Source organism: Halorubrum sp. F4 (assembly GCF_027257195.1).
Taxonomy (GTDB): Archaea; Halobacteriota; Halobacteria; order Halobacteriales; family Haloferacaceae; genus Halorubrum.
The window spans coordinates 300842-345757 of record NZ_JAPDFS010000004.1 but is presented as its reverse complement, the minus strand read 5'-3'; the positions used below and the strand labels follow the sequence as shown (position 1 = coordinate 345757).

General features: G+C 62.5%; 43 protein-coding genes and 1 pseudogene (1 of these 44 running past the window's edge). 19 read left to right on the top strand and 25 right to left on the bottom strand.

Features of this window, described 5'->3' with window-relative positions; all coding sequences use genetic code 11:
- Positions 1-282: 282 nt before the first annotated feature.
- From OKW78_RS12670 to OKW78_RS12645, 6 genes are all read right to left on the bottom strand, one after another.
- Positions 283-3108, bottom strand: coding sequence for a P-loop NTPase fold protein (locus OKW78_RS12670; RefSeq protein ID WP_281195517.1), 2826 nt, complete (start codon positions 3106-3108; stop codon positions 283-285).
- 47 nt (positions 3109-3155) lie between these two features.
- Entirely contained in the window at positions 3156-6782 is a 3627-nt protein-coding gene (locus OKW78_RS12665) for a DEAD/DEAH box helicase (protein ID WP_281195516.1), read from the bottom strand.
- Between the two features lie 131 nt (positions 6783-6913).
- Positions 6914-7738, bottom strand: coding sequence for a hypothetical protein (locus tag OKW78_RS12660; protein WP_281195515.1), 825 nt, complete (start codon positions 7736-7738; stop codon positions 6914-6916).
- A gap of 1 nt (position 7739) precedes the next feature.
- Complete coding sequence (locus tag OKW78_RS12655; protein WP_281195514.1) at positions 7740-10826, bottom strand: hypothetical protein; 3087 nt, start codon at positions 10824-10826, stop codon at positions 7740-7742.
- Positions 10823-11749 carry a hypothetical protein gene (locus OKW78_RS12650; RefSeq protein ID WP_281195513.1) on the bottom strand — a complete coding sequence of 309 codons (927 nt, stop codon included), beginning with the start codon at positions 11747-11749 and terminating at the stop codon, positions 10823-10825. Before OKW78_RS12650 ends, OKW78_RS12655 begins: the two co-directional genes overlap by 4 nt.
- Positions 11746-12543 carry a hypothetical protein gene (locus OKW78_RS12645; RefSeq protein WP_281195512.1) on the bottom strand — a complete coding sequence of 266 codons (798 nt, stop codon included), beginning with the start codon at positions 12541-12543 and terminating at the stop codon, positions 11746-11748. The genes OKW78_RS12650 and OKW78_RS12645 overlap by 4 nt, the downstream gene beginning before the upstream one ends.
- A gap of 498 nt (positions 12544-13041) precedes the next feature.
- On the opposite strand from OKW78_RS12645, the gene csa3 reads away from it, so the two are divergent.
- Positions 13042-13707 carry a CRISPR-associated CARF protein Csa3 gene (csa3, locus tag OKW78_RS12640; protein ID WP_281195511.1) on the top strand — a complete coding sequence of 222 codons (666 nt, stop codon included), beginning with the start codon at positions 13042-13044 and terminating at the stop codon, positions 13705-13707.
- 165 nt (positions 13708-13872) lie between these two features.
- A complete protein-coding gene (locus OKW78_RS12635; RefSeq protein WP_281195510.1) occupies positions 13873-14781 on the top strand; it encodes an ADP-ribosylglycohydrolase family protein in 909 nt (302 codons plus the stop codon).
- Between the two features lie 10 nt (positions 14782-14791).
- On the opposite strand, the gene OKW78_RS12630 is transcribed toward OKW78_RS12635, so the two are convergent.
- Positions 14792-14974: a hypothetical protein gene (locus OKW78_RS12630; protein WP_281195509.1), complete on the bottom strand. Its 183-nt coding sequence runs from the start codon at positions 14972-14974 to the stop codon at positions 14792-14794.
- A gap of 567 nt (positions 14975-15541) precedes the next feature.
- On the opposite strand from OKW78_RS12630, the gene OKW78_RS12625 reads away from it, so the two are divergent.
- From OKW78_RS12625 to OKW78_RS12600, 6 genes and pseudogenes are all read left to right on the top strand, one after another.
- Positions 15542-15979 (top strand): hypothetical protein, encoded by a 438-nt coding sequence (locus OKW78_RS12625; RefSeq protein ID WP_281195508.1) that lies wholly within the window; start codon positions 15542-15544, stop codon positions 15977-15979.
- 283 nt (positions 15980-16262) lie between these two features.
- Positions 16263-16520 (top strand): hypothetical protein, encoded by a 258-nt coding sequence (locus OKW78_RS12620; RefSeq protein ID WP_281195507.1) that lies wholly within the window; start codon positions 16263-16265, stop codon positions 16518-16520.
- A 36-nt stretch (positions 16521-16556) separates the two neighbouring features.
- Positions 16557-16997, top strand: coding sequence for a hypothetical protein (locus OKW78_RS12615; RefSeq protein ID WP_281195506.1), 441 nt, complete (start codon positions 16557-16559; stop codon positions 16995-16997).
- Complete coding sequence (locus OKW78_RS12610; RefSeq protein ID WP_281195505.1) at positions 16997-17539, top strand: hypothetical protein; 543 nt, start codon at positions 16997-16999, stop codon at positions 17537-17539. The genes OKW78_RS12615 and OKW78_RS12610 overlap by 1 nt, the downstream gene beginning before the upstream one ends.
- On the top strand, positions 17536-18642 hold the full coding sequence (locus OKW78_RS12605; RefSeq protein ID WP_281195504.1) for a site-specific integrase: 1107 nt from the start codon (positions 17536-17538) through the stop codon (positions 18640-18642). Before OKW78_RS12610 ends, OKW78_RS12605 begins: the two co-directional genes overlap by 4 nt.
- Positions 18643-18816: 174 nt before the next feature.
- Positions 18817-19266, top strand: a pseudogene (locus tag OKW78_RS12600) (A/G-specific adenine glycosylase); the annotation flags it as partial.
- Positions 19267-19428: 162 nt separating this feature from the next.
- On the opposite strand, the gene OKW78_RS12595 reads toward OKW78_RS12600, so the two are convergent.
- The 6 genes from OKW78_RS12595 to OKW78_RS12570 form a co-directional block, all read right to left on the bottom strand.
- Positions 19429-20268: a thioesterase family protein gene (locus OKW78_RS12595; RefSeq protein WP_281195503.1), complete on the bottom strand. Its 840-nt coding sequence runs from the start codon at positions 20266-20268 to the stop codon at positions 19429-19431.
- Positions 20269-20336: 68 nt separating this feature from the next.
- Entirely contained in the window at positions 20337-20552 is a 216-nt protein-coding gene (locus OKW78_RS12590; protein WP_281195502.1) for a hypothetical protein, read from the bottom strand.
- 76 nt (positions 20553-20628) lie between these two features.
- The gene (locus OKW78_RS12585; protein WP_281195501.1) at positions 20629-21462 is read right to left on the bottom strand and encodes an ABC transporter permease; all 834 of its coding nucleotides are present in this window, start codon (positions 21460-21462) and stop codon (positions 20629-20631) included.
- Entirely contained in the window at positions 21459-22421 is a 963-nt protein-coding gene (locus tag OKW78_RS12580; RefSeq protein ID WP_281195500.1) for an ABC transporter permease, read from the bottom strand. The genes OKW78_RS12585 and OKW78_RS12580 overlap by 4 nt, the downstream gene beginning before the upstream one ends.
- Positions 22421-23545, bottom strand: coding sequence for an ABC transporter ATP-binding protein (locus OKW78_RS12575; protein ID WP_281195499.1), 1125 nt, complete (start codon positions 23543-23545; stop codon positions 22421-22423). The genes OKW78_RS12580 and OKW78_RS12575 overlap by 1 nt, the downstream gene beginning before the upstream one ends.
- 1 nt (position 23546) lies before the next feature.
- A complete protein-coding gene (locus tag OKW78_RS12570; RefSeq protein ID WP_281195498.1) occupies positions 23547-24665 on the bottom strand; it encodes a PotD/PotF family extracellular solute-binding protein in 1119 nt (372 codons plus the stop codon).
- A gap of 194 nt (positions 24666-24859) precedes the next feature.
- Between OKW78_RS12570 and OKW78_RS12565 the strand changes: the two genes are divergently transcribed.
- On the top strand, positions 24860-26029 hold the full coding sequence (locus tag OKW78_RS12565; protein WP_281195497.1) for a pyridoxal phosphate-dependent aminotransferase: 1170 nt from the start codon (positions 24860-24862) through the stop codon (positions 26027-26029).
- Between the two features lie 85 nt (positions 26030-26114).
- Positions 26115-27491, top strand: a complete 1377-nt coding sequence (locus OKW78_RS12560; protein ID WP_281195496.1) for an FAD-binding oxidoreductase — start codon at positions 26115-26117, stop codon at positions 27489-27491.
- Between the two features lie 13 nt (positions 27492-27504).
- Here the strand turns inward: OKW78_RS12560 and OKW78_RS12555 are convergent, their stop codons facing one another.
- The 4 genes from OKW78_RS12555 to OKW78_RS12540 form a co-directional block, all read right to left on the bottom strand.
- The gene (locus OKW78_RS12555; RefSeq protein WP_281195494.1) at positions 27505-28203 is read right to left on the bottom strand and encodes a DUF4382 domain-containing protein; all 699 of its coding nucleotides are present in this window, start codon (positions 28201-28203) and stop codon (positions 27505-27507) included.
- Between the two features lies 1 nt (position 28204).
- Positions 28205-28501: a hypothetical protein gene (locus OKW78_RS12550; RefSeq protein ID WP_281195493.1), complete on the bottom strand. Its 297-nt coding sequence runs from the start codon at positions 28499-28501 to the stop codon at positions 28205-28207.
- Positions 28502-28711: 210 nt separating this feature from the next.
- The gene (locus OKW78_RS12545; RefSeq protein ID WP_281195492.1) at positions 28712-29200 is read right to left on the bottom strand and encodes a hypothetical protein; all 489 of its coding nucleotides are present in this window, start codon (positions 29198-29200) and stop codon (positions 28712-28714) included.
- A gap of 81 nt (positions 29201-29281) precedes the next feature.
- Positions 29282-29632: a 4a-hydroxytetrahydrobiopterin dehydratase gene (locus OKW78_RS12540; RefSeq protein ID WP_281195491.1), complete on the bottom strand. Its 351-nt coding sequence runs from the start codon at positions 29630-29632 to the stop codon at positions 29282-29284.
- 133 nt (positions 29633-29765) lie between these two features.
- On the opposite strand from OKW78_RS12540, the gene OKW78_RS12535 reads away from it, so the two are divergent.
- Positions 29766-30593: a BtpA/SgcQ family protein gene (locus OKW78_RS12535; RefSeq protein WP_281195490.1), complete on the top strand. Its 828-nt coding sequence runs from the start codon at positions 29766-29768 to the stop codon at positions 30591-30593.
- Positions 30594-30623: 30 nt separating this feature from the next.
- Here OKW78_RS12535 and OKW78_RS12530 read toward each other — a convergent pair whose 3' ends face one another.
- Genes OKW78_RS12530 through OKW78_RS12510 form a run of 5 tightly spaced genes read right to left on the bottom strand, consistent with a single transcriptional unit; the run spans position 30624 to position 33484 of the window.
- Positions 30624-31685 (bottom strand): carbohydrate kinase family protein, encoded by a 1062-nt coding sequence (locus tag OKW78_RS12530; RefSeq protein WP_281195489.1) that lies wholly within the window; start codon positions 31683-31685, stop codon positions 30624-30626.
- Between the two features lie 2 nt (positions 31686-31687).
- A complete protein-coding gene (locus OKW78_RS12525) occupies positions 31688-32143 on the bottom strand; it encodes a nucleoside deaminase (RefSeq protein ID WP_281195488.1) in 456 nt (151 codons plus the stop codon).
- A gap of 24 nt (positions 32144-32167) precedes the next feature.
- Complete coding sequence (locus tag OKW78_RS12520) at positions 32168-32509, bottom strand: hypothetical protein (RefSeq protein WP_281195487.1); 342 nt, start codon at positions 32507-32509, stop codon at positions 32168-32170.
- 3 nt (positions 32510-32512) lie between these two features.
- Positions 32513-33289, bottom strand: coding sequence for a hypothetical protein (locus OKW78_RS12515; protein ID WP_281195486.1), 777 nt, complete (start codon positions 33287-33289; stop codon positions 32513-32515).
- Between the two features lie 3 nt (positions 33290-33292).
- Complete coding sequence (locus tag OKW78_RS12510; protein WP_122104287.1) at positions 33293-33484, bottom strand: zf-TFIIB domain-containing protein; 192 nt, start codon at positions 33482-33484, stop codon at positions 33293-33295.
- Positions 33485-33611: 127 nt separating this feature from the next.
- Here OKW78_RS12510 and OKW78_RS12505 point away from each other — a divergent pair, with 127 nt between their 5' ends.
- From OKW78_RS12505 to OKW78_RS12485, 5 genes are all read left to right on the top strand, one after another.
- Positions 33612-33848, top strand: coding sequence for a hypothetical protein (locus tag OKW78_RS12505; protein ID WP_122104286.1), 237 nt, complete (start codon positions 33612-33614; stop codon positions 33846-33848).
- 100 nt (positions 33849-33948) lie between these two features.
- Positions 33949-34890: a permease gene (locus tag OKW78_RS12500; protein WP_281195485.1), complete on the top strand. Its 942-nt coding sequence runs from the start codon at positions 33949-33951 to the stop codon at positions 34888-34890.
- Between the two features lie 153 nt (positions 34891-35043).
- Positions 35044-35904 carry a PHP domain-containing protein gene (locus OKW78_RS12495; protein ID WP_281195484.1) on the top strand — a complete coding sequence of 287 codons (861 nt, stop codon included), beginning with the start codon at positions 35044-35046 and terminating at the stop codon, positions 35902-35904.
- A 65-nt stretch (positions 35905-35969) separates the two neighbouring features.
- The gene (glp, locus tag OKW78_RS12490; protein ID WP_281195483.1) at positions 35970-37238 is read left to right on the top strand and encodes a gephyrin-like molybdotransferase Glp; all 1269 of its coding nucleotides are present in this window, start codon (positions 35970-35972) and stop codon (positions 37236-37238) included.
- Positions 37235-39187 carry a molybdopterin biosynthesis protein gene (locus OKW78_RS12485; RefSeq protein WP_281195482.1) on the top strand — a complete coding sequence of 651 codons (1953 nt, stop codon included), beginning with the start codon at positions 37235-37237 and terminating at the stop codon, positions 39185-39187. The genes glp and OKW78_RS12485 overlap by 4 nt, the downstream gene beginning before the upstream one ends.
- 64 nt (positions 39188-39251) lie before the next feature.
- Here the strand turns inward: OKW78_RS12485 and OKW78_RS12480 are convergent, their stop codons facing one another.
- Both OKW78_RS12480 and idi read right to left on the bottom strand, forming a co-directional pair.
- Positions 39252-40007: a DUF2064 domain-containing protein gene (locus OKW78_RS12480; protein ID WP_281195481.1), complete on the bottom strand. Its 756-nt coding sequence runs from the start codon at positions 40005-40007 to the stop codon at positions 39252-39254.
- A 30-nt stretch (positions 40008-40037) separates the two neighbouring features.
- Positions 40038-40634, bottom strand: a complete 597-nt coding sequence (idi, locus tag OKW78_RS12475; RefSeq protein ID WP_281195480.1) for an isopentenyl-diphosphate Delta-isomerase — start codon at positions 40632-40634, stop codon at positions 40038-40040.
- A gap of 108 nt (positions 40635-40742) precedes the next feature.
- Here idi and OKW78_RS12470 point away from each other — a divergent pair, with 108 nt between their 5' ends.
- Entirely contained in the window at positions 40743-42158 is a 1416-nt protein-coding gene (locus OKW78_RS12470) for an ATP-binding protein (protein ID WP_281195479.1), read from the top strand.
- Positions 42159-42238: 80 nt separating this feature from the next.
- Here OKW78_RS12470 and OKW78_RS12465 read toward each other — a convergent pair whose 3' ends face one another.
- Complete coding sequence (locus OKW78_RS12465; protein ID WP_281195478.1) at positions 42239-42820, bottom strand: class I SAM-dependent methyltransferase; 582 nt, start codon at positions 42818-42820, stop codon at positions 42239-42241.
- A 110-nt stretch (positions 42821-42930) separates the two neighbouring features.
- Here OKW78_RS12465 and OKW78_RS12460 point away from each other — a divergent pair, with 110 nt between their 5' ends.
- Positions 42931-43590, top strand: coding sequence for a GNAT family N-acetyltransferase (locus OKW78_RS12460; protein WP_281195477.1), 660 nt, complete (start codon positions 42931-42933; stop codon positions 43588-43590).
- Between the two features lie 5 nt (positions 43591-43595).
- Positions 43596-44916 carry the 5' portion of an FAD-dependent oxidoreductase gene (locus OKW78_RS12455; RefSeq protein WP_281195476.1) on the top strand. The gene runs 161 nt beyond the window's last position, so only the first 1321 of its 1482 coding nucleotides appear in the window; it begins with the start codon at positions 43596-43598; the stop codon falls past the right edge of the window.

Here is a 44916-nt window from a genome sequence, read left to right as displayed (position 1 = left end):
TATCTCGGTATCTGTTGACACAGTAATAGAGGCGTATATTCTAATCTACTCCACGACCCTAGCCTTCGGATATTTTCTTAGAGGCTTGCAAGATACAACGTGCATATTTTGCATGCACGCACTACGGGAGGCTCAAAGGACGGTGACGATAGGTCAACGAAGATTGTGTATTCATCGCAAAAATCACCGCCCGGGATTCGATCTATGTCAACGCAGACGCCACCGATTGACTCCACGACCACGAGTAACCTTCCCTTCCCCTTCTCTCCGTTTCCATCCTAATTAGAGGTAGTTCTCCCGGATGGTGGCAATCCGTTCTCCATCGGGACTACCCCGTTCTTCTAATGCGGTTAATACGCTATCAATTGCGTTTGTGGTTGAGCTTTTTGCGCTATTTTGATCGAGGAAGCTTTCAATTCGTGTGAGAACTGCGTCCTCTGAATCAGTAAAGTTAGGGCATTCACTAAGTAGGTCAAAGATGGTGCGAGCCTGCTTATTATTTGCATTACTAAGATCGTTTACCATTATTTCAATACAGCGCTGCAGTTTTCCTTCACTGAGCTCATCATGGATATTGTAGATGACCGAGACCAACTCTTCCGGAGGTACTGATTCGTCCTCCAATACTTCGATAATCGAATCGGCTAACTGCCGCTTGTACCGAGGCTCAACCACGCCCTCGATCTGATTCCAAACATCCCTGAAGGCTTGATAATCGCTTGACGTGCGTTCCTCCAAGAATTCTTCCAACCGGTCGATGAAGGTCTGTTGACTACTCTCCTCAATAGCATCATACACGACAGCTACTGCCTTCAAATACGATTGACGATACTCCGTTCCAGCTCGTTGAGCTTGCTTCAAACACGTTTTAACTACCAGATCCTGTGAATTCTCAAATCGATACGGCGTAGAACTAAAGATCTCAGCACCCAACTGGCGTTCATCGTCATCAGCGGTATCAATCAACCGCTCCATATCCTCATTCAGCTCTGTATCGAACCGCTCCGAGAACCGTGATACAACCGTACTAACGGTGCTGCTATTCGAGAATTTGTCCGGAACTTGTGACATATACGCCATGAAAATCTTCGAATCTTCGAATATCTCGTTAGTCTCATATTCTTTTGCCCACCCCATCGGTTTCTGTGCGTATTTCAGTCCCCAGTCCTCAAGAAGCGTAGCTACTGTTTGACTGAATTGTTCTCGTGCCTCACTTGTAGCAGACTCGTAAAAGTGGAACCCAGCCTCCACAACATCAATAGCATTCGTATCCTTCGAGTCTACCACCTGACCGATATGATCATAAAGTGAATCTGCAGATGCCTCATCAATCTCTGGTTCAACCTCTAATAGATGCTCCGCTAATGTATTATAAGTACGATTAGCCCGGTTTTCATTACTGGAAGGCGAGAATTCAAGCAACTGACACACGAATTGGCCACGAATTTCAGGAGACGCACCCGGATCCAACTTCACGTACAGATCAGCATTAACAAACTCAGAATCTTCCTCTTCACGGTTAATGACCTCTACCAGTGGTTCCATCAGATCGTCTGTCAAAAGGCTCCACCCTGGGCCCGCATACCGAATATACTCCAATGCTTCCCCAAATGCGGACTCCTGAAACGTATCACTATCATCTCCCTTCGGGAGCTCCAACAACTGATCAGACAACATCCGAATTGTCCTTTGTGGAAGCGGTCTATGAACACGCTCAGACTTTCCATCCTCGTATCTGTACGAATATGCGATGAACGCTTCGAGGCGATTCTTCTGCCATTCTCCATCGACCACCACTGTCGTAGCAAGCTCCGTCAGGAGGTTTACACGGATACCTGGTTCTGAAATTCGGTCCAGCAGCCAGATAAGGTCATAAAGATTGAATCGTTCGACAAAACCATCACCGAGACGTACCGTAAGCACCTCCCCTACCGCATCAGCAATCCGCCGTTTCGCAGTGTCATCAAACTGGTCAAAGACTTCAAGAATGCTCTCAATAGTGCTGAAGAGTGCTTGGTCACGGCTTTCTTGGTCATACTCATCCAGAATATCTTCAATCGCCTCACAGTGGACGGCAAACGGCTCATCGGCTTCCTCATCAACATCGTCAAGTAACTGTTTAACATCTTCAACTTGATTTGTTCGGAGAAACTGGACAAAATTTGTATCAAGTGCGCCTGCATACTGCGGCTCACTCAGATGTAAGAATGGCTTAATATCTGGAACCGAAGTCGGGCGCGTAGCTTTCAAAAACGTCCGCAAATTCGAAATACCGCTCGTTTCCGCTGCAGTTTCCTCAAACAACCGCTCAACTTCACCTTTGCGCTCTTCAGGTAGATCTCCAATAAAAAACCGATCAACGTCATCTAAGAGTCGAGGGTTTTCTTGTAAGGCATTATAGAAATCCGGATAATCCTCTTCTAGCACCGCAATTTTTGCCAGAAATGCAGGATGATCCGTAACACGGGTCTGCTCTAACCCTGCATCACTCTCCTCTATCTCTTCGGCAAGCAACCGTAACGCCGTAACTCGATTAAGACCCTGCTTGATACGACGAGGTGTTTTGATGTATGCCTTAGTCAGTACGTCCAACACCTCCGGGTTATATGGCTGATTCAATCGATCATTCTGAGATTCAGCATATGCCTCAATATCATCCGCAAGTATCGGCGGAATCCGAATAGTCGTCTGGAAAAACTTCCTCAAGAACTCACGAGTATTCTGGCCCTCTTTAAAATATGTCCCCTCCTGGTGATCAATTTGCTGAATGTGGCTTTTTAGCGCATCATCATCACATGGAATGATATAGATACACGGCGAGACATCCATGAATGTCTTCAAAGAAACAAGCACCTCGTAGACTGTCCGACTTTGGCACCGATCCAGATTATCAATTGAAATGATAATACGGTTCGTATTCGTATCTTCCTGTGCCTTATCGATCAATTGGTGAAAGATCCGCTCATAGGCACCAGACCACTCTTTCCGAGGATACACAAACTTCCGCTGAAGTGTCGTTGTAGCCGTTTGCAACTGTTCTGCCATAAACACCAACAACGGCGCGGCAATCAAAATCAACAGACTGGTTGAAATATTATCGAATCCCATAAAGCTGGATGCGACTGCAGCAATTGCAAGAACAGCAATAATAGCAATTAGATGTGTTGAATGAGTAATGAAATTATAAATACCCTCGATAAAATCGTCCGTCTTCTCATTCTTCTGTTCGTCAACGTCGTAAAGTTGCCCGGTAATATCGTCCCTTCGTTGTGTTCATTCAACGGAACCGGTGTGGGCTCTGCCGAAATGAGTTCGTCCGGGTGGTCGTAGTAGTAGTAGTCGATGGGATTCCGCTGGCTCACGGAATGTACCAGTGAGGAATGTGAGCTCCTACCAGCACGACCGACTCGCTGAAGGTAGGCGTTCATGTTTGGCGGCGTCCCGTACAGTAGTAACGCGTCGAGCGATCCGATATCGACACCGAGCTCCATGGTTGGGCCGGACGAAAGGTGATGGGGATAGTTCTCCTCTCGGAACAGGAACTCCAATTCCCGCCTCTTCCGCTTGTCGGTCGTTCCAAGATACTCCTCGGAAAGTAGGATTCGCGTTTGGGAGTATTCTATCCGATGGGCCCGCTGTGTGAACCGTGGATGGTTGACGGACGCCAAGTCGCTGACCGACGCGTTCGAACGTACTGTGGACTGATCAGCAAGTCCGAACTGGTGATGAAGCGACGTGTAGTACTGTTCTGATTCCGGGTCGAATCGGATATTGTCGCCCTCCCCCGCAGCCGTGATCTCTAACGCCTCCGGTGCGAAGGACACGTACTCTTCCGAATGGCCATAGGCGAGTATATCACGATCGACGAGGTCGCCGATTATGTCGTCCACGCCTCGTTGCCCGCCGGGATCGTTGAAGTTCGCCACTCGATATCCGTTACCGGCATCGACGAGTTCGCGTAAGACTGCCCGTTCGTCCGCAGAGAGGGATTCTAACCCTGGGGCAAACCTTACGTCGAGAAGTCCGAGTTCTGAAAGGGGCTGGTCTCGTTCTCCGAACCGCTGGCTGTAGGTGTGCGTTAGGGCGCGACGCGAGAGCCTGTCTTGGAGGGCCTCGTCGTCATCCCATCGTTTCCGTGGTTGGTCTTTCAGTCTCGACTTGAGATCGACCTCGACGTTTCGCGCGACGCGAGGCGGTTCAAGCGAGTCATTCAGGTCCTCGATCGCCTCGTCTGCATACTCGATGACTTGGTCAAACGATATCCAGCTATGTGCTTGCCCTTCGATTGCTCCGGCTCGAACGAGCAGTTGGTCAAGTAGGGTTTCGACTTCCGGTTCGCTAAAGTCCCGACTAAGCTCCTTCATATCCCGATGGGAATCGGCGAACGAGAGCAACTTGGCTGCCCGTTGTCCTTCGTCATCCGCGACAGCCCGGAGCAGGTATTGAGAAGTCGTCGCTGCGAGGTTGTTCGGGCTCCGCATTAACTCGTCAAATCGACTCCCGATCTCGAACCGGGTATACGAGTGCGGACACGGTACCGCCGAGCCATGTGAACTCATCGAATGGATCGCCGTGTCCCTATCAAGCGTTTTGTATGCTTGGTGTGCTCCGGTTCTCGGATGGATGTCCGGTGTGTCACAACTGCACTCGGAGTCTCCGACGAACGCCGTACCACACGACCGACAATGTTGATCGTGCCTTATCTCCAAAAGTCCCCGTTTGACAAACTCCGTCTGGCCGCATGGACACTCCTCCATCCCCTCCCGGAAATGTATTCTATCGCAACTGTCGTTAGTACAGACCCAGGGGATGAACCGAGTCGATCTGAGAGTGGCTTCACATTCCATGCAGGTACCCGGTGCTTCCGAAGGTCTCCGGTAGGACGATCCGCAGTCAGTACATTCGAACGATCCCTCGCAGACCGCGACCTCGAACGTGTCGCCCTCACAGTGGTTACAGATTTGGTTTGCTTCGTGGGTCGAACCGCATCCCGGATTGATACAGGTAAACGTATCGGGAGCAGTTCTAACTGTTCTACCCCCACAGTTCCCGCAGTCGTGTGTGGTTCTCCGTTCTGAAATGCGGTCGCAGTCCGCGCAGCGTAGGAACGGTCGGAACGTTGCTTTCAGGGAGTGTACATCACCCCTATCCGCCGACTCACAGTTCCCACACAGGTGTTCCTCGTCTTGCCCGACCGATCCATGTTCCGTCGGCGTGTACGGTTCTAGTTGGTCGCATTCGGGGCAGTACCAAGCGATGAGGTGTTCGTCGCTACAAGATCTACAGTATGTGGACCGAGTTACGAAGTCGAATTCACACTCACGACACCTGTCTTGTGGTGTACGGTAGACAGCGTCACACCTCACACAAGCGTAAAATCCATCGATTGGCCACGAGAACAGGTGGCTTCGGTTCTCCAGTATCCCGGAAAATTCGCCCAACGTACGTACGTTTTTGATGAGAGTTTCGACGTCACCTTCGTCGAGGTTCAATTCGGTGGAAAGTTGCTTGTGCAATTCCGAACGGGTGAGCGGGTTCTCGTAGAGAAGCTGATGCACGTACTGCACTACCTGTATTGCGGGATCATCGGGGCATCCGGTTAGATAATCAAACAGCCCGTCGGCGACCAAGGTTTCTCGGCGCTCACGGTCGTAATGGGACGCGTCTTCTAACTTGTATTCGAACGAGTCCAGCCCTGGAACAGTATCCTCCTCATTAGCCGTCGCCTCAAGAATACCATCCACGGTAATCTCCCGCGAAGTCAGGGATTCCGGGACGGATGATGGGTCGTCCCCTCCTAGTTCTCGGGGTGACTCACTCACCTGAGTTACGTCGATCGCCCCACTGACCTTCTGAAAGAGCTCGACATCGTTCTCTACAGTTGCGCTACTCGCAATGAGTTGTAGGCTGTTTTCACCTCGTTCGTCACGTAGTGATTGGATCCGCTTCATCAACGTTGAGGTGTAGGAACCGAACAGACCGTCATACGTATGTACCTCGTCGAACACGAGGAATTCCGGTTCGTAGATGAACCTCTCGTGCTCGTCATCCGCGTTGGTGTTGATAAGCCGGTAATTGATTGAGTCGGGATTCGTAAGGAGGATATCAACTCCGTTTTCCAGGATGTCGTATCGTGTTAATCGGAGGAAATCGAGGGGGACATCGTTCGGATCATCGTTCTCACAGTGTGCTTTCTCCGGAATAAGCTTGAAACGGGACCCGGTATTTCTGACCCGAACGCCTGCACCGCAGTCTTGGCATTTTTCCAAATCGGAGTTGTATCCGGGACATTCAAAGTGGCGGAAGGTAGCGTTAAGGTACCCCTCCGAACCGGACTCACTCACGTTGCGTGGCGTGTCTCCGTCAAATATCCCGACTGAAATACGCTGAGAGGACTTCAGCTGCTTATTGATGAGATAGAGATACTGTAGGAGTCGTTTCAGCTGATCTTGGGCGAGCGCCTTCGTCGGATAGATAAGCGTCGCTTTGACGGTTGTTTCATCTTCTTCGTCTCCCTGGCGTTTCGCTTCGAGGATCCGGTTGAGAATGGGGATGAGCCAGGCTTCGGTTTTGCCTCGCCCCGTTGCAGCCGTAATGACAGTGTCGTCGCCATCTAGTACAGCCTCAATACTGCGTTCCTGAAAATCGTAAAGCCGCTCAAACCCGATTTGAGAAAATGCGCGCCTGATGTGGGGTTCGAGGTGGGTTGATCGGGCAAACGACTCCCATGAACGGTCGCTCCAGTTCGGAATGTCGAGTGCCTGCAAGTACGGGCCGCGCATGCCCGTGACATCACTCTCACCGTCGGCTAAGCGATTCGCAACGCTCCGTGCAGCGCGCCCACCTCGACCGATGAAGTAGTCTCGGTAGGCCGCTCGCATTTGCTCCCCTCTGGATACTGGATCCTGCATCGTCAGAGGCTGAGCTCAACAGCCGATTCTAGTTCGCTGACGCGTTTCATCTCTTTCAGCGAATCGAGGGACACGTCAGCCAACGTGAGACGCTGGGACTTGCTCAACGTTTTCACGTCTTCAATCGTCGAATCGGAAAGGTCGTGTCGATCCTGAAAATCGTCGAAGCTCTGGAGTGACTGGTGCTTGTCCCAGTTACTGGTGGCGTTGTCCCACTCGGAGACGAACTTTGACGCTCTTCCGCTTGAGTCCATCAATTCGCGGTTGAGGAGCCGCTGCATGTGGTTCAGAGTTTTCGCAAAGTCGGAGTTCTGCCCACCGAGGATTTTCTGTAACTCCTCTGCCGCATTGACCTTCGTAACCCAGTCGTCTCGCTTGCTCTCTAACTGACTCCGAACGGTCTGAGCGACGCTCTCCACTTGCTTTTTCGCTGATCGGATTTGGCTCACCTGGGTCTCAACCTCTGGAGTGAGTTCGACCGTCAAGTCGGCGTCGTCTCCACTGAGTTCAACCTCGCTGTCATCCATCTCCTTGCTCTGCACGTTACCCAACAACTCATCTTGAGTCACACCAACTGCCTGCTCAGCGGTCTGTACGGCACTATTAAGCATGGTTGGAGATTCCTCATTAAACGCCTCCTCTAGTATTGTCTCGTAGTATCGGAGATCATTGAGTGCCTCTTCCAATTCGGTTATCGCATTGTTCACTTCCCGGATGTTGTGCTGCGCGACCGAGACGTGGTACTGCGTGTTCTCCGCCTGTTTGTGTTCCCTAGCCTTGTCTTCGAGCGCGCCGACTACCGTGGGTAAGGATTCCGAGTTGGACATGTTACAGTTCCTCCGTAATTGAGAGGATGCTCTGCCTGTTCTGTTCGTAATCACTGTACTCGTCGAGTTGTTGGAGGCGTTGTTCGAGATCGGAACCAGTTGCGTGGTCAACCTCCTGCAGGTCGCTAATGAGCGAGTCGAATGCCTCGTAAATCTCCCAGGCTTCCTGTTCGTGCTGACTCCGAGCGAAGTCGTGCAATCGAGCGATCAACGTGACCCCGTACACGTCGTCCATGTTCCGGAACCGTTCAACGTCGTCTCCGAAGTCACTCAGTCGCACGTCTTCGGGATTCTCGGTGAGCGTTTCGTAAGCCTCGTCGTAACTCGACTTGAGGGGCACGTCCATCGCCCCGGCACACTGATACAGCGTCTCGAACCAGTCCGCGAGATCATCGACCGTGTGACTGTTATCGTACCATCGCTCGATCGGTTCGAGTGCTTCCTGAATGTGTGTAGCGTCGTCCTCAACCGTGAGACGGTCGAGTTCTGCAGCGTAATTTGAAACCCGATCCAACAGACTTGACATCTTCGTCGTAGCGTTGTTCCGGGTCGAACCGATCTTATACGCGTCGGCGAGACCAGCCGGATCGATATCTAATGCGGCGTCGACATGGGCCTGGAAATCCTCTGAAATCTCCTGCCGTGCATCAGATAATCGGTCGTAATCGACGACCTTCGACCGCAGAAGGAAGAAACCCTCTATCAGGTCGTGGACCGCACTTGATGACGCAGTAAGCTGACCGAACGCCTTTCCGAATGACCCGTCCTTCTCGAAGTTTTCCCGAACCGGCTTACCGTAGGGCTGATTTGCATCGTAGTTTTCGAAGACGAGATCGGTGGGAATTCCGTCGTCTTCGATTTCCACTCCGCGGGCAGCGTTGATCAGGAACACTTTCGCCAAGACGAGGGTCTTTTCGATATCAAGTTCGTCGGGGAGACAGTCTTCGATCTCGTCGCGCATCTCCCGCTTAAATTGCGCGACGTTGGTATCAGCCCAAGCACGCAACTGGTCGAAGTTTGTCGTCTGAGGATCAAATACGTCAAACAAGCCGTATTCGAGCATACTCATGTAGAGGTCAGCGTTGTCTGCCCCCCACTTGAGTTCGATGTCGATACTTGCTTGTCGCTGCTGGTCTCCCTGTATCGATACCGGGACGCTATCCCCACGAGCGTAGTAGATCGCACCGGCGGTTCGGTCTTCCGTAGAATGTGTCGGTGCGTTCGGATGTCCGAGACGAGTCGGCTCGTGCCAGCGTTCGAGTGTTGCGACTGCCCCATCATGAAGCGTATCGGAACTCGGGTACTCCTCGCCGTTGGTTACCCAATCTTGGAACTCTTGGAACTGTTGTTGTCGCTCACGCTCTTCCTCAGTCAGTTCCCGATCTGGCTCTATCTCAATTTCCTCATCGCCATCATCTTCGGACTCCCCATCTCCGTCGTCCTCTGACTCATCGGTATCGTCGGTGTCATTCTCATCTTCGTCTTCCTCTTCGACGTGTGTCGGGGTCGGCGGATTTTTGATCTTCTTGATGACCGCACTACCCTTCCCCCGGTCGAACACGACATATCCATCTTTTACTGATGCCAGATCATCATCTGGTAGCTCGATACCGAACGTTTCGAAGATCCCGACCTTGACGCCGACTCCGTCTTTCACGGGAACCCCATACCAGCGACTGATGTCCTGGTAGATCTGATCGTACTTCATGTCGATCTCGAACGTCGGAGTGTCGACGAACGAGTTCGACTTCATCGATTCGTATGGGGGTAGCGATGATTTCAGACAGTGCTTAACCACTCGAAGCAGGAGTAAGCGTGGCGTTTTCCGATTGCTACCTTCATCGTTGAGCTGGCGATACGCCACGTGGATGAATCGCTCGTTGAACGGGTACAGTCTGTCAAAGGCTTCAAGTATCTCGTCGGGGGCCTCCTTGACATCCGAGTTTCGCTTGATCGCATTGAGGTAAGATCGGGCGAGGGCGACGGAAACGTCGTCGTCGAGAAAGTACGCCTCACCGTTGTCATCGGTCATCGTCAGGTAACCCTCAGTCCGCCCCTTCATGTACGTCGCAGCGTCCTGACGAGCGAGTGCGTCGTTGATGTTGTCCTGTTCCCAACCGATAGTCCAGCCGAGAACGATGTCGTAGCAACTACTGCTGAGTTCGAAGATGTGGTCGAGTAACTGCTCTTTTAGGACACTGAACGTCGTGAGGTCCTCACAGATGAGTACCGGTCGAATCCCCTGCTCTTGGTATTGGTCTGAATATTCTTTGAGCTGCTCCTTGAAGTCCCCGACGAGATTTCGTGACAGGTATTCGTGAGCCTCGTTTTTCAGGACCGAATACAATAGGTCTTTATTTTCGGTGAGCTTGGTACTGAAGCTGACCTGAAGTCGAAGGTCTCGATAATCGGAATCAGTTATCAAGTTAAAATCCGGATTATCGTCGCGCGATTCGAGTGAGTCTTGGTAGTCCTGAATATTCCTCGCAAAGATCTCTCTAAGATCGCTGTCGTCTCCTCGGCTTTCGGTCAGCTCACGAAGCTCCTCATCAGTAAAATGTTCCGTGGACCAGATCCCGTTCAAGTATTCGACGATCGCACTGGCCGCGTCGAATGGATCCAGATCGTCGATATTCTGTACGTCAGTTTCGACGTCCAGTGGTTCAGTCAATACGTCGAGGATCTGGTCCATCCGAGTTTGGCTACGGGATACGTGAAGCGCAACGTAGTCCTCGATACCGTCATCATCGTCACCGTATCCGTTGATTTGATACTTAGTCCACTCGCAGAGCTGCGATTTCCCCGATCCTGGTTCGCCTCGAAGAATGAAGATCCTGTTCGGATCGTGAATATCTGAGGCGGTGATCGCGTTCAGGACGTCCTCCTGAGTGACGAAGTTCCCCGACACTCCGAGCGGAGTGAGATGATCGGCAAAAATCCGATCGATATCGACGTGGGTCTCCTTGAACTGCTCTGGCGTCTTATGTTTCGTATGGGCCTCAGATGTTATAAAGTGGTCTACCTGACTGTCGTCCCAGTAGGTGGGCATCTGTCCGCCTTCGGTCGGATCTTGTGTTTTCTGACTCATTGTCGAGTAATCTGCTGATCAAGGGGGTACTGATACGCGGTCTCCGCTGGCGACGACCGGAGTGATAAGTGTGTAACGTCTCGTCGGTTTCCGCGACTGTCCTCGTTCAAGTCTTCTGGCGGTAACTCGACCTCGTTCTGTGCGTCACCGGGCGCAGACAGGCTAATGACTTCGTCATCGGCCAGGTTTCGCAACACGTCAGCCACGCTCGGATGGACACGACGAGTTCCGCTGCGAGCAGCGTAGACGGTGAACAGGTTTTCGTCGATCCAATTGAGTGCCGGACTGGCTTCGATATCCTCAACTGGTGCTTCGGTGTACTCAGGGTCTTCGCCTGAGCTTATTGGAGCGAGCACGAGCGCGTCGTGCATCAATGCGCGACAGGGGCTTAGCACGATCCCGTCTTCTGTCTCCGATATTACACCGATCTGTTCACACAGCGTGACCCACATATCGATCTTCTCGTCGGTCCAACTGAAGTCGTAGTCCGTTTCCCGCTTCAGAATGGTTCGGAGACTATCACGGTCGGCATCTACGGTTCTCCCGCCTTCATCGAGAAGCGCCCTGTGAACGTCCGCGAAGTGACGCTGACGACCATCCTGTTGGTTGCAGTGGTACAGTAGGCGTGCCTCGAACGGTAATCCCTCAAATCGGCGGTCGTTAATTCGTTCAACCGTGTCGAGTATGTCCCCTGAGGGGCTCTCCACAAGGTCAACCGCGTTCAGAAACCGCAGTGTGTCTCCGATGTGATCTGTCTGGAGACCCGAATTACTGGGTCGTCCGAACTTACCGTTCACCTCTTTCGTGCTCGTCGATGCTTGGATGGAGCTGTAAATGTGCTTGAGTTCCGGTACTCGAACGGAGATGAACCCGGTGAGTAGCTTGTCGGGCTTATGACTGGCTGGTGTGTATGACGTACTCATTGTTTCTCTTGGTGACGGTAGCGATAGTTGTCGAGCCGCTCTTCTTCGAAATCGACCCGTTCCAGCATGTCGAGCATTCTATTGGCGATATCCTGAGTAGGTCCTCGCTCGGTCCACGAACGGAGTGCTGCACGGATACGCTCAGAGTAATCGTCGAGAACTTGTTCGACATCCTCGCGGATCAGGTAATACAGCGGATCCCACGCAGGACTGTCAGCTGGGATTCGGGTGTAGTCGAACAATGCCGGTATTGAATCCGCTTCGAGCCCCGTCTTCTGATGAAAGTCCGAGAGTTGGTGGAAGTATAGATTCTGCGTCGTCGACAGAGAGAGCGCAGAGTCAAGATTGTACTGCAAGAACCTTTTTAATAGCCCCTTATAATCCGCCACAGAGCACTCGAACTCGTCGATGAACGACTTTCCAGGTTTTTTGGTGTGTCGCGGCATCATCGGTGAGCTTGTGTCAGTAACGAGTACGTATGTCTCGTCAGTAGGGCGTGAACGAAGCAACCTTCGGACCACATCCTGGTCGTCGAATTTACGATCCTCATCTTGCAGGTCACCAGTCAGCATGTCTTGGCTAACATAGTGGGTTAGAGGGAATTCGACATCGCTTACGCCGTCTTCCCGCAGGTCTTCGTTCGAAACCAGATCGTAATTCACCAGGCGGAGTCCGTTATCGTAGATCGCGGGATGTGCGACTCGCTGAAGTCCGAACTCCCTGAGGAACGGTAGCGATCGAAGTTGTGCGCGGGCTTGTGTTCCGGTCTTCGCCAACTGTGGGTCCTTTATCACGAGAAACGAATCTCGTGTGCCCACGAAATCGGTTAGTGCCGGTGTCTTTGTATTGGGTGGGTCTGTCATTTTTTGGGTTGCTTGGGATTGACAGGGCGCAGATGTGGGATGGACGCCCCTTCCTCGCATCGTTGCCGTAGTTGGAACTACGTGCGAAAACGCCCTGTTATGGCCGTTTCCGCTGGATGCGGATGATGATCAATATGGGCTTCCAAGTGATAAAATTGTCGGGTATCTGATAATTGTGGAGATATCACTCTTCGTGACGAGGGAGACCCGCCACGATGATTGCGAACAGGTATCAATGCTGACCTCCGGAAATAAATCTATCGACAATACAACAATTCCGCCTCCGTTGCGCTAATAGTGCAACGGTATTTCCGAAGACACGTACTATCATTCGTCTCATCGTTGCTTCGATATCATGAGTGTATCAACTAATCACATATTGTTGCACTAAATCGGAACAGTAACGGTAAATGCGAGATGAGTTCGCGTATGAGAACTTATCTTGCACCCCTCGGCTTTGATAGCCGTCGTGTCGTTCGACCGGTCCTTAGTGAGGGGCTTGATGACGACGATCGGGTTGTTCTGTTACAACCCAATACGGACGCTGAACAGGGTGAAAACGCCTATGATGAGGTTGAAAATATCTTGACACAGGTCGTTCCTGGCCTTCGTCTTGAATCGGAACTATTGCCGCACACCGACTTCGTTGAAACAGTACTGACTTGTTTAGATCTGATTCAGTCGTCAGATGGTGAAATTATTGTAATTCTTGGAGGTGGGGCACGTGAACTATTATTACCGCTTACGGTAGCTACGTTCGCGGATGAACATCGGATTGATACCGTATTACAGGTAGGCGACATCGATAATAGTGTCCGAAGAGTCCCAGGATTGAACCTCCGAAGTAATGTATCCGATGCTAAAGCATCATTACTAGTTGATCTTGACCAACTCGACACTCCCCTTTCTATCAGTTCGATTGCTGACGAGCTTGAGAAATCGAAAAGCACGATTGCTAGACATGTGGATACCTTGGAATCAGAAGGGTTCGTGATAACCACCAAACAAGGCCGAAGTAAGACTGTGAAAATAACTGATAGCGGGCGTATATTTCTGAAAACTCTGTCTACGTCTTCAATAATGGATAATGGCTGATAATGGGGACTACAGGCGCGTCAAATTGACACCTCAGAAATATATAGGCGGAGGGTTAGTCATTGGTAACGCGGATCAATCGCATATCGATAGAGGTGTGTCTCTGGTGTAGTAAGCCCAATCTATCGTGCGGACATTTTTCAAACAATTCGCTGTAGGTGGTGTATGGATTCAGACCGAGCACGTGGTGTGTTACTCGGCCTCGCTTGTGGGGACGCACTCGGGCGGCCGGTCGAGTTCAAATCCGAGTCAGTCATCACGTCCAATTATGGTCGGTTGGACGAGATGGTTGGCCACGGCACGTGGAACCAACCCGAGGGGACGGTCACGGACGACACAGAGCAAGCGCTGTGTATCGCACAGAGTCTAGTCGAACGTCGGGAGTTCGATCCAGCTGATATCGCCGACCGGTTCGTCGGGTGGTACGACTCCGGCCCGTTCGATATCGGACGGATGACGGCTAAGGCGATCAGTCGTCTCAAACACGGCGACGCCTGGGACGAGGCGGGCCAACGAGTGTGGGAAAATAGTCCTGAAGGCCAGAATGCTGGGAACGGTAGTGTGATGCGGTGCGCGCCGCTCGTAATTCCGTACGCCAACGATTCGGGTCGACTCGTGGAGGTGAGCCGACAGTCCTCACTGATCACACACGCAGACCCGCGCTGCACGTACGGGTGTGCGATTCTGAATCTCACGATCGCAGGTCTGATCCTCAATAATGCCACGCCGTTGCGAGACGCGCTTGATCGTGTCGATCCGGATGCACCTGACGAACTCGTGACGGCACTTGAACCACTTGCTCGTGGCGAGACACCGGATTCGCTGAAAACATCCGGGTACGTCGTCCATTCGCTTCAAACGGCACTCCACGACGGACTCTCCGCAGAAAATGCCGAAGAAGCGATTGTAACGGCCGTAAATCGCGGTGGAGACGCTGATACGATCGGGGCGATAGCAGGAGCGGTTGCCGGGGCCCGTTTCGGAGCATCAACTCTTCCTAGTCAATGGATATTCGTACTCGATGACTCGGACCGCCTCGCTGACATCGCGGATCACCTCGTGACCATCGCGTGATTTTATCGGCTCACAAATCCGTCGACAGGTCTCGTTCTACGTCGTCGAAATATAACTGCCAGTGTACAGGGATATCGTCCAGCGTGTAGTACCCTGCGTTCGCCAGTGCTAGGGCTTGGATTGCTTCCGCTTCGGTTACTGTGTCGAAATCCATCTCACTAACAACGTGTTCGCGGGAGTAGACGGTGCTCATCGGTCTTTCTCGGTTAATGGCGTTGCGAAAATGGAACCAGAACATCAAGTGACCGTCTCTGGGAAGGCATGGTTCCGGAGTAAGGTCAGGAATGAGCCGTAGCGTTGAGAGTCCCGATAGGATAGTGAGGTATGACCGGCGACGCATACGTCGACAGCAAACACGACTGACTTCAGTGTATCGCCGGACCTGTCTCTCGATATCTTCCTCGGCAGAGGATACAGGTGTGGTACTATAGGGACCACTGATGTGGGCGAACAGTAGTCCTACTTTCACTCGGGACACCCCTCCCCTGTTGTGGTGCGTCTGTTTCCGCGCGCGAGTTCCCGCTGATCGAGGGATCTTGCAATGATTCGTTTGAAACTCGGTGACCGCAGTGAGAGGCCTCGATCTGGGGATTCACAGCAGGTTGACCGGAGTATGGTTTGTAAGCCGGGGAACTACCCGTGGAAGCCGGATTCTCGGTGTACCTTCTTTGACTGACACCCGCTGAGAGGCAGAGTTTTAAACGTGATTGCTGGTTGTGCCTGTTTGCTCAGGCGAGGTCACACCTCGCGGGCACAACCAATGAGCTCACATGATGCGAACGAACAGACCGAGACCGTCGCACCCCGAAACGAACACCCGATCGATACGGACATCGTCCGTGCCGCTGCGGACGACTGCACCGTAGATCCGACCGTATTGAACCGCGTACTCGCCGCGTGTAGCCGCCTGTGGGACCCCCATAGAGACAAGTTTCGCACGGTCCTCAACGCGTTCCACCAGTACAACGAACACTTCGTGTTCATCGAAACGACCCCCGATCCCGACCGCATCATCGTGGTCGGGACTAGCCTTACCCCGAGCCAAGTCGTCCAACGTATCGATCTCGAAGCGATGCTCGAAACCGAGACTGTTACGCCCGTTGGGATGGCGTTAGCCGTGAAAGTCGCACACGCCATGCAGGCAGAGCAGCTCGTTGGATACGCACCAGAAAACTGCCTCGTGATTCGGGACTGCTAACTCATTTCACCTAGGTAAGTGGCAGGACCTCACGACTTCTGTCGTGTGTTGCCAACTACTGTGCCTTAACATCCTCTTGATCGCTGATACTGGTTGGGAGAGTTTATATCGATCTGTCGAATCCAGTCTGAAATGGTTTATTGGTAATGCGGGCACGGCAAAGGGATAGTATTCGAATCTATCCTATATTTCCCATATAACTAGACGAATATAGTCTAATCACAGCACCAGAAGGCCAACTTTCCAAGTCTATTTAAATATAACAGCCATATCTTGGTATGTCATGGACCGAACTGCTGACGGCGAAACTGGTGGAGATCCTCAGCCTGGAGACCACATCGACCAGATAGTCAATAGAAATACGCCGTCTATCGATGACTCCCGAGAAGTCGAGATTGATCGTACCGATGAGTGGGGGGCGATAGGTGCCGTACTGTTTCTCACTCCCGACGAACTAGAGAAACAAGGTATCAACCCTGAGACGACCGATAAGGTCGTGGTCAGAGTACAAGACGGGTTCTTGCTCATCGATGCAAAATGAGATCACGGGAGTGGATCCACGGTTGTGAGGTGAGAGATGGCTGAGAGCAAACACGCTGCGACATACCCCACTCAGGAACAGTATACCCGCTGGAAAAATCGGGCTGACGAGTTGGGAATGTCTACCTCCGAGTTCATGGAAGCGATGGTTGAGGCGGGAATGAAGAAATTCGATGCTTCAGCTAATCCGGATGAAACAAACCGTGAGCTTCGACAACAGCGGGACGATCTGAAGAGCGAACTGGATCGTGCGCGTGAACGCATCCAAGATCTGGAAGATGCGGTCTACCAAGGAGAGAGACAGACGATTAAAGAATACGTCCAGGCGAACCCCGGAGCACCGTACGACGAGATCATCAGACACGTGGTACGGACCGTTCCTGAACGAGTAACGACGCAGCTCGACGACATGGAAGGGGAGGAACTCATCTTCGATGATGATCGGTATTATCCGACCAATAGCGGGGGAGAGTGGTAATGCCGCGGGCAAACGTCGAGACCTCAAATCGATCTGACGACGCACCCGGGAAACGAGATGTCGAGTACTGGCTAGGCGTGTACAAATCGATCGAGGAAGTTCCGACCCGGTACCGACTGGAATCGTTCGAATCCCAGTTTCGGGATAAAGACACATGGGATGTCTACCTGGAAACACGTGACGACCTCAAAGAATCGACTAAGGAGAATTCATGGTACCCGTGTGGTGATCGGTTCAAACGGTTCATGCGGGAAGAGGTAGGGCGTCACCACGCACTCGCTCACCCCGATGACATCGAAGCATACCTCCAGCACATCAAGGAGGGTGGGTATTCGATCAAGGTTGTCGAACGGTCTGACAACACGGTGTACTACCAGCATTTGTCGCCGCTGAAGACGTTCTTCAATTGGTTGGTCCACCACGTAGACTTTCCCCACGTCTACAATCCGGTGTTGATGGCAGCGCACAGCGAGGGTCTCACGCGGGAACTGTGGTACTGGCAGACAGATTACAAACCAAACTACTCGGAGAGGAACGAATGAGCGATAGTAAAGAGCGTCACCAAGAATTTGCAGAGGCATTCGGCCGAGACATCGACCCGCTTGCGAAGTACAACGAGCAGTTCCAGAAGGTCGATTCCGACCCGTTTCAACTCTGGTTGGACGATGTCGTCTACTCGAAAGACTATGCCGAAGACACAATTGTCGCCATCGAACGACGAGTCGCTCAGTGGTGTAACTTCATCTGGACTGAGTACAACCGGCATCCAGCGGTCCCAACGACATCACACGTAATCGCCTTCGCTGAGTACTATCTGAACGAGCGAAACAACAAGAGTGGAACCGTCTCGGCGAAACTCTCGACGGTGAACCAGGCATACGAGTACTTCCAGATGGCACCCGCCTTCCCACACCCGAAGGATTACAACCCGTTCAAATCAGCCAAGATGCGGATGGACCTTAGTGGGGAGGATCCGAAGGATCAGTACCCGATTCCACTCGACGAGTTGAGGGAGTTCATCGACGTCGAAGTGAAACACATTCGAGACCGTGCGCTGGTCGTCATTCAACTCAAACTCGGTCTTCGGGCGTCAGAAGTGTCGAACATCAAACTCAGCGAAATCCATATCACCAATTCCGAGTTGCAGGACCACTACGACGAACTCGGAACGCATCCGATGCTCCAAGGTCGGCCGAACGCCATCTACATCCCGCACGACCGTGACCGAAACAAGTCGAAGCGTCCTCGGGTGCTGCCGCTCGATGAGGAACTTCGTCGGGTACTCCTCCAGTACTTGCTCTGTAGACCGGATAACGGCCGACCGTGGCTGTTCCTGTCGAAATCTGGCGGGAAAAAGATGGACCACACGAACATCAACGATGTCTGGAAGAAGTACTTCCGTCCCAAGTACGGGCCGACAGATCAGTACAGAGGTGTGAGCTCACATTACGGCCGGCACCGGTTCACAACGTGGTTCCGGATCGACAAAGGATGGCAGCGTGACCTTCTCAAGTACCTTCGGGGAGACATGCAGAGTGGCGGAGAACTAGAACCGACAAAGGAAGCCATCGACGACTACATCCACGCAAGGTACGAAAAAATTGAGAACCAGTTTCGAAGAGACATCTACGAGCTTCGAGTATAACCGTCCTGCCACCATTCTGACTGACGCCTCCCTGTGAGAGGGAACAAAGCGTCGAAACCGGCTATTCTCTATTGTTGTAGTAGTTCGAGGGGATCAGACGCGGCAAATCTGTCGTAGACAAGGAATGAAACGACACGAGTGCACTCGTCGTACTCTATAATAGATTTCTTCTATTACCGCGCGTTCGACGTCCCGGACGACGACGCGGCCTTCGAGCGGGTCGCCTCCCACCTCATGCCCGAGGGCGGCTCTCGAACCTGGAACAACGCGATCATGGAACTCGGCGGCGTCGCCTGCGGGAAGAAACCTCGCTGTGACGAGGCCGGGTGTCCGTGGCGCGAGTGGTGTCACGCCTACCAGTCCGGTGACTTCACCGCGCCGGACGTGCCCACGCAACCGAGCTTCGAGGGGAGCCGTCGGCAGTTCCGGGGTCGGATCGTTCGACTCCTCGGCGAACACGACGAGCTGGAACTGGACACACTTGGCCACCGCATCCGGGTGGATTACACACCCGACGGTGAGTACGGGCGAGAGTGGCTGCGAAGTCTCCTTTCGGACCTCTCTGAGGACGGTCTCGTCCAGATCGAGAAAGGGAACGACCAGATAACTGCTCGCCTCCAGTAGTCCGATTCAGATCCGCTGACCGACGCACAGCCGAGACGGGATCCTTCTTCGGAGGTCGTCGACGAGCCCCCATCCGACCGGCTCTGACGTCCACTAGTACTGGGCAAAGAGGATCCCGTCGTCGGCCGGCGCTCGCTGGGGAAGGGGGTTTAGCGCCTCGGTTCACCTGAACGGAGTCAGCATGGCATCGTCGAACGGAACCGACTCGCCGGTCCGGTCGAAACATCCGTATTCGGTGACTCCTTCGATGTTTGTCCGGCCGTTACTGGACAGTTCATGTGCGACCCGAATCGTGTCACGCTCGACCGCCATCACGTCACAGTTCACGTGCAGCGTCGACTCGAATCGGACGGGTGCCTTGAACTCCCACTTCCAGTCACGGATGCGATAGGGTTGCTTGTCGCCGCGTAATTCCCCAAGGCTCGTCCCCCGTTCATCGAGGAACCGTTCGAGCGCGATGTCGGCGAACCGCGGATACTCCTCGAAGTACGCCAGATCCGCCCCCTCGATGTGGGGGCTATGGATCCGGAACGACGACGAAAACGTGGGCGTCTCCCCGTCCGTATCGGTCCCCGTTCCGGGCCCGACGTCGGGGTCAGGATCGACGGACGCGTCGGCGAAGTCCGAGCGGGTCTGCTCGGGCAACGGCAGCGCGGATCCGTCCCCCGCGATCGTCACGTGAACTATTCGTGCCGTGGCCAGCCGTTCACCGTCGCCGTTATCGATCTCGTAGAGCAACTCCACGCTGGAGTCGCCGACGTTCACCGGTACCGTGTCGACGGTAACGACGTCGCCAACGGTGGGATAGCGAGTAACCGAGGTACTGGCGACGACCGGTGCGTACGGGATGCCATCGGCGGCGAGGATCTCCTGAAAGGAGTGATCGAACGCTTCCGTCATCTCCTGCGTGGATATCAACGACCAGTCGAAGAACGTCGCGCCATGGACGAGCGAGCCGGCGAGCTCGCCGAACCGAACCCGGTGGCCGGGAATCGTTTGCACGTCTTTCACCGATCATACTGAAGCACATGATAGTACAGAAAACGGCAAACGGCACGAGACCCGACCGCCTACGGGGCTCCTCGATCGATGTACGCGTGGCCGACGACGGCGACGATCAGCGCGGCGACGACGATCCACGCGAACGGCTCCGCCGCGAGCAGCGCGAACGGACGGAGAACGGACTCGTCGAACCCGAAGAGCAGGCCGGCGACGACCACCGCACCGACCACGGTCGCCGCGACGACCGCGGCGATACCGAGGAGCGCCGCGTCCGGTGGCTCCATACCCGTCCTGTGACGGCGAGGGGCAAAAACGTCCCGTCGCCGGAGCACGCGGTGACGCTCGAGCCTCGGCCCGGCGTCAGCGCTGTGCGATCAGTTCGACTCGCGTGATCGAGACGGCCGCGAGCACCATCGACACCGCCACCGCGAGGAAGACCACGCTGATCACGTTCACCTCGGGCGTCACGTTGTACCGGATCTGGTTCCAGATGTACACCGGAAGGGTGGGGTCGCCCGATCCCTTCACGAAGTAGGTGTAGACGAACTCGTTGAACGAGAGGGTAAACGCGAGCAGGCCGCCCGCGACGACCCCCGGGAAGACGTTCGGCAGCGTCACCTGCCGGAAGGTCTCGAACTCGTCGGCACCGAGGTCCTTCGAGGCCTCCTCGAGTCCCCTGTCGAACGAGAGGAACGTCGGAAGGATGACGAGCGTCGCGAACGGGATGGTCCGGATCACGTGGGCGATCACCACCGCCACGTAGTCCGGGAGACCGAGGGTGCCCTTGAAGAACAACACCATGGCGACCCCGGTCACCACGAGCGGGACGATGATCGGGAGCGTGGCCAGAAGCTGGAGCCAGCTCCGCCCGGGGAAGACGTACCGATCGATCGCGTACGCGATCATCGTCGACAGCGCGACCGTGATCCCCGTCGCGGGGATCGAGATGGTGAGCGTCGTGACGATGGCGTCGATCGCGGCGTCGTTCGTCAGGAACTCGCGGTACCACCGGAGCGTGAGCTCGTCCGGCGGGAACGACAACACGCCGCCGTCGGCGAACGACATGAACACGAGCACGCCGATCGGCAGCCAGAGGAACGCGATCACTGAGACGATCACGGCGGCGGCCATGCGGGCGGCGTGTGCCTGCGTGAACCGCTCGAGCGGGTCCGTGACCCGGTCGATGGCGCTCACGCCGTCTCACCTCCGGTGCCGAAGAGCCCGCCGCCGAGCCGCGTCGCGAGCACCAGAAGCGCCACGACGACGACCGAGATCACCATCCCGATGGCCGCGCCGAACGGCCAGTTGAAGGCGCTCTTGAACTGGTTTTCGATCACCATCCCGATCATGATGTTGTTCGTCCCGCCGAGCAGCCGCGGCGTGATGAACGAGCCGAAGGTGGGGATGAAGACGAGGACGATGCCGGTCACCACCCCGTTTATCGTCATCGGGAGCGTGACCGAGAGGAACGTCCGGATCGGTCCCGCCCCGAGGTCCTTCGATGCCTCGATGAGGTCTCCGTCGAGGTTGGTCAACGAGGCGTAAAACGGCAACACCGCGAGCGGCAGCCAGACGTAGGTGAAGCCGATGAGGACGGCGGTGTCGGTGTACAACAGCCCCAGCGTCGGCAGTCCGGCGAGATCCAGTAGCGAATCCAGGACCCCGTCGCTCTGGAGGATGTTGATCCACGCGTACATCCGGATGATGTAACTGGTCCAGAACGGCAGGATGACGAGCAGCAGAAGCAGCGTCGTCCGCCGGGAGAACCGAACGATGCTGTACGCAAGCGCGTACCCGACGGCCGCCACGATCGCCGTCACCTGGACGCTGATCAGGAACGTCCGCCAGACCACCGTGAGGTACGTGTCCGAGGTGAGAAAGTCGGTGTAGTTGTGCAGCGTCCACGCCCCGCCGATCTGGTCGGCCTGAAAGGAGACGACGAGCATCGCGAGAAGCGGGATCGCGAAGAAGAACACTAAGATCCCGTACGGCGGCCCGGCGATCGCGAGCGTTCGGAGCCGAGGGCGTTCCCGGAGGTAGGTCGTGAGACCGCTCATTCGACCGTCGACGCCGGGCGCGGATCCTCCGTCCGCGGCGAGTCCGTCCCCGGATCCATCGGCGCTCTCGCCGGCCGAGGGCGGTGATTCTCCCATCAGGTTCCTCCGTCCTCCTCGGGCGAGTCGACCCCGTCACGACGGTAGACGTGGACGTCCCCGGCGTCCCACGCGACCGTGACGCGGTCGTCGACTTCGAAGGAGGCGGACCGGACCTCCGCGGACAGGTGGCCCCATCGGTCCGTCTCGATCCCGTACTGTGAGTCGCTCCCCTGGTAGCTCCGGCTCCGTACGATCCCGGTCGTCGAGAACGCTCCGTCGGCGTCGGCAGGATCGTCGGCGTCACCGTCCGCGGATTCGACGCGCACCTGGAACGGCCGGACACAGACGTCGACGGCGTCGTCGACCGCGACGTCCTCGGCCCTGTCACGGGGAACGGCGACCTCGTCGTCGCCCGTGTCGATGACGACCGTATCGTCCTCGACGCCCGTGACGCGTCCTTCCACGGCGTTGACGTCGCCGATGAAGTCCGCGACGAACCGGCTCTCGGGCGCCTCGTACAGCTCCTCGACAGACCCGACCTGTTGGATCCGTCCGTCGTCGAGGACGACGAGCCGGTCGGAGACCGCGAGCGCGACCTCCTGGTCGTGGGTGACGTAGAGGAACGTCGTGTCCGTCTCGAGTTGGATCCGCTGGAGCTCGCCCTGCATGTGCTGGCGGAGCTTGCGGTCGAGGGAGGAGAGCGGCTCGTCGAACAACACGAGCGCCGGCTCGTTGACGAGCGCACGGGCGAGCGCGACGCGCTGTTGTTCCCCGCCGGAGAGCTCCGACGGAGTGCGGTCGCCGTACCCCTCCAGTCGGACCATCTCCAGCATGCGCTCGGTCCGCTCGCGTCTCTCGTCGGCCGGGACGCCCGACTGTTTCAGGCCGTAGCCGATGTTCTCTCCGACCGTGAGGTGCGGGAACAACGCGAGGTCCTGAAACACCATGTTCACGTCGCGCTCGAACGGCGGCGACCCGACGATCCCGACGTCGTCGAGGGCGATCTCCCCCTCCGTGGGTTCCTCGAAGCCGGCGACCATCCGGAGCACCGTCGACTTCCCGGACCCGCTGGGGCCGAGGATCGAGACGAACTCGCCGTCCTCGACGTCGAAGTCCACGTCGTCGACGGCGACCAGGTCGCCGAACTCCTTCGTCAGCCCGCGGACGCGCAGCAGCGACATTCTACGCGGCCTTGACTGCCGTCCAGATCTCGTCGTATCGCGAGCGGACCTCGTCGGAGAGGGTCTCGGAGAAGACGAGGTCCCACTCGTCGGGCCAGTTCGTGAACTCGGCGTCCTCCTCGGAGAGCTCGTCGCTGATGTCGACGGCGGGCTGGTAGCCCATGGTCTCGAACAGCTGGGCCGCGTGCTCCGTCTCGCTCGCCCAGTTGGTGAACTGCAGGCTCGCGATCGGGTTGGGCGCCCCCTTGGGGATGACGAAGAGGTCGCTCGTGTACATCGCGCCCTCGTCCGGCGCGGTGTAGTGGACCGGCGCGCCCTCCTGGAACCGCGCCGTGTAGGTCCGTCCCATCGTGAGCGGTCCCGCCACGACGTCCTCGTTGACGAAGAGGCTCATCCCCTGCTGGTAGTCGCCCCAGTAGGTCTGGAGGAGCGGCTTCTGCTGGATCAGGACCTCCTCGATCTCGTCGTAGTCGTCGGGCTGGATCGGGTCCTGTCCGGTGTAGAGCGCGGCGATCTGACAGGAGACGGTGGCGTTGTCCCACATACAGAGGTCGCCCTCGTGTTCCTCGTCCCAGAGGACGCCCCAGGAGTCGGGTGCCGAGTCGAAGTACTCGTCGTTGTACGTGAGCGGGTACAGCACCAGCGCCTCGGGGATCCCGTACACCGAGCCGTCCTGCTGGTACGAACTCGCGTCCTTGACGCGGTCGCTGATGTTCTCCCACGCCGGCATGACGTCGACCGGAAGTTCGTGGAGGAAGTCGTTCTCGATGGACCGCTCGACCCAGTTCGTCGTCGCCGCGATGTTGTCGATCTCGTCGTTTCCGGCCTGGAGCTGTGAGTACCACTGGTCCGCCGAGGAGTACCCGGAGTTGCTCACGTCGACGTCGAACTCGTCGCCGAAGGCGTCGATCGCGTACTCGGCCCAGGAGTCGTACCAGTTCCAGAGGTTCAGGTTCGACTCCAGGTCCTCGGGCGGCCACTCCGTGACGTCCATCGGAACCCGGTCGCCGCCGCCGTCGCCGCCGAGACACCCGGCCGCGGCCGCGGCTCCCGTCGTCGCCGCTCCCTGAAGGAAGCGACGGCGGTTCAGGCTCGTCGATCCGTCGGTCAGTTTACGCATGATGCCTCTCCGTCGCTAGCTCGTGTGCTTCGTACTCCATCACGCAGGATCAACTGCGATCCGCGTAAATAAACGTACCGGGAAGCGGGACATCGGATAACTCAGGGGGCCGAAGTCCGTCGAATGTCATCGTCGACCGGGTTCGATGGCTCCGAAACCGGGTCCGTTTTCCTACTCGCCTCGATAGCGGAGGTATGACCTTCGGAAACGCGTTCGATCGGTCGCTCGGGAGCCGCCGCGTCGGCGGAATGAACGAGTCGGTCATCAGGGAGATGACTCGCGAGGCGCACCGTCACGAGGCGATCAACCTCTCACAGGGGATCCCGGACGAGGACGAGACGCCGCCGTCGGTCAAGCGAGCGGCCAAGGAGGCGGTCGACACGGACAGCCAGTACACCATCACCTGGGGACTGCCGGCGCTCCGGGAGGCGGTCTCCGAACGCTACGCCGACTGGAAGGGGATCGAGTACGACCCCGAGACGGAGGTCACGATCACGAGCGGTACGAGCGAGGGACTCATGTCCTCACTTCTGGCGCTCTGTGACCCCGGCGACGGCGTCGTCTACTTCGAGCCGACCTACGAGAGCTACATCCCCGGCGTCCAGTTCGCCGAGGGGCAGCCGATCCCGATCGACATCACCGACGGGCTGGCCGTCGAGGAGGACGCGCTCCGCGAGGCTGCGGCGGACGCGTCGATCCTGATCTTGAACCACCCGCACAACCCGACCGGGAAGGTGTTCACGCCCGACGAGCTCGAGCTGATCGCCGAGGTCGCCGTCGCGGAGGACCTGATCGTGATCACCGACGAGATCTACGAGCACATCGTCTACGCGGACCACTACCGGAGCCCGGTGACGGTCGACGGCCTCGCCGAGCGGACCGTCGTCTGTACCGGGATGTCGAAGACGTACTCGGTCACGGGGTGGCGCGTCGGGTTCGTGCTCGCGCCCGAGCCGCTCTCGGCGGAGCTGCGGAAGTTCCACGACTACACGAGCATCTGCGCGCCGACCCCGTTCCAGCACGCCGGCGTCGAGGCGCTCTCGCTGCCCGAGAGCTACTACGAGGAGCTTTCGGACTCCTACGAGCAACGGAGAGAGCAGCTGTACGACGGCCTCCGGTCGGTGGGGCTCGACCCCGTCAAGCCGGACGGGGCCTACTACATGCTGACGCGGTACCCGACCGACGAGGACGACACGGAGTTCTGTTTCCGGCTCATCCGCGAGGCGGGCGTCGCCGCGGTCCCCGGGAGCAGCTTCTACACGGACGACGGGGAGGAGTGGGTCCGGTTCACCTTCTCGCGGAACGAGGAGACGATCGGCCGCGCGATCGACCGCCTCGACGAGAGCCGGTTCTGGGAGGAGTAGGACTCCGGTCGGGCGCCTCGCGCGTCCGAACCGGGAACGGTCACGCCGTCGCTACCTTTTTGCCCGTCACTCGCCAGGCTCTCGCATGACCGACGCGTCGTTTCTCCGCTCGATACTCTCGCCGGACCAGGTGTCGACGACGGACGCCGACCGCGACCACCACGGGACCGACTGGGGCACCGCGCTCGCGGACGCCTCCCCGCCCGACGTCGTCGTCTGGCCGGAGTCGACCGCCGAGGTGTCCGACGTGCTCGCGGCCGCGACCGAACGGGGGATCCCCGTCACGCCCTTCGCGGCCGGGACGGGGATCGAGGGCAACGCGGTCCCCGCCCGCGGCGGGATCAGCCTCGATCTGACCCGGATGGATTCGATCGTGGACGTGCGCCCCGACGACCTCCAGATCGACGTCGAGCCGGGCGTCATCGGGGCCGACGTCGACGAGGCGGTCGCCGCCCACGGCCTCTTCTTCCCGCCGCTGCCGACCTCCGGGGACATGGCGACGATCGGCGGGATGATCGCGACGAACGCCAGCGGGAAGCGGACGGTCAAGTACGGCAAGGTCGGCGACTGGGTTCGCGAGATCGAGGTCGTCCTCGCCGACGGCTCCGTGTTCACGACGGGAACGCGCGCCGAGAAGACCTCCTCCGGCTACGACCTCCGTGACCTGATCGTCGGCAGCGAGGGCACCCTCGGCGTGGTGACCCGGGCGACGCTCGCACTCGCCGGACGCCCCGAGCGAACGCGGGTCGGGCGGGCGACGTTCGGAACGCTCGACGACGCGACCGCCGCCGCGGCGGACCTCGTCGGCTCGGGCGTCGACGTCAGCGCCGTGGAGCTCGTCGACGAGCTGAGCGCCCGGATGGTCAACGACTACGTGGGCTCCGAACTCCCCGAGGGGCCGACGCTCTTCTTAGAGTTCCAGGCCGACCACGGCCTCGAGCAGGAGGTCGAGTTCGCCCGAGCGATACTCGACGCGCACGACCCGGTAGAGGTCCTCCTCGACGGCGAGACCGACCCCGAGGCGGTCTGGAAGCCACGCCACGAGCTCGCGGACGCGGTCCGGGCGTACTACCCCGAACTGGAGTCGATCCACGCCGGCGACGTCGCGGTGCCGATCGGCTCCTTCTCGAACATCGTCGCACACGTCCACGAGGTGGCCGACGCACACGACGTGCCGATCCCGACGTTCGGCCACTCCGGCGACGGGAACGTCCACTTCGACGTGCTCGTCGACCCGGACGACGAGGCTGCCGTCCGCGAGGCCCACGAGATCTACGAGTCGATCGTCACGGAGGCGATCGACCTCGGCGGGACCGCGACCGGCGAACACGGGATCGGCCAGGGGAAACGCGAGTTCCTCCCGGTCGAACACGGCGAGACCGGCGTCGAGGCGATGCGCGCGATCAAGGACGCGCTCGACCCCCACGGGACGCTCAACCCGGGGAAGATATTCCCCGAGTGAGGTTCGGTTCGCGCTACTCGCCTTCCTCGTCGTAGCTCACTTCGATCCCTCGCGGCACCGGCCGGAGCAGGTACGTCCCGTCGCCGCGTTTCACCGGCGCGAAGTCGGCGGTGAAGCTCGTGACCGAGTCCTCCCTGATCTCGAACTCCCGGTTGAAGGTGAGCGGCGCGTTCCCGGGCAGTTCGACGGTCGCCTCGCCGCCGTCCGCGAGGGTCGCGTCGGTTCCGGAGACGTCGAGCTGGAGGTACGGATAGGTCCCGATCGCCAGCTCGCGCTCGTCGATCAGCTGCGTCTCCTCGCCCTGTAACTGGACGAGGTCGGCCTCCTGTGGCTCGTCGAACTCGTGATACTCGCGTCCCTGCGGCTCGTCCTCGTCGGCGTCGTCGCCCTCGCCGTCATCGGTTTCGGTGCCGTTTTCCGCGCCGCTTCCACCGGTATCGGTCTCGGTGGTGTTCTCGTCGTCTTCGGCCTCGTCGTCTCCGTCCTCGCCGTCCCCGTCACCGCCCTCCGGTCCTATCCAGACCCCGTCGATCGTGACGACGAGCGACTCGAAGTCGGCGATGTCGGCCGGCTGGTCGGTGACGGACGTCGCGAGCGTGCCGGTCGCGCGGCCGACGCAGCCGGCGATCCCGGCGGTCCCGAGCGCGGCGGCGCCGGTCGCGCGGAGGTAGTCACGACGACCGAGCGCGAGCCGATCGAGTCGGTCGCCCATCTCAGGCACCCCCGACGCCGCCGGCGGCGTTACCGGCGAGGTCGCTCACCGCGTCGCCGAGGTTTCCGATCTCGCCCGAGAGGAAGCCGTCGATCGCGTCCAGGAGGTCACCCACGAAGTCCGGGACGGGTCCCGGCAGGTCGCTCGGCGGCCCGGCGTCGTCGCCGGCGGCCGCGTTCGGTCCGACGTCGGCTGGTGCGTTCGGTCCGGCCGCCGCGACGCCGCCGGCAGCGACGCCGGTTCCGATCAGTACGACCGCGGCGAGCGCTCCAAGGAGCGCGGTTCGAATGGCGTTCATTGCGACTGCTCCTCGACCGTCCACGGACTTCAATGACCCAATCGCTTCGCCCGGTTCGTCCCGAATTAACTCGAGTTAATCCGGTTCGAGCAGTATTGAGACCGTTGATCCGGGAACTGTGGCCGTTCGGAGGGATCGACGGGACGATCGACGGAGCGTCACGCTGGCCCGCGAGGATCGTCGGCGACCGAAAACGTTCGGTCCGTCCGGCTACGCCTCGGCGTTCCGCTTGGTGTAGGCGTCGAGGGCGGTCTCGATCGTGGACAGGTCGCGAGTGACGCGAGCGTCGGCGACGCGCATGAACCCCGGCGTGTACGACGCGGAGTAGTCGAAGATGCGATTGACGCCGCGTTTGGGGACCGAGACCGGCGCGAACGATTCGACCGTGTACACCCGCGTGGTCGGGAACGCGGTCCAGAACGTGCCGCTGACCCAGCGGTCCTCGTCGGCGAACGTCTCGCCCACCCGTCCGGTGGCGACGTACTCGCCGTCGTGGTAGAAGAGGAGGAGGTCGCCCGACTCCATGCGGTCGAAGGTCGAGCCGTTCCCGCTGTCGTCGTCGACGGCCCACAGCCGTGCCTCCTCGAGGTCCGCGAGCGGCTCCGGCCGGTCGTCGTACTCGTCGAGATCGACCGTGGATCGAACGGTTCGATCGAAGTTCTCCGGGTCGATCGGGACGAGAAAGACGTTGTCGCTCATTGCCCTCCGTTTCTCCGGGAGGGATTTAAAGGCGTTCGTTGACCGGTTCCGGCTCGGTTCGCCGGTCTTTGCGGCCGGATCTCACGCCTCGTCGTACTCGTCGTATATCCGGTCCATCCGCGCCGCCATCACGAAGTCGGACCGGTGGAGCCCGTCGATGTCGTGGCTCCACATCTCGATGCGGACCTCCCCCCACGAGAGGTGGACGTCGGGGTGGTGCCACTCCGCCTCCGCGAGCTCCCCCACGTCGTTCGTGAACGCGAGCGCGCTCGCGAAGTCCTCGAAGGCGTACGTCGCCTCGAGGTGGTGTTCCTCGACGACCTCCCAGGCGTCGCCGAGCTCGTCGAGGTGGTCGGCGTACTCCTCCGGCGTCAGCGGTTCGTCGTCCTCCGCGGACGGCTCCACCGGCTCGTCGGCGAGCGGGGATGTCATGGGATACCGTTGGTCTCGAAGGGGTTTGTAGCTTCCGTGCGCCGGGCCGACGAGCCGTAGTCGGTCCGCACGACGAGCCGCAGTCGGTCCGCACGACGAGGGCGTTAAACCGGGGGCACTCCTCGGGGGACGCATGAACCACGACTCCACGTTCGGCACGGACGCGCCGGTGATCGGCATGATACACCTGCCCGCGCTCCCGGGCGCGCCGGCCGCGCCCGACGACGGGGCGGTCGCGATGGACGCGGCCGTCGAGCGCGCCGTGAGCGACGCGACGAGACTCGAGGCGGGCGGCGTCGACGGGCTGATGATCGAGAACTTCGGCGACGCCCCGTTCTACCCCGACGACGTGCCGAAACACACGGTCGCGGCGACGACCCGTGCGGCGACCGAGGTCGCGGCCGCGGTCGACTTACCGCTCGGGATCAACGTCCTCCGGAACGACGTCGAGGCGGCCGTCTCCGTCGCGGCCGCGGTCGGGGCGGAGTTCGTCCGCGTGAACGTTCACACGGGCGCGCGAGTCACGGACCAGGGGATCGTCGAGGGACGCGCCCACGAGACGATCCGACTCCGCGAGCGGCTCGGCGTCGACGTCGGGGTCTTCGCCGACACCGACGTGAAACACTCGGCGCCGCTCACCCCGGCGGGATACTCCGCGGAGTCGTTCGCGGACACCGCGGAACGCGGCCTCGCGGACGCCGTGATCGCCTCGGGGTCGGGGACCGGACACGCGGTCGACGACGACGCGCTGGAGGCGGTCGTCGCCGAGCGCGAGCGACACGGGCTCGACACGCCGGTGTTCGTCGGCAGCGGCGTCCGCCCCGACACGATCGGCGAGATCCTCGGCGTCGCGGACGGCGTCATCGTCGGGACCGCGCTGAAGGAGGGCGGCGAGACGACCGCGCCGGTCGATCCCGACCGGGTCACGAAGCTCGTGGAGCGGGCGGACGAGGTCCGGTGAGCGAACGGCCCCTCCCGTCCCCCTTCCGCGTCACCGTAGATCCACGCCGCGCTCCGCGAGAAACGCCCGGACCTCCTCGCGGGTCGGCAGCCCGGTCTGTGTGAACCGCTCCGTACAGTTGATCGCCGCGACCGCGGCCGCGAACCGGACGGCGTCGACGAGCGCCTCGTCCGAGCGCTCCTCCGCCGAGTCGCGTTCCGTCAGGAGCCACCGGTCGATCAGGCCGGCGAGGAACGCGTCGCCCGCTCCGGTCGTGTCGACGACGTCGACCTCGAACGCGTCGACTCGCGTCGTCTCACCGTCCGCGATCACGGTCATCCCGTCCGCGCCGTGGGTGAGGACCGCGGGGCCGACGGACGGGGTGCGGACCGCGGCGAGCCGATCGACAGCGGCCTCGCGTCCGCCGAAGTAGGCGGGCGCGGCGACGCCGCCGGCGACGAAGAGGTCGGCGTGGTGGAGGTAGCCGTGGACCGTCTCCGGTTCGGTCCCGCGACCGGCGAGTTCGGTGACCGGTCCCGAGAGGTCGAAGACGAGCGCCGGCCGGTCGGCCTCGGGCGCGTCGAGAACCCGATCGAGCACCGATCGGGCGACGCGGTCCGGCGCGTACGCCGTGAGGAAGACGACCTCGCTCCCGACGACCGACTCGAGGGTCGCCGAGTCGAGCCGCAGTTCGCGGACGCTCTCCCCGGCGGTGACGATGGCGCGCTCGCCGTCCGGCGCGCTGAGGATCACCGACCGCGTCGTCGGGTCGTCCCCGACCTCGATCCGTGACCCGTCGACGCCGGTCTCGGCCAGCCAGGAGCGCGCCAGGCGACCGTATTCGTCGTCGCCGACGCGGCTGACCAGCCCGACGTCGCGGCCGAGCCGATCGAGACCGACCGCCACGTTCGCGCCGACGCCGCCCGGGGCGGTCTCGACCTCGCTCGCGTACGCGCCGCCGTCCGGCTCCGGGAGGTTCGAGACGGCGTACCACTCGTCGACCGCGGCCGCGCCGATGGTGGTGACCCGCGGCGGATCCGTGAGCGTTTCGGTGCCGTCGGCGTTCTCGGAGCCATCGACGTTCTCGGAGCCATCGACGTTCTCGGACGGCATCGTCACTCCCCGTAGAAGGAGCGGTGGACGGCCATCGCGGCCTCGGTCGCGATCGGTCCCTCCACGGCGGTGTCGCCGTCGGCTCGCCGGATCACCTCGGCGGCGGGGATCGGGATCCCCCCGCCGGTGAGCTCGTGGAGCGTCTCGCCCGCGACGCCGAAGACGACGCGGTCGATCCCGGCGTAGTGGATCGCGGCGGTACACATCGGACACGGCTCGGTGCTCGCGTACATCGTACAGTCGGCCAGCTCCTCGGCCGAGAGCTCGCGGCCGGCCCATCGAGCCAGCTTGAGCTCCGGGTGTGCGGAGACGTCCTCGTCGGTCAGGGTCGTGTTCTTCGACTCCCTTCGCACCTCGCCGTCGACGACCAACAGCGCGCCGAACGGGGTGTTCCCGTCCGACAGCGCCTCCTCGGCGAGCTCGATCGTCCGCGCGACGTGTTCCTGGTCCGTGCGCATGTCCGTTCCTTCGACCGCCGCGACCTAACGCTTCCCGTCGCCGGCGGCGGGCTCGTCCGGTTCGGTTCCGTCGGCCGATCCTTGATTCTCCTCCCTCTCCTTCGTTTCCTCGTTCCCCTTCTTCTCCTCCATCTCCTTCTCTTCGGGCGGTGAATCCTGCCGTAGCTCCCGGAGCTTGTCGACCGCGTCGTCGGGCGCGGTCGACCTGGTCTCGGTGGCGGCACCCGGATCGAGTCGGTCGTCGTCCGATCCCGCCGGTTCCGTCGGCTCCGATCCGGCCGTCTCCTCGCCGACCTCGTCGTCCGTCTCTCCTGAACCGCCGAGCAGGCCGCCGAGCCACTCGCGAAGCCTCGTGAGGAGTCCCATGGGTCAGTAGTTCCTGAACAGGAGCGCCCGCACGTCGTCCTTGGTGCGGGCCGTCTCGACGTCCCCGTCGGGCAGTTCCACCTCGTACCGCGCGTCGCCGTCGCCCTCCCGCCACTTGTCGTCGTGAGTGTCGAGCAGGCTCATCATCGCGTTCAGCTGGCCGGCACCGCCGTCGGCCGCGTCGTTCTCGTTTCCGTTATCGGCCTCGCCGTCCGCGTCGTCCTCGGCGTTCTCGTCGTCCGCGTCGTCTGCGTCGGCCGCGTCGTCCGCGTCGTCTACGTCGTTTGCATCGGCCGCGACCCCGGGAACCGTCACGTCCACGTGGGCGAAGGGGTCGTCCGCCAGCGCCGCGGCCGCGTCGAGGATCGCCTCGACGAGCTCGTCCTTGGCCATGTCGCTGCGGCCGGCGACGTCGAACGCGGCGGCGATCGAGTACAGGTCCGAGCGCTCCGCCTCCTCGGGATCGCCGTGTCTCCGGTTGCGTTCGCGGAGCGTCTCGCGAGCCGACTCCCGGTCGAAGGGGACTCGTCCCCCGTCGGCGTCGGAACCCTCGTCGTCGACGCCCTCGGTATCGGCTTCGGAGCCGGATTCCCCGGTTGCCAGCCGATCGACGTCGGCCGAGCGATCCGGGTCGTCGACGGCCTCGGCGAGGTCGAGCAGATACGAGAGGACCTCCTCGGTCCCCACGGTCGCGTACGGGCCGGCGTGTCGGTCGGCCAGCTCCGCGCGGAGCGCCTCGATGCGTTCTCGGTGGTCGTCGGTGATATCGAGCGATGACATTCCTTACTCCTCTCTACGCTTGCTCTCCCCGCCGAACCGTTCGAGCGCCTCCTCCCAGCTCTCGACGATGCGGGGTTCGCCGGAATGGTCGACCTCGACGCCGGCGTAGCCGCAGGCGTCACAGCCGACGGCCTCGGCCCCGCCGAGCGTGAACGTCGTCAGCGCGGATCCACAGCGCGGGCACTCGGTCGACACGGTCTCTCGGGTGAGTGGTGGACGCCGGCCGTGAAAAACACAGGGGTCGAACGGGATCGTTTCACGAGTGCTCCTCACCGTATGAACCGATACTAATATATTAACTCGGTTTGTAGTTCTCTTTGTAATGGGAGCGAACGCGGTCGACACGAACCTTCTCGGCGTGCTGGAAAGCGACACTGACACGATCACGGACGCGGTGGCCTGCGGGCGGATCGATCTCGACGACCTGGATCGGTTCGTGGAACGCGTCGAGCGGGGAGACCTCGAGGCGGACCGCGGCGTCGACGCGGTCGTCTGGATCGTCGGATCGCTGCTGCGCGGCGACGCGGCCGGCTGGGAGGAGATGGAGCCGGCGAGCTGAGGCCACGGAATCAGCGGTGAGAGCTGAGGCCACGCCGAGGGATGAACCGACTCGCGGACGCGGGGGCAACAATCATTAGACTCGGCGGAAACGTCGAGACATGAGCGATTCGAGCGAGACGAACCCGCTTTTCGGCTACTACCGACGGTACATCGGCGACCCCGACCGGGCCGTCGACGTGTACGCCGGGTTCGGGCTCTTCTTCGTGGGGCTCGGCCTGGGGATCGTCGGGATAGCCGTGTTCCTCTACAGCGCGACGTTGCCGTCGAACACGCTCTCGACGTACTCGGTCCGACAGGTGGCCGCGGTCGCCGCCGCCCTCGGACTCCCGGGGCTCCTCCTCGGCGTCGTGGTCCTCCTCCCGGTCGACCGCCGCATGCTCTACCTCGGGAGCGCCGGCGCGACGGTCTGTCTCGTCGCGGTCGGCTGGTTCGTCCGCGTGTATCCCCACGACTGGAACGTTCCCGAGCCGCCGGACTACAGCGCGCAGGTCGTCGCCCTCTACAGCGTCGGGCTCGTCGCCGTCATCGGCGCGACCGGAGCGGCGCTCGTCGCCCATCGCGTCGAGCAGGCGTCGACGGCGGGAGCGGCCGGCGGGGTCGGAGCCGCGGCCGCCGGCGGCGCGGCCGGCGACGCCGGTTCGGCCGGTGACGGGAGCTCGGGGGGCGAAGCGGTCACCGACGAGCAGGTCCGCGCCGACATCGAGCGCGAGCTCGACGACGCGGAGCTCACCTGGGGCGGCGTCGAGCGCTCGGAGGGACGTCGGCTGGAGCTGAACACGACCGCCGTCGACGACGCCGACGTCGATCCGGGGGTGCTCTCCGGGTCAGCGACGGAGACGCGGACCTCGACCGGCACCGTCGACGACGCGGTCTCCCAGCTCAAGGGACTCCAGGGCGGCGAGAAGCAGACCGCGAGCGGCGAGGGGACCGACGACCAGGCCGCCGCGTTACGCGAACTTCGCGAGCAACAGCGCGCGGAGGAGCAGGCGGAGGCCGACGAGAAGTCGGTCGCCGACCGGATCCGCGGGCTGTTCGAGTAGCGCCGATCGCGCCCGCGGAGAGGATCGAGTTCGTCCCGTTCGAGTTCGTCCTCGTCACGTTCGAGTGGGATTCATCGCGTTCGAGCCGATATCGCATCCCTCGGACGCGCTCACATCGGACGCTTATATATCGTCGACCGTCTACTCGGGGACGTGTCCAGCGTCACCGTCAGGATCGACCTACACGTCCACTCGGAGGACAGCTACGACGGCCACGAGCCGGTCGATCTGATCTTGGAACACGCCGCGGACATCGGCCTCGACGCGGTCGTGATCACCGACCACGACACGATGGGCGAGTCGAGACGCGCGGCCGAACTCGCCCCCGAATACGGACTGATCGGCATCCCCGGCGTCGAGGTGTCGACCGCTCACGGCCACCTGCTCGCGATCGGGGTCGACCGGATGCCGCCGCGTCGGAAGTCCTACGCGGAGACGGTGACGTGGATCCACGACCACGGCGGGGTCGCGGTCGTTCCGCATCCCTTCCAGCGGTCGCGTCACGGGGTCCGGCGGCGACACGTCCCCGTTCCCGAGCCGGATTCCGACGCGGCCGACGGTCAGGACCCGGTCGACGAGGTCGACGCGATCGAGACCTTCAACGCCTGGCTGTTCACCGGCTATCGCAACCGGCGTGCCAGGCGATTCGCCGCGCTCCACGGTTATCCCGGCGTCGCCGCCAGCGACGCCCACCACCTGAACTACGTCGGTCGGGCGTTCACCGAGCTGACGGTCCGAGGACGAGCGTCGGTCGACGACGTGACCGCGGAGGACGTCCTCGCGGCCGTCCGCGAGGGGACGACGAGCGCGAGCGGGAAGCGCGCACCGGTCCCGATGGCGGCGAGACACTACCTGGTCGCCGCCGGCCGAAAGTCCGGGTACTACGCCCGGACGGGCGTCGGCCGCGGAACTGCCGCCGCGGTACGCGGGGCCGCGGAGGCGGCCTCGATGGCGCGGGTCGGCCTCTCACAGGGGGTCCACCGGTTCGGGCGGGCGCTCTCGTGGTTCAGGTAGGTCCGCGAGTTCGGTCGACCGCCGGGGAAGCGGGGTTTTTGCCCGCGGAGGCGAAACGGACGACCATGAGCCACGACAGACACGAGGCCGGGTTCAAGCGTCGGACCCGCGTCGCCGAGGCGCGGACGACGCTGCTCGACGCGGCCGAGGCCCACGGCCGGACCGAGACGGTCCGCCTCGCCGACGCCGACGGGCGAGTCCTCGCCGAGCCGATCGACGCGCCCGCGCCCGTGCCGGGCTACGACCGGGCGGCGATGGACGGATACGCGGTCCGCGCGGAGGACACCTTCGGCGCGTCGGACCGGTCGCCGGCCGTCCTGCGGGAGCGCGACCGCGAGGACGGAGCGATCTCCCCGGGCGAGGCCGCCCGGGTTCACACGGGGAGCGCGCTTCCCGAGGGCGCGGACGCGGTCGTGATGATCGAACACGTCGAGTCGATCGGCGACGAGGTCGAGACGTTCGACGCGGTCGCCGCCGGCGAGAACGTCGGCGCGGCCGGCGAGGACGTCGCGGACGGCCAGCGCCTCTACGAGGCGGGCGAGACCCTCCGACCGTCCGATCTGGGGCTGTGTAAGTCGGTCGGCCTCGACGAGGTCGTCGTCCACGAGCGCCCGACCGTGGCGGTGATCCCGACCGGCGAGGAGCTCGTCCAGTCGGATCCGGAGCCCGGCGAGGTGATCGAGACGAACGGGCTCACCGTCTCGCGGCTGGTCGAGCGGTGGGGCGGCGAGGCCCGATACCGCGAGGTCGTCACCGACGACGAGGACGCGCTCGCGGCCGCGATCGAGCGCGACCTCGACGCCGACGTGGTCGTCACCACCGGCGGCTCCTCGGTCGGCGAGCGCGACCTCCTCCCGGAGGTCGTCGACGACCTCGGCGAGGTCCTGGTCCACGGCGTCGCGCTCAAACCCGGTCATCCGGTGTGTCTCGGTCGCGTGGACGGGACGCCCGTGGTGTCGCTTCCGGGGTACCCCGTGGCCTGTATCGTCAACGCGGTCCAGTTCCTTCGTCCCGTGCAGAAGCGCGTGGGCGGAACGACCGCCGACCCGTTCCCGACCCGGGGAGCGCGACTCGACCGCAAGGTCGCGAGCGAGCCCGGCACGCGGACGTTCGCCCGCGTGAAGCTGTCCGACGAGGTCGACTCCGACCGCAACGGGGACGCCGACCGCGACGCGGACGACCCCGCGTTCGTCGCGACGCCCACCCGGGCGAGCGGATCGGGCGTCCTCTCGAGCGTCGCGCTCGCGGACGGCTGGGTCGTCGTGCCGGAGCCGAGGGAGGGCCTCGACGCCGGCGACGTCGTCGACGTCGAGCTCTGGGAGGTGACGGAATGACGGAGCGCAAGGAGTTCCGCGACCTCGCCGAGCCCGACGCCGCCCGCGACGCCATCGGGTCGCTGGATCTGGTGCCGGAGCCCGAGCCGGTCCCCCTCGCTGACGCCCGCGGACGAGTGCTCGCCGAGCGGGTCGACGCCGGCATCGACGTGCCGGGGTTCGACCGCGCGTCGATGGACGGCTACGCGGTCCGCGCCCGCGACACGTTCGGCGCCGACGAGGCGGACCCGGTCGAACTCGACCTCGTCGGCGCGGTCCACGCGGGGGCGACTCCCGAGGTGACCGTCGAGCCCGGGACCTGCGCGGAGGTGTCGACCGGGGCCGTGATGCCGGACGGCGCGGACGCGGTGGTGATGGTCGAACGCACCGACGAGGTGCCGTCGGAGGGTGATTCCACCTGCATCGCGTTCCGCACGTCGGTCGCGCCGGGCGACCACGTGATGGCCGCGGGCGCGGACATCGCCGCGGGCGCCCGCGCGCTCGGCCCGGGCACCCGCCTCACTCCCCGCGAGATCGGGTTGCTCTCGGCGCTCGGCGTCGACGAGGTCCCCGTCCGCGGCCGGCCGCGAGTCGGGATCGTCTCGACCGGCGACGAGCTGGTGCGCCCCGGCGACGAGCTCGACCCCTCGAGCGGCGAGATCTACGACGTGAACTCGACGACGATCGCCGCGGGGGTCTCGGAGGCCGGCGGCGAGCCCGTCCTCTACCCGCACGCCGGCGACGACTACGCGGAGATGGAGCGGCTGCTCCGGGAGGCGGCCGACGAGTGCGACCTCGTCCTCTCGTCGGGGTCGACCTCCGCGAGCGCGGTCGACGTGATCTATCGAGTGATCGAGGAGCGGGGCGAGCTGCTGCTCCACGGCGTCGCGGTCAAGCCGGGCAAGCCGATGCTGGTCGGGCGGCTCGACCGCGCCGACGGCGGCGAGTCCGCCTACGTCGGGCTCCCCGGCTACCCGGTCTCCGCGCTGACGATCTTCCGGACGTTCGTGGCTCCGGCGGTCCGCGAGGCCGCCGGGCTCCCGGAGCCGCGGACCGCGACCGTCGAGGGACGGATGGCGGTCCGCGAGCGCTACGGCGAGGGACGGCTCCGGCTGATGCCCGTCGGGCTGTTGGACTTGGGCGGCGGCACGGCCGCGGACGGACCGGCGGGCGCTCGAGAGAGACCCCTCGTCTATCCCGTCGACAAGGGGTCCGGCGCGACGACGAGCCTCGTCGAGGCCGACGGCGTCGTGGCGGTCGACCCGGACACGGAGTACCTCGACGCGGGCGAGCCCGTCACCGTCCGACTCTTCTCGCCGGACGTCCGGCCGCCGACCCTGCTCGGCGTCGGCGAGGACGACCCCGCGGTCAACCGCCTGCTCGACCGGCTCGAGAACCCGCGGTACCTCCCGGTCGGCTCACGTGAGGGATACCGCCGGCTCCGCGACGGCGTCCCTGACGTCGCCGTCACCGCCGGTCCGACCGACCGCGCGGTCGACGACGCCGTCCTCGGCGAGTGGCAGCGGGAATGGGGCCTCGTCGTGGCCGCCGGCAACCCCGAGGGCGTCGAGGGGCTCGGAGACCTCGTCGACCGCGATCTCCGGTTCGTCAACCGTCCGACCGAGGCGGGACTCCGACGGGGACTCGACGACGCGCTCGAGGCCCTCGCGGCCGAGCGGTCGGCCTCGCTTGGCGAGTTGACCGACCGGATCGACGGCTACGGGCTGACGCTCCGGGCGTTCGAGAGCCCGGTCCGGCGGGTGCTCGCCGGCGACGCTGACGCCGGACTCGCCCTGCGCGAGACGGCCGAACGGCTGGACTGTGGGTTCGTCCCGCTCGGCGAACAGCCGGTCGTCGTCCGCGCGGCGGCCGACCGTGTCGACCGCGAGGCGGTGACGTCGCTCGCGGACGAACTCGACGGCGACGGGATCGCGACGCTGATCGAGGGGCTCTCGGGCTACTCGGCGTAGGCGGATCGCCTCGACGGCGCGGACGGAAGGCCCGGCGGGCGACCGGCGCGGACGTCCGAGCGCCTCAGTTCCGGACGATCCGCTCCTCGCCGTCCTCGACGACCACGTCGAGGCCGTGCTCGTGGACGAACGCCGAGGTGTAGTCGGGGACGATCCGCTCCGCGGCGAAACGCGCCCGCAGCAGCGGGAGCGTGTCGAGGAGGTCGGCGCGCGTCTCGAGGGAGGGGAGCGACCCGACGAAGTCCACGTCGTGGCCCGCGTCGCTCCCGCGGGCGGCGAGCGTCGGGAGCGCGGGGGAGTCGAACGCGCCCTCGAAGTCGATCGGCTCGGCGAAGCCCGCGTAGTACGCCCGCCCCCGGGTCGAGGGCCCGATGACGACCTCGTTGGTCCGGAGTTTCATCGCCGCCGAGTCGATGGTCGTCCGCGAGAGCAGCGGCGCGGTCGGCGTCACGACCGCGACCGAGTCCGCTCCCTCCTCGCGGAGCAGGTGCGTCACGGTGTTGCCGGCGCGCGCGCCGAACGTCGAGCCGACCTGCCGCTCGAACCGGACGTCGCCGGTCCCGCCGAGCGTGTCGGCCACCAGCGCGCGGAGCTCGGCCTCGGGCGGCGTGTCGGTTCGGTGGGACTCGGGGAGGGCCTCCTCGTCGGGATAGTTGACGAGCAGCTCGCCGCCGGAGCGGTCGACCGCGAGCACGGCGTCGCGGAAGGCGGCCTCGTACAGATCCGCGGCCTCGGCGGTCGAGAGCGGCGTCGACTCCGCCAGCCCGGTCGCGACGAGCCCCTCGCGGGGCGGGTTCGCAAACACGACGACGACGGTCATAGTGGGAGGGAATCGCGGCTCCGCCTTGAACTACGCGAAGTCGCGCCGCATCGCGATCTCGAACCAGGGACAGAGGCGGAGCTGGCGGTACAGCGCGGGATTCTCGTGGAGGTGCTCGTAGTCGACCCACATCCGGCCGCCGATCTCGGCGGGATCGGGATCGAGGTCGGTGTCCTCGAGCGTGACCTTCAGGACCGCACACACCTCCCACTCGACGCCCTCGTTGGGGTAGTAGCGCTTGTACTCGAAGCGGTCCGTGACCCGGAGGTCGTCGTACTGGTCGGGCGTGATACCCAGTTCCTCCTCGAGGCGCGTCGCGGTCGCGTCCTCCTGGGACTGTCCGTCGACGGGGTGGGAGGCGACGGTGCCGTCCCAGTGGCCGTCCCACAGCCGCTTGGTCGGCGCGCGCTGGGCGAGTAGCACCCGGCCGTCGGTATCGAAGACGAGACAGGTGAACGCCCGGTGGCGGATCCCGTCGCCGGTGTGGGCGTCGAGCCGGTTGACGGTGCCCTGCGGCTCGTCGTCCGGATCGACGGCGACGACGTCCTGTGCGGCGTTCTCGTGGTCGATGTCGGCGTCGGAACCCCCGCCGTCGGGATCGGGAGCCTCGGCGTCGTCGGAACTCATACCTCCCCGTCTCACACCGAGACTAATAAGGGTTCGATACGGCGCGACGAAACGGAACCGACCCGCAGTTCGACGCGCTTAAACGCCTGCCACGGCTACCAAACGGGGATGAGTGACCCGGCGCTCGACGTTGTCGAGTTCGTTCTGACCACGCACTTCTACACCGAGAACCGCGACCTCGACGAGAACGACCTTCCGCCCCGGTTCCGCCGGGTGTTCTGGTCGGACGACGCAGTCGAGGACGCCCCCGGCGGCGTCGAGCGCCCGCTGAAGGCGACGGACGCCAGCACCCGAACGGCGACGGGCGTCGAACGGCCCTGGGACGCGGTCTCCGACCTCCTCTTCACCCAACACACCGAGTTCTCCGGCGAGATCACGCTCACCCAACCGGCGATGGGCTTGGAGTGGTACCGCGATCACGCCGACGCCGACCGGATCGCCTCGAACCCGACGCTCGTCGCGGCGCTCGCGGCCGCCGACGGCCTCGACGCGCCCGTCTCCCACGAGGAGGCGCGGGACAACGTTCGGCCGATCGAGGCGGACCGCGTCTGGATCGACGCGCTCCTCGAGGAGTACTTCGACGAGGACGAGGACGGCGAGATGCTCGACCTCGTCAACGTCCGCGCGCCCGAGGAGATCGAGACCACGCTCGCCGACCTCGTGTTGACCGGCGACCAGGAGGAGGAGATCCAGAAGATCGTCAAGGCGATCGAACACCGCGAGTACCTCGCGAGCATCGGGCTCCGCGAGATCGGAAAGCTGCTCTTCGTCGGTCCGCCGGGAACCGGGAAGACCACCGTCTCGCGGGCGCTCGCCCACCAGCTCGGGATCCCGCTCGTCGAGGTGAAGATGTCGATGATCACGAGCCAGTACCTCGGCGAGACGGCCAAGAACGTCGAGAAGACCTTCGAGGTGGCGAAGCGGCTCTCGCCGTGTATCCTCTTCATCGACGAGTTCGACTCGGTCGCGAAGACGCGCCGCTCGGACGAACACGCCGCGTTAAAGCGCGCAGTCAACACCCTGCTCAAGTCGATCGACGAGGTGTCGCTCGTCCGCGACGAGGTCCTCCTCATCGGCGCGACGAACCACCCGGACCAGCTCGACGCGGCCGCCTGGCGGCGCTTCGACGAGATCGTCAACTTCCCCAAGCCCGACCGGAACATGCGCGCGGACATCCTCCGCGTGGTGACCCGCGAGATGAAGATCGCCGACTTCGACCCGGAGGAGGTCGCCGACCGAACCACCGGCCTCACGGGGTCGGACCTCCGGATGGTGCTTCGGGAGGCCGTCCTGGGCGCGCTGACCGAGGACCGCATGACGATCACCCAGGAGGACGTCATGGAGGCGGTCGCGGACTTCGAGGAACGGGACAACCTCAAGAACATGGACATGATCGACGGCGAGGGCGCGGAGGTGCTCGGCGAGACCGACGACAGCGGACCGGACCACGGCGGCGGTCACGACCACGGCGAGGGCCACGACCACGACGACGATGCGCACGCACACGGCCACCCGCAGGACTAGTCGCACGGACCGCTTTTCAGACTACTCGCACGCGGACCGCTTTTTAGACTAACTCGACGGGTCGCCGTAGACGGACCCCTTCAGCGATCGGCTCGCACTCCCGCGACGGTGTAGCCGAACCCACGGTCGACGACCGCCGAGTCGAATCCGGCCCGTTCCATGTCGTCCGCGAGCGCGTCCGGCGTCGAGAACCGCGACCCCATGCCGATCGCGTGCTCGCCGGCGACGAGGAGCCGCCCGAGCGGGTGCGTGGGATCGAACTCGCGAACGACGAGGACGCCGCCCGGCGCGACGACCCGCCCTGCCTCCCGGAGCGCGGCCTCCCGGTCCGGCAGGTGGTGGAACGCGTCGACGACCATGACCGCGTCGACGCTCCCGTCGCGGAACGGGAGCCGTCCCGCGTCGCCGGCGACCGCCGACAGTCCCCGGGCGTTCCGCGCCCGACGGAGCATCCCGGACGAGACGTCGACGACGGTGACGTCGGGACCCGTCAGCGCGGCCGACGCGCGCCCGGAGCCGCCGCCGACGTCGAGCAGCCGGTCGATCGGTCGCTCCGCCCGGTCGAACCCCGCCGAGAGCGCCGTGCCGTTCGCGGGCGGCATGACGAGGTCGTACAGCGGCGCGATCCGGTCGAAGAAGCGGACGTCGCCGAGGCCGTACATGGCGTTCGCTGCGGCCGGCGCGGAGTTATATGCCTCGGTCGAAGCGGGCTCCGGCGATCCCCGCACGTCCCACCGGGACCGTTTACCGCCCGGAACGCGTGTTCCCGCGCATGGAGTTCACGGTGGCCGGCGCGCCGGGCGAGGGGACGACCTGCCGGCTCGACTACCGGGCGTTCGCGTACGCCGGGAAGTTCGTCGTCGGCGACACGGGCAAGGCATTCCTCCGGACCGAGGACGGCTCAGACGCCGTTCCCGAGTGGACGCCCGCGGAGCCGCTTCCCGAGACCGTCGATCCGGGCGAGTTCGAGACGGACGTCCTCGCGGCGGTCTCCTTCTCGCCGGATCGAACCGACCCCGCGTGCTGTCGGATCCGGTACGTCACCGTCCACGTCGCGTGCCGCGGCGAGGGGGTCGGTCCCGAGCTGATCCGCCGGACCGTCCCGTGGCTCGCGGACGCGGGGTACGACCGCGTCCGGATCGCGGTCAACAACCCGTTCGCCTACGAGGCGCTCTACAAGTGCGGGTTCGCCTACACCGGCGAGGAGACCGGACTCGCCGAACTCGAACTGGAGCGCCCCGCCGACGAACCAGCGCTGGACCACGACGACGTCGAGCGATACCGCGCCGGCCTGACCGTCTTCCGCGACCGCGACGGCGACGCCCCCGATGCGGTTCGACGGTTCCTCGCCGACCGGCTCGACGGAGAGGGGGACGGCCCCGCCGGGCCGCCCGATCCCCGCAACACACTTACCGACGACGGCCCGTCCTAGACGACATGTACGGCGTCGTCGGCGGCGGACTCGCCGGACTCTCCGCGGCCGCCCGGCTCCGGGAGGTCGGCCACGAGGTCCGGGTCTTCGAGGCGAGAGACGCGGTCGGCGGCCGCGCGCGTACCGTCGACACCGCCGGCGACCCGGTGGAGCGGTTCCCGCACTACGTTCCTCCGACGGCCGACGCCCTCCCGTCGCTCGCGGACGATCTCGGCCTCGGCGACCGGATCGGCCGACGACGCGGCCGGACCGCCCGCTACCGCGACGGGATCGTGCACCGACTCGACGCCCCGTGGGAACGGCTGGCGTATCCGGGGACCGGGATCGTCGACGCGGTTCGATTCGCGCGCCTCGCCCGCGCGGTTCGGACCCTCGATGACGCGAGCGACGACGGAGGCGACGGGTCCGTTTCCCGTACGAACCTCGACGCGACGACCGCCGAAGGGTTCGTCGTCGATCGGGCGTCGCGGACGGCCTACGAGGGATACGTCGAGCCGGACCTCCGTGCGGCGTTCGGCGACCGCGCCGGCGACGTCTCCGCGGCGTGGCTCGCGGAGTGGCTCCGATCGCGGGCGGAACGCGACCGACACGGGGCGGCGGTCGACTACGTCGACGGCTCGGCCGGCCGCCTCGTGGACGCGATCATCGAATTCATCGGTGAGGGGGCGGTCAGGACGGGGAGCCGCGTCACCCGGGTAGATCCCACGGCCGACCGTGGCGGCACCGACCCCGTAGGCGACGACGTCGATTCGGACGCCCCGGTCTCGGTGACCGTCGAGACGCCGTCGGGCCGTCGGACCGTCGACTGTGCGGGCGTCGTCGTCGCCGGCGGTCCGTCGACGCTTCGGGACGTGACGGGGGTCGATCCCGGCGTCGAGGCGATCCCCGGAACGTGCGCGCTCGTCACGACGGCCGAGCCGATCGTCGACTCGTGGCGGGTGACGGTCGAGCCGGAGCCGCTCCCCGGCGACGGGGACGCGCCGTTCGGAACGCTGTTCGCGCACACGAACCTGGTCCCTTCCGAACGATACGGCGGCGAGCACCTGACGTATCTGGTCGGCCGCGGAGGGGGACCCGCCGACGGCGACGACGGATCGGTCCGGGATCGATGGCTTTCGGCGCTCGAGGACCTGTTTCCGTCGTTTTCGAGGGTGGACGTTCGATCGATCCACGTCGCTCGCGATCCCGCCGCGGCCGTGGCGGCTCCCCCCGGCGAGCGCGTGCCGGCCGACCTCGCCGCGGCCGGGATACCGGGCGTCACGTACGCCGGCCCGGGGAGCCACGTCGACCCGTTCGGCGGGTCGCCGGAGGCGCGGGTCGCCGCGG

Bases quoted from the DNA above. Each gene is read 5' to 3' on its own strand.
- OKW78_RS12670 (WP_281195517.1), bottom strand. From the start codon at position 3,108: ATGGGATTCGATAATATTTCAACCAGTCTGTTGATTTTGATTGCCGCG.
- OKW78_RS12665 (WP_281195516.1), bottom strand. From the start codon at position 6,782: ATGCGCGGCCCGTACTTGCAGGCACTCGACATTCCGAACTGGAGCGAC.
- OKW78_RS12660 (WP_281195515.1), bottom strand. From the start codon at position 7,738: ATGTCCAACTCGGAATCCTTACCCACGGTAGTCGGCGCGCTCGAAGAC.
- OKW78_RS12655 (WP_281195514.1), bottom strand. From the start codon at position 10,826: ATGAGTCAGAAAACACAAGATCCGACCGAAGGCGGACAGATGCCCACC.
- OKW78_RS12650 (WP_281195513.1), bottom strand. From the start codon at position 11,749: ATGAGTACGTCATACACACCAGCCAGTCATAAGCCCGACAAGCTACTC.
- csa3 (WP_281195511.1), top strand. From the start codon at position 13,042: ATGAGAACTTATCTTGCACCCCTCGGCTTTGATAGCCGTCGTGTCGTT.
- OKW78_RS12635 (WP_281195510.1), top strand. From the start codon at position 13,873: ATGGATTCAGACCGAGCACGTGGTGTGTTACTCGGCCTCGCTTGTGGG.
- OKW78_RS12630 (WP_281195509.1), bottom strand. From the start codon at position 14,974: ATGAGCACCGTCTACTCCCGCGAACACGTTGTTAGTGAGATGGATTTC.
- OKW78_RS12625 (WP_281195508.1), top strand. From the start codon at position 15,542: ATGAGCTCACATGATGCGAACGAACAGACCGAGACCGTCGCACCCCGA.
- OKW78_RS12620 (WP_281195507.1), top strand. From the start codon at position 16,263: ATGGACCGAACTGCTGACGGCGAAACTGGTGGAGATCCTCAGCCTGGA.
- OKW78_RS12615 (WP_281195506.1), top strand. From the start codon at position 16,557: ATGGCTGAGAGCAAACACGCTGCGACATACCCCACTCAGGAACAGTAT.
- OKW78_RS12610 (WP_281195505.1), top strand. From the start codon at position 16,997: ATGCCGCGGGCAAACGTCGAGACCTCAAATCGATCTGACGACGCACCC.
- OKW78_RS12605 (WP_281195504.1), top strand. From the start codon at position 17,536: ATGAGCGATAGTAAAGAGCGTCACCAAGAATTTGCAGAGGCATTCGGC.
- OKW78_RS12590 (WP_281195502.1), bottom strand. From the start codon at position 20,552: ATGGAGCCACCGGACGCGGCGCTCCTCGGTATCGCCGCGGTCGTCGCG.
- OKW78_RS12580 (WP_281195500.1), bottom strand. From the start codon at position 22,421: ATGGGAGAATCACCGCCCTCGGCCGGCGAGAGCGCCGATGGATCCGGG.
- OKW78_RS12575 (WP_281195499.1), bottom strand. From the start codon at position 23,545: ATGTCGCTGCTGCGCGTCCGCGGGCTGACGAAGGAGTTCGGCGACCTG.
- OKW78_RS12570 (WP_281195498.1), bottom strand. From the start codon at position 24,665: ATGCGTAAACTGACCGACGGATCGACGAGCCTGAACCGCCGTCGCTTC.
- OKW78_RS12565 (WP_281195497.1), top strand. From the start codon at position 24,860: ATGACCTTCGGAAACGCGTTCGATCGGTCGCTCGGGAGCCGCCGCGTC.
- OKW78_RS12560 (WP_281195496.1), top strand. From the start codon at position 26,115: ATGACCGACGCGTCGTTTCTCCGCTCGATACTCTCGCCGGACCAGGTG.
- OKW78_RS12555 (WP_281195494.1), bottom strand. From the start codon at position 28,203: ATGGGCGACCGACTCGATCGGCTCGCGCTCGGTCGTCGTGACTACCTC.
- OKW78_RS12550 (WP_281195493.1), bottom strand. From the start codon at position 28,501: ATGAACGCCATTCGAACCGCGCTCCTTGGAGCGCTCGCCGCGGTCGTA.
- OKW78_RS12545 (WP_281195492.1), bottom strand. From the start codon at position 29,200: ATGAGCGACAACGTCTTTCTCGTCCCGATCGACCCGGAGAACTTCGAT.
- OKW78_RS12540 (WP_281195491.1), bottom strand. From the start codon at position 29,632: ATGACATCCCCGCTCGCCGACGAGCCGGTGGAGCCGTCCGCGGAGGAC.
- OKW78_RS12535 (WP_281195490.1), top strand. From the start codon at position 29,766: ATGAACCACGACTCCACGTTCGGCACGGACGCGCCGGTGATCGGCATG.
- OKW78_RS12530 (WP_281195489.1), bottom strand. From the start codon at position 31,685: ATGCCGTCCGAGAACGTCGATGGCTCCGAGAACGTCGATGGCTCCGAG.
- OKW78_RS12525 (WP_281195488.1), bottom strand. From the start codon at position 32,143: ATGCGCACGGACCAGGAACACGTCGCGCGGACGATCGAGCTCGCCGAG.
- OKW78_RS12520 (WP_281195487.1), bottom strand. From the start codon at position 32,509: ATGGGACTCCTCACGAGGCTTCGCGAGTGGCTCGGCGGCCTGCTCGGC.
- OKW78_RS12515 (WP_281195486.1), bottom strand. From the start codon at position 33,289: ATGTCATCGCTCGATATCACCGACGACCACCGAGAACGCATCGAGGCG.
- OKW78_RS12505 (WP_122104286.1), top strand. From the start codon at position 33,612: ATGGGAGCGAACGCGGTCGACACGAACCTTCTCGGCGTGCTGGAAAGC.
- OKW78_RS12500 (WP_281195485.1), top strand. From the start codon at position 33,949: ATGAGCGATTCGAGCGAGACGAACCCGCTTTTCGGCTACTACCGACGG.
- glp (WP_281195483.1), top strand. From the start codon at position 35,970: ATGAGCCACGACAGACACGAGGCCGGGTTCAAGCGTCGGACCCGCGTC.
- OKW78_RS12485 (WP_281195482.1), top strand. From the start codon at position 37,235: ATGACGGAGCGCAAGGAGTTCCGCGACCTCGCCGAGCCCGACGCCGCC.
- OKW78_RS12480 (WP_281195481.1), bottom strand. From the start codon at position 40,007: ATGACCGTCGTCGTCGTGTTTGCGAACCCGCCCCGCGAGGGGCTCGTC.
- idi (WP_281195480.1), bottom strand. From the start codon at position 40,634: ATGAGTTCCGACGACGCCGAGGCTCCCGATCCCGACGGCGGGGGTTCC.
- OKW78_RS12470 (WP_281195479.1), top strand. From the start codon at position 40,743: ATGAGTGACCCGGCGCTCGACGTTGTCGAGTTCGTTCTGACCACGCAC.
- OKW78_RS12465 (WP_281195478.1), bottom strand. From the start codon at position 42,820: ATGTACGGCCTCGGCGACGTCCGCTTCTTCGACCGGATCGCGCCGCTG.
- OKW78_RS12460 (WP_281195477.1), top strand. From the start codon at position 42,931: ATGGAGTTCACGGTGGCCGGCGCGCCGGGCGAGGGGACGACCTGCCGG.